47 protein-coding genes and 1 riboswitch are annotated in these 51,614 nt (G+C 40.6%); of the genes, 36 read left to right on the forward strand and 11 right to left on the reverse strand.

What is annotated here, in order from left to right:
* The first annotated feature begins 685 nt into the window (after positions 1-685).
* The 3 genes from NE535_RS15900 (at position 686) to NE535_RS15910 (ending at position 5,323) form a co-directional block, all read left to right on the forward strand.
* A complete protein-coding gene (locus NE535_RS15900; RefSeq protein WP_261299582.1) occupies positions 686-3,151 on the forward strand; it encodes a sensor domain-containing protein in 2,466 nt (821 codons plus the stop codon).
* Between the two features lie 434 nt (positions 3,152-3,585).
* Positions 3,586-4,458, forward strand: coding sequence for a 6-carboxytetrahydropterin synthase (locus NE535_RS15905; protein WP_261299583.1), 873 nt, complete (start codon positions 3,586-3,588; stop codon positions 4,456-4,458).
* A 16-nt stretch (positions 4,459-4,474) separates the two neighbouring features.
* A complete protein-coding gene (locus tag NE535_RS15910) occupies positions 4,475-5,323 on the forward strand; it encodes a M23 family metallopeptidase (RefSeq protein WP_261299584.1) in 849 nt (282 codons plus the stop codon).
* A 96-nt stretch (positions 5,324-5,419) separates the two neighbouring features.
* Here NE535_RS15910 and NE535_RS15915 read toward each other — a convergent pair whose 3' ends face one another.
* Together NE535_RS15915 and NE535_RS15920 are read right to left on the reverse strand one after the other, a co-directional pair.
* On the reverse strand, positions 5,420-5,983 hold the full coding sequence (locus tag NE535_RS15915) for a VOC family protein (RefSeq protein WP_261299585.1): 564 nt from the start codon (positions 5,981-5,983) through the stop codon (positions 5,420-5,422).
* Between the two features lie 42 nt (positions 5,984-6,025).
* Positions 6,026-6,529 carry a L,D-transpeptidase family protein gene (locus NE535_RS15920; RefSeq protein ID WP_261299586.1) on the reverse strand — a complete coding sequence of 168 codons (504 nt, stop codon included), beginning with the start codon at positions 6,527-6,529 and terminating at the stop codon, positions 6,026-6,028.
* A 154-nt stretch (positions 6,530-6,683) separates the two neighbouring features.
* On the opposite strand from NE535_RS15920, the gene NE535_RS15925 reads away from it, so the two are divergent.
* Both NE535_RS15925 and NE535_RS15930 read left to right on the forward strand, forming a co-directional pair.
* On the forward strand, positions 6,684-7,532 hold the full coding sequence (locus tag NE535_RS15925) for an ion transporter (protein ID WP_261299587.1): 849 nt from the start codon (positions 6,684-6,686) through the stop codon (positions 7,530-7,532).
* Positions 7,533-7,594: 62 nt separating this feature from the next.
* Positions 7,595-9,106, forward strand: coding sequence for an MATE family efflux transporter (locus NE535_RS15930; RefSeq protein ID WP_261299588.1), 1,512 nt, complete (start codon positions 7,595-7,597; stop codon positions 9,104-9,106).
* Positions 9,107-9,208: 102 nt separating this feature from the next.
* On the opposite strand, the gene pepE is transcribed toward NE535_RS15930, so the two are convergent.
* Positions 9,209-9,916 (reverse strand): dipeptidase PepE, encoded by a 708-nt coding sequence (gene pepE, locus NE535_RS15935; RefSeq protein WP_261299589.1) that lies wholly within the window; start codon positions 9,914-9,916, stop codon positions 9,209-9,211.
* A gap of 451 nt (positions 9,917-10,367) precedes the next feature.
* On the opposite strand from pepE, the gene htpX reads away from it, so the two are divergent.
* From htpX to NE535_RS16015, 16 genes are all read left to right on the forward strand, one after another.
* Positions 10,368-11,231: a protease HtpX gene (gene htpX / locus NE535_RS15940; RefSeq protein ID WP_261299590.1), complete on the forward strand. Its 864-nt coding sequence runs from the start codon at positions 10,368-10,370 to the stop codon at positions 11,229-11,231.
* A gap of 319 nt (positions 11,232-11,550) precedes the next feature.
* Entirely contained in the window at positions 11,551-11,886 is a 336-nt protein-coding gene (gene cctA / locus NE535_RS15945) for a tetraheme c-type cytochrome CctA (protein WP_261299591.1), read from the forward strand.
* Between the two features lie 290 nt (positions 11,887-12,176).
* Complete coding sequence (locus NE535_RS15950; RefSeq protein WP_261299592.1) at positions 12,177-14,990, forward strand: nitrate reductase; 2,814 nt, start codon at positions 12,177-12,179, stop codon at positions 14,988-14,990.
* Complete coding sequence (gene cobA, locus NE535_RS15955; protein ID WP_261299593.1) at positions 14,990-15,880, forward strand: uroporphyrinogen-III C-methyltransferase; 891 nt, start codon at positions 14,990-14,992, stop codon at positions 15,878-15,880. The genes NE535_RS15950 and cobA overlap by 1 nt, the downstream gene beginning before the upstream one ends.
* The gene (locus NE535_RS15960; protein ID WP_261299594.1) at positions 15,873-17,069 is read left to right on the forward strand and encodes a glycosyl transferase; all 1,197 of its coding nucleotides are present in this window, start codon (positions 15,873-15,875) and stop codon (positions 17,067-17,069) included. The genes cobA and NE535_RS15960 overlap by 8 nt, the downstream gene beginning before the upstream one ends.
* Complete coding sequence (locus NE535_RS15965; protein ID WP_261299595.1) at positions 17,057-17,716, forward strand: ANTAR domain-containing response regulator; 660 nt, start codon at positions 17,057-17,059, stop codon at positions 17,714-17,716. The genes NE535_RS15960 and NE535_RS15965 overlap by 13 nt, the downstream gene beginning before the upstream one ends.
* A gap of 225 nt (positions 17,717-17,941) precedes the next feature.
* Entirely contained in the window at positions 17,942-20,548 is a 2,607-nt protein-coding gene (gene nirB / locus NE535_RS15970; RefSeq protein ID WP_261299596.1) for a nitrite reductase large subunit NirB, read from the forward strand.
* Positions 20,545-20,871 carry a nitrite reductase small subunit NirD gene (gene nirD, locus NE535_RS15975; protein ID WP_261299597.1) on the forward strand — a complete coding sequence of 109 codons (327 nt, stop codon included), beginning with the start codon at positions 20,545-20,547 and terminating at the stop codon, positions 20,869-20,871. Before nirB ends, nirD begins: the two co-directional genes overlap by 4 nt.
* 14 nt (positions 20,872-20,885) lie before the next feature.
* Positions 20,886-22,352 (forward strand): NarK family nitrate/nitrite MFS transporter, encoded by a 1,467-nt coding sequence (locus NE535_RS15980; protein ID WP_261299598.1) that lies wholly within the window; start codon positions 20,886-20,888, stop codon positions 22,350-22,352.
* A 157-nt stretch (positions 22,353-22,509) separates the two neighbouring features.
* Positions 22,510-24,285, forward strand: coding sequence for a bifunctional protein-serine/threonine kinase/phosphatase (locus NE535_RS15985; RefSeq protein WP_261299599.1), 1,776 nt, complete (start codon positions 22,510-22,512; stop codon positions 24,283-24,285).
* 374 nt (positions 24,286-24,659) lie between these two features.
* On the forward strand, positions 24,660-25,196 hold the full coding sequence (locus NE535_RS15990) for a curlin (RefSeq protein WP_261299600.1): 537 nt from the start codon (positions 24,660-24,662) through the stop codon (positions 25,194-25,196).
* Between the two features lie 20 nt (positions 25,197-25,216).
* Complete coding sequence (locus NE535_RS15995; protein ID WP_261299601.1) at positions 25,217-26,881, forward strand: beta strand repeat-containing protein; 1,665 nt, start codon at positions 25,217-25,219, stop codon at positions 26,879-26,881.
* A gap of 130 nt (positions 26,882-27,011) precedes the next feature.
* Positions 27,012-27,644 (forward strand): LuxR C-terminal-related transcriptional regulator, encoded by a 633-nt coding sequence (locus NE535_RS16000; RefSeq protein ID WP_261299602.1) that lies wholly within the window; start codon positions 27,012-27,014, stop codon positions 27,642-27,644.
* On the forward strand, positions 27,641-28,219 hold the full coding sequence (locus tag NE535_RS16005; RefSeq protein ID WP_261299603.1) for a curli production assembly/transport protein CsgE: 579 nt from the start codon (positions 27,641-27,643) through the stop codon (positions 28,217-28,219). The genes NE535_RS16000 and NE535_RS16005 overlap by 4 nt, the downstream gene beginning before the upstream one ends.
* A gap of 12 nt (positions 28,220-28,231) precedes the next feature.
* Complete coding sequence (locus NE535_RS16010; protein WP_261299604.1) at positions 28,232-28,636, forward strand: curli assembly protein CsgF; 405 nt, start codon at positions 28,232-28,234, stop codon at positions 28,634-28,636.
* 2 nt (positions 28,637-28,638) lie between these two features.
* Complete coding sequence (locus NE535_RS16015; RefSeq protein ID WP_261299605.1) at positions 28,639-29,490, forward strand: CsgG/HfaB family protein; 852 nt, start codon at positions 28,639-28,641, stop codon at positions 29,488-29,490.
* A gap of 188 nt (positions 29,491-29,678) precedes the next feature.
* On the opposite strand, the gene NE535_RS16020 is transcribed toward NE535_RS16015, so the two are convergent.
* Complete coding sequence (locus NE535_RS16020; RefSeq protein WP_261299606.1) at positions 29,679-31,439, reverse strand: M61 family metallopeptidase; 1,761 nt, start codon at positions 31,437-31,439, stop codon at positions 29,679-29,681.
* A gap of 218 nt (positions 31,440-31,657) precedes the next feature.
* On the opposite strand from NE535_RS16020, the gene hinT reads away from it, so the two are divergent.
* From hinT to NE535_RS16070, 10 genes are all read left to right on the forward strand, one after another.
* Positions 31,658-32,011 (forward strand): purine nucleoside phosphoramidase, encoded by a 354-nt coding sequence (hinT, locus tag NE535_RS16025; RefSeq protein ID WP_261299607.1) that lies wholly within the window; start codon positions 31,658-31,660, stop codon positions 32,009-32,011.
* The gene (locus tag NE535_RS16030; RefSeq protein ID WP_261299608.1) at positions 32,011-32,523 is read left to right on the forward strand and encodes a PaaI family thioesterase; all 513 of its coding nucleotides are present in this window, start codon (positions 32,011-32,013) and stop codon (positions 32,521-32,523) included. Before hinT ends, NE535_RS16030 begins: the two co-directional genes overlap by 1 nt.
* Positions 32,516-32,992, forward strand: a complete 477-nt coding sequence (locus NE535_RS16035) for a PaaI family thioesterase (protein ID WP_371931187.1) — start codon at positions 32,516-32,518, stop codon at positions 32,990-32,992. Before NE535_RS16030 ends, NE535_RS16035 begins: the two co-directional genes overlap by 8 nt.
* Positions 32,993-33,014: 22 nt before the next feature.
* Entirely contained in the window at positions 33,015-33,410 is a 396-nt protein-coding gene (locus NE535_RS16040) for a YcfL family putative periplasmic lipoprotein (protein WP_261299609.1), read from the forward strand.
* Between the two features lie 103 nt (positions 33,411-33,513).
* A riboswitch (TPP riboswitch) is annotated at positions 33,514-33,640 on the forward strand.
* A gap of 59 nt (positions 33,641-33,699) precedes the next feature.
* Positions 33,700-35,901 (forward strand): TonB-dependent receptor, encoded by a 2,202-nt coding sequence (locus tag NE535_RS16045; RefSeq protein WP_261299610.1) that lies wholly within the window; start codon positions 33,700-33,702, stop codon positions 35,899-35,901.
* An 81-nt stretch (positions 35,902-35,982) separates the two neighbouring features.
* Positions 35,983-36,243, forward strand: a complete 261-nt coding sequence (locus tag NE535_RS16050) for a hypothetical protein (RefSeq protein WP_261299611.1) — start codon at positions 35,983-35,985, stop codon at positions 36,241-36,243.
* 4 nt (positions 36,244-36,247) lie between these two features.
* Positions 36,248-36,916, forward strand: a complete 669-nt coding sequence (pnuC, locus tag NE535_RS16055) for a nicotinamide riboside transporter PnuC (protein ID WP_261299612.1) — start codon at positions 36,248-36,250, stop codon at positions 36,914-36,916.
* Positions 36,888-37,952 (forward strand): phosphotransferase, encoded by a 1,065-nt coding sequence (locus NE535_RS16060; protein ID WP_261299613.1) that lies wholly within the window; start codon positions 36,888-36,890, stop codon positions 37,950-37,952. The genes pnuC and NE535_RS16060 overlap by 29 nt, the downstream gene beginning before the upstream one ends.
* Positions 37,953-38,152: 200 nt before the next feature.
* Positions 38,153-38,755 (forward strand): HvfX family Cu-binding RiPP maturation protein, encoded by a 603-nt coding sequence (locus tag NE535_RS16065; RefSeq protein WP_261299614.1) that lies wholly within the window; start codon positions 38,153-38,155, stop codon positions 38,753-38,755.
* 95 nt (positions 38,756-38,850) lie between these two features.
* Positions 38,851-39,399, forward strand: coding sequence for an NAD(P)H nitroreductase (locus tag NE535_RS16070; RefSeq protein ID WP_261299615.1), 549 nt, complete (start codon positions 38,851-38,853; stop codon positions 39,397-39,399).
* 62 nt (positions 39,400-39,461) lie between these two features.
* Here the strand turns inward: NE535_RS16070 and NE535_RS16075 are convergent, their stop codons facing one another.
* Together NE535_RS16075 and NE535_RS16080 are read right to left on the reverse strand one after the other, a co-directional pair.
* Entirely contained in the window at positions 39,462-39,662 is a 201-nt protein-coding gene (locus NE535_RS16075) for a hypothetical protein (protein WP_261299616.1), read from the reverse strand.
* Positions 39,663-39,911: 249 nt separating this feature from the next.
* Positions 39,912-40,583, reverse strand: a complete 672-nt coding sequence (locus NE535_RS16080) for a glutathione S-transferase (protein WP_261299627.1) — start codon at positions 40,581-40,583, stop codon at positions 39,912-39,914.
* 303 nt (positions 40,584-40,886) lie between these two features.
* Here NE535_RS16080 and trhO point away from each other — a divergent pair, with 303 nt between their 5' ends.
* Positions 40,887-41,900: an oxygen-dependent tRNA uridine(34) hydroxylase TrhO gene (trhO, locus tag NE535_RS16085; protein ID WP_261299617.1), complete on the forward strand. Its 1,014-nt coding sequence runs from the start codon at positions 40,887-40,889 to the stop codon at positions 41,898-41,900.
* Between the two features lie 123 nt (positions 41,901-42,023).
* Here the strand turns inward: trhO and NE535_RS16090 are convergent, their stop codons facing one another.
* Entirely contained in the window at positions 42,024-42,806 is a 783-nt protein-coding gene (locus NE535_RS16090; RefSeq protein ID WP_261299618.1) for a hypothetical protein, read from the reverse strand.
* Between the two features lie 432 nt (positions 42,807-43,238).
* Here NE535_RS16090 and cysB point away from each other — a divergent pair, with 432 nt between their 5' ends.
* Positions 43,239-44,213, forward strand: a complete 975-nt coding sequence (gene cysB, locus NE535_RS16095; protein WP_261299619.1) for an HTH-type transcriptional regulator CysB — start codon at positions 43,239-43,241, stop codon at positions 44,211-44,213.
* Positions 44,214-44,277: 64 nt separating this feature from the next.
* Here cysB and purN read toward each other — a convergent pair whose 3' ends face one another.
* The gene (gene purN, locus NE535_RS16100; RefSeq protein WP_261299620.1) at positions 44,278-44,922 is read right to left on the reverse strand and encodes a phosphoribosylglycinamide formyltransferase; all 645 of its coding nucleotides are present in this window, start codon (positions 44,920-44,922) and stop codon (positions 44,278-44,280) included.
* Positions 44,922-45,959 carry a phosphoribosylformylglycinamidine cyclo-ligase gene (gene purM, locus NE535_RS16105; protein WP_261299621.1) on the reverse strand — a complete coding sequence of 346 codons (1,038 nt, stop codon included), beginning with the start codon at positions 45,957-45,959 and terminating at the stop codon, positions 44,922-44,924. The genes purN and purM overlap by 1 nt, the downstream gene beginning before the upstream one ends.
* A gap of 238 nt (positions 45,960-46,197) precedes the next feature.
* Here purM and upp point away from each other — a divergent pair, with 238 nt between their 5' ends.
* Positions 46,198-46,824 carry a uracil phosphoribosyltransferase gene (gene upp, locus NE535_RS16110; RefSeq protein WP_261299622.1) on the forward strand — a complete coding sequence of 209 codons (627 nt, stop codon included), beginning with the start codon at positions 46,198-46,200 and terminating at the stop codon, positions 46,822-46,824.
* Positions 46,825-46,927: 103 nt separating this feature from the next.
* Here the strand turns inward: upp and NE535_RS16115 are convergent, their stop codons facing one another.
* On the reverse strand, positions 46,928-48,253 hold the full coding sequence (locus tag NE535_RS16115; RefSeq protein WP_261299623.1) for a Na+/H+ antiporter family protein: 1,326 nt from the start codon (positions 48,251-48,253) through the stop codon (positions 46,928-46,930).
* A 380-nt stretch (positions 48,254-48,633) separates the two neighbouring features.
* Between NE535_RS16115 and NE535_RS16120 the strand changes: the two genes are divergently transcribed.
* Positions 48,634-49,239 carry a peroxiredoxin gene (locus NE535_RS16120; RefSeq protein ID WP_261299624.1) on the forward strand — a complete coding sequence of 202 codons (606 nt, stop codon included), beginning with the start codon at positions 48,634-48,636 and terminating at the stop codon, positions 49,237-49,239.
* 77 nt (positions 49,240-49,316) lie between these two features.
* On the opposite strand, the gene rnt is transcribed toward NE535_RS16120, so the two are convergent.
* Entirely contained in the window at positions 49,317-50,000 is a 684-nt protein-coding gene (gene rnt, locus NE535_RS16125) for a ribonuclease T (protein WP_261299625.1), read from the reverse strand.
* Between the two features lie 185 nt (positions 50,001-50,185).
* Between rnt and NE535_RS16130 the strand changes: the two genes are divergently transcribed.
* The gene (locus NE535_RS16130) at positions 50,186-51,055 is read left to right on the forward strand and encodes a flagellar protein MotY (RefSeq protein ID WP_261299628.1); all 870 of its coding nucleotides are present in this window, start codon (positions 50,186-50,188) and stop codon (positions 51,053-51,055) included.
* The last annotated feature ends 559 nt before the right edge of the window (positions 51,056-51,614 follow it).

The raw sequence follows: 51,614 nt of genomic DNA on the forward strand, positions 1-51,614 counted from the left end.
GAGAGTATCAAGCCCGTTACTAACGTAACGGGCTTTTTTACGTCCGAAACTTGAGCATAAAAGTAGTGTGGCCGATATGCCCATGTGAGAGTAGGTCATTTCCAGGTGCCTAATAAAACAGTAAGGCTACTCTAAAGAGTGGCCTTTTTGTTTTGTGTCGAAAAATTATACCAAATATTTGTCATTGATAGTGTGGCCGAGATGCCCACGTGAGAATAGGTCATTTCCAGGCGCCTAATATCTCGTAAAGAGAGTATCAACCCCGTTGTTCTGATGACAGACGGTTATCCTAGGGCTACCGCATGAGTGATTGGATTTTATACAAATCGTGAAAATTTATCAAAACGAAACGCCGTGAAATCATCCATGATTGCTTAACAACCGCGTCTATACGGTAGATATTCGTTTAATAAACTCCCACTAATTGAGCTAAAAGTATTCGCGTTCTCACTCTAACGGTTATGCGTTTTTTAATATTTTGCATTGATAATAATCAGTTGCTGATAAGTATGAACATAATGTAATAGAACCCGCTATTATAATTTACCCAATTAAATTATATGGTTATCATTTATTACTTATTCGTTTATGAGAAATGGGCTCGGCATCACGTTTTTATTCATCAGCTTTTATCTGAATAATTTATACTTATGACCTCATTACTTCATACGCTGCTTTAAATCTGATGACTGCTTCTCAAACTGACGACCGTGTTGTTCAATTAGTTAAATCTTGGCATGCGCAGTTCTTGCAGCTTCAGTCTTTAACCAAAGCGCACATTGTTATGTGTATAAATGATGAAGACATAAATATTCCTCCATTACTTTCTTTGCATACCTTGTCTTCTGAACAAGCTGAATATTGTTTGAAATATTTACCTATAGTTATTAATAAGAAAAGTTTGACTTGTGATAATAATTTGCTTTTAGATGAATCAATTAAATTCACACACTTTGAAATTTTAGACAAACCTAAAAATGCTATAAATCATGATTTTGCGATACTTGCAACCAATGATAATTCTGAATCTAATCTCGCTTTATTTAACTTATTAGTTAATCAATTTAAAACTGATTTATCAAAGACCCTTACAAATAAGAATCATAAATCCTCAAATATTACCATTTCAGATCTAATGAATTCCTTTGAAGAAATATTTTGGATAAAAGACACTCAAGGAAGATATATTTACGCTAACCAAAGTGCTGAAAAAGCTTGGCATAAATCTAACCATGAAGTTATAGGTAAAACAGATCACCAACTTTATGACCATGAAGTTGCAGATTTATTTATTGATGGGGATAGTCAAGCTATTCAGGCGGGAAGAAGTGTTATTGTTGCTGAGTGTGAGGATTTCGATTTATCGAGCAATAAAGCCTGGTTAGAGACCCTTAAGTCGCCAATATATCACAAAGGAGAACTTGCTGGAGTGCTCGGTTTTACGCGTGATATAGCCAAGCATAAAGCGGCTGAAGAGCAGTTAATGTTGGCTGCCTGCGTCTTTGAAAATGCTGTCGAAGGGGTGCTTGTAACTGATAAATATGGTGTTATTCGTGATGTGAATCAAGCGTTCACACAAATTACAGGTTATGAGTTAAGCGAGGTTTTGGGAAAAAAACCGAGTGTATTAAGTTCTGGACGTCATAGTAAGGCCTTTTTTTCAAAAATGTGGAACACACTTTTAGTTAATGGAAAGTGGCATGGCGAGATTTGGAATCGTCGTAAAAATGGTACTGTATTTCCTCAAACTATTACACTCAGTGCCGTTTATGATGAAGATAATTGTGTTAAGTTTTTTGTCGGTGTATTTGCTGATATTTCATTATTGAAGCAAACAGAAGAAAAGCTTAAAAATCTAGCTTATGTTGACCCGCTTACTGGTTTACCCAACAGAATGCGATTTGTTTCCTATCTTGAACAAGAAATTAGCCATGCTTTTCGGGGGAAAAAACAGCTAGCAATTTTGTGTATTGATATCGATTTATTTAAGCATATTAATGAAAGTTTAGGGCATTTAGCTGGTGACGAAATTATTGTCGAGTTGAGCAAAAGATTGTCATACGCATTATCTGAGTTTGATGTGTTAGCGCGTCTTGGAAGTGACGAATTTGTCGTGCTTTTGCCTTCAATCACAGGTACAGAATCTGTTTTCTCAAGCATTAGTCATTTAAGAAGGGTATTTGAGCGTCCATTTATTATTGATAATACCCAACCAATAAGGCTTACTGCGAGTATCGGGATCTCTCTTTATCCTAATGATGGTCTTGATGCTGATGCATTATTACGAAATGTCGACGCAGCAATGCATAAAGCAAAAGCTCAAGGACGAAATGGTTATGCTTTTTATACAGAAGGCATGACCGCTGAAGCTGCAGAACAATTAAAACTCCAATCAGCTTTGCATCAAGCCATTATAAATAATGATTTTTATCTCGTTTATCAACCTAAAATACATCTTGCGTCAGGTCAAATAAATGGTTTTGAAGCACTGATCCGTTGGTACGATCCAAAGCTTGGCCAGATATCACCTGCCGATTTTATTCCCTTAGCTGAAAAAATTGGCTTGATAAATGATATAGGTTTATGGGTCTTGCAAGCCGCCTGTACTCAGGGAGTAAATTGGTTGACACAAGGATTACAGTTCAGCCGGATATCGGTGAATGTTGCCAGTTTACAACTTCAAAAAAGTGATTTTGTTGATAAGGTTAGAGATATTCTTTTAACGACAGGACTGCCAGCTAAGCACCTTGATATTGAAGTGACAGAGTCCTGTATGATGACGAATCAAGTTGCTGTTATTAAAGATTTGAAGCAGCTATCCGCTATGGGGATTTCAATTAGTATTGATGATTTTGGTACTGGCTATTCATCATTAACTTATTTGAAAAAATTGCCATTAGATACCTTAAAAATTGATCAATCTTTCGTTAAGAACATTCCATTTGATTCAAATAATAGTGCAATTGCCAAAGCTGTTATTGCATTAGGACATGCATTGAACTTACAAGTGATCGCTGAAGGGGTTGAAACCCAGCAACAAGCAGATTTTTTATTGCAAAATAATTGCGATTTAGCTCAAGGTTATTTGTACAGTAAACCCAAATTAGCCGAAGAAGTTAACGAATTCTTGCTTCCTATAAGACCTACTTAATTTATGATTTGATTATTAGGTCCGTCAATTTTTAGCGTTATTATTGCCGCAAGCTGTTGGCTATTTTACCAAGCAAAGGCTTTGTGGTGCTGAAATTTGGCTTAAAAGGTGGATAACACATTTAAGTGACCAACAAATGCTGCCTGAAGAGTTCTGTAAATCGTTTTATTACATGTTGAATGGCTTTTTCACAAGGCATCTCTTCATTTGCCTCAATCAACACGTTTTTAACGATAACAAAACTTAACTCGCAAAGATCAACAACTCTCAGTGTCATTCATATCAAGATAAAATCAGTCATGCTTTCTACAATTATCTTTTATGCTCGCTCATGGGCTTAGTTTTGTTTAGAATGTTGATCTTATCTCATTGGCCATTTGCTAATTGGGAGTAAATAACACTGAGGTGGACTGTTTTTCTACCTAGGAGCTTTAATGCAACTGTTTGTAAAAGATTTAACTGTAATTGATTTTTCTTATCTGTGCCCGATCCGCGGCATGGTTGGAGAAAGCTGGATTGTCGATGTTTTGCTTGATGGGGGGTTAGACGAGCAAAATATGGTACTGGACTTCTCTAAAGTAAAAAAGACCATCAAAAATACCATTGATGATGTTGCCGATCATCGCTTATTGATCCCGACTGCGTGTAGCCAAGTTAGATGGCAACAGCAAGGGGATAGAGTATGGATGGATTTTGCTAGCCAAAAAGGTGATATCCACTTAGCTTGCCCTTCACAAGCGTTTGCCTTGATCCCCACAGAGGTGATTGATTTTGAAAGTGTGAATGATTTTTTGCAAAAAGCATTGCGTGAAGCATTACCTGAAAATGTACAAGGTATTAGCTTAACATTACGTAATGAAGTACTTACCACACCTTATTATCATTACAGCCATGGTTTGCGAAAGCATGATGGCAATTGTCAACGCATTGCGCATGGTCATCGCAGTCCTGTCACAGTATTTGAAAATGGAATTGCTGAGCCTAAATGGGATGAATACTGGGCTAATCGTTGGCGAGATGCTTATTTGGGGACGCAAGAGGATTTAGTGTCCGTTACTGAGCTGCAATTGTCTAAGCAATCTAATATTAATGATGAATCCCATTATGGTTTTCACTATATAGCGCCACAAGGTGACTTTCAGTTGGCGATGCCAAAAGTTTGTTGCGATATCATTCCGCACGACACTACAGTGGAGCTACTTGCTGAGTATATGGCAATTACCTTAGCTGCTAAAGTACCTGAGAGTCATTTTAAAGTGATTGCCTATGAGGGCATTGGAAAAGGCGCGATAGCGGTCAGAGGTTAAAAGGAATTCATTGAACATGAGATTGTATTCTGCAGTTTTTGGCACATTTTGGGGATTGTTGTTTATTTCTTCAGCAGCTGCTGAAGTGACGTTTGAAGGTAAATTTGAGCAGGGGGCTTTAGTCAGAGGAACCGTGCCTATTGGGAGTCAGATTACACTCAATGGCGAGCCTGTTAAAGTGACCGCAAAAGGGCAGTTTGCCATCGGTTTTGATCGTGATGCCAAAGCCGAGCAAATGTTTGAAGTTATCTACCCTACTGGGATGACTGAACTTAAGCCGCTAAATGTTACTGCTCGCGAATACAAAATCGATCGTGTTACAGGTATTAGCACCAAAATTATGAAACCTGATCCTGTTGCGCAAAAGCGTGCGGCGGAAGATGCTAAGCAAACCCGCGCAGCTCGAAGCACTTTTATTGAAAATGATGCTTTCATGCAGGATTTTATTTGGCCTGTTACCGGACGTATTTCTGGAGTATACGGCAGTCAGCGTGTGTATAACGATGTACCTGGCAATCCTCATTTTGGTGTTGATGTGGCAAGGCCAACTGGCACGGTTGTTGTCGCACCAGCGGATGGTGTGATTACCTTAGCCGTGGCAGATATGTTTTATTCTGGCGGCACCTTGATAATTGATCACGGTTATGGTGTTAGCTCTACCTTTTTACATTTAAGTAAACTGTACCCCAAAGTGGGGGACAAAGTTATTCAAGGTCAGAAATTGGCTGAAATTGGTGCTACAGGTCGAGTCACAGGCCCTCATTTAGATTGGCGGTTGAACTGGTTTCAGATGCGTTTAGATCCTGTATCAATTGTGCCAGCTATGTCGAGTGTATTAGCCGCTGAAAAAAGGCCAACAAAATAGGTTTTGTTGGCTTCAAGTTGCCAATGATAAACCGTAAAAAAGGAGAACATATATGTTCTCCTTATTATTTGTCCATATCTCAATAACTGCATTTGATTAGGTTGCTTGCTCACTTTTGATGATTTTTTGAATATTGTGAGGGTGCACTTTCACACAAATTCCATATGCTTTAAACGCGATGGTTGGATTGGCTAAACGTTCATTATTCCCTTTTGGCGAGCTTTGTTTCACTTTTATATCTGTTTTACCCGCAATGACCTGTGCGAGTTGTGGCACCTTGGCAATTAACTCATTGGCTAATTCATCACAGGTTTGCGCAGTCGATGGCAACACTAATTCTACATGTTCCCAGCCTTCAATAGGGTAAGTTTTATCAGAGGGGAAGGGCAGTTCAACACATTCAATTTGCGTGTCGCCCAGCATTAATGGATCAGTTAATTTAATGATTAAAATCGGCCGCCCATTGATCATATTGTTAGAAATAACCTGACCGTGTTGACTGAACTCCTCGGCGAGTAATTGTGCGAGTTGATTATTATTAACTCGCAGTGCGCTATGATCGCAATCCAAAGCTAGATTATCTAAACCTAGTTGTTTGATAAAAGCTTGGATCTGTAAACTAAAGTCTGCCCAAGTATGTTGTAAAGTCTGGTAATTCATAGATTGTCCAATGGTGATAATCTAGCTTAAATTGTCTATTGTTTATGGCCAAATTTCGATTGGTGTGCCTTCATCTATCATGCGCCACAATTCATCCATTTCTTTATTAGTCACCGCAATACAGCCGTTGGTCCAGTTATATTTTTGTGCTTCTTCTGGTGATAACGATGAACGCGGATTTTGGCCGTGGATCATAATCATTCCACCAGGGCTAATACCTAATGCTTGGGCACGTAATTTGTCTTCATCATTAGGGTAAGAGATGTGTATTGAACGGTAAAATGCGCTGTCTGACTTTTTATAATCCAGCACGTACCGACCTTGTGGTGTACGTTGGTCGCCTTCTCTAAGTTTATGGCCTTTGGGCGCATCTCCCATGGCAATCACATAGGTTTTTATTACTTTGCCATCACGCATCACTGACATGCGTGATTCTGATTTATTCACTATCACTAAATCGACTTTAGTATGGGACTGAGCTGACGAGGCACTGGCGGTAAAAGGGCATACAATGCTGAGGATGAAAAACCAATAACGCAAGTGCATGATATCTCCGTATAATGAATTTTATTATATTTTTAGGTTTGCCATTAAGATTTTTGGAAAGTCTAATGTGCAATTTGAAATGATTTTAACGTCATCCGTTTGTAAATGGTATGGTTAAGTTAAATATCTTTTTAGGGATTTGAGTTAATAGGATATGAACGTAAAAAACATTGAAGAGTCGCCTTTAAAACAGCGTTTGCGTACCATCATTTTTGGTACTGACACCCCTGAGGGGAAAGCATTTGATATTGCACTGCTTGTCTCTATTGTTGCCAGTATTATATTGATATGTTTGGATACTATCGATAGTTTACACCACGCATATGGGGAGTTATTTCTCATTGGTGAGTGGATGTTTACTGTTATATTTACCCTTGAATATGTACTGCGCTTATACTGCTCTCAAAACCGTTTCCATTATGCCCGCAGCTTTTTCGGTATTGTCGATTTACTGTCAATTTTGCCTAGCTATCTGGCATTGATCTTTCCGGCTGCTAATTTTGCACTTGCAATCAGAGTATTACGATTATTTAGGGTCTTTAGAGTGTTAAAGCTTTTGCGCTTTCTTGCCGATGGAAATCTGTTGTTAAAAGCCATGCTGCAATCAAGTCGTAAAGTCTTTATGTTTTTCTTTTCTGTTAGTTTGATCATTTTGGTATTGAGCGTAGTAATGTATGTCATCGAAGGGCCAAATAACGGGTTCAGTTCGATTCCTAAATCTATGTACTGGACTATTGTGACAATTACCACTGTAGGTTACGGCGATATTACGCCACAAACGCCTTTAGGTCAGGCAATAGCGGCGCTGACAATGTTAATCGGCTACTCCATTATTGCCATACCAACAGGTATCTTAACCGCTGAAATTTCGCATGAAATGGTAAAAGTGCGTGATTTAAGAAAATGCAGTAATTGTGGCAAGAAAGGCCATGATAATGATGCGCAATTTTGTAATCACTGCGGCAGCGAGCTAGAAACCCTTGATTCCTTAACTCGTCCATAAGGTCAGTTAGTATTAATCGCGATAATTTATCTTATCTCATCTTATTTATATAAAGGATATTCATGACAACAGCCAAGTTTGTTGAAGGCCCTATTTTACGCCATATATTAGTCATGAGTTCGACTGCAGCTGTGGGCATTTCAGCTCTGTTTGTCGTTGATCTATTAGATATCTTCTTTTTAAGTTTATTAGGTGAACACGAACTCACCGCCGCAGTTGGATATGCTGGCACCATTTCGTTTTTTACCACTTCCATTGGCATTGGTTTGTCTATTGCCCTTGGCGCATTAGTGTCTCGGGCGGTTGGGGCTAAAAACAGCATTCAAGCCAAACGCCTATTTTTAAATTGTGCCGTTGTGACTTTTATTGTTAGCGTACTAGTTGCCTTGCTGGTGCTCAGTTTTATTCCTGAGTTACTCACTTTGGTAGGCGCTTCTGGTTACACAGCTGAACTGGCTCAAAGTTATTTATATATTCTAGTGCCATCACTTCCGGTGATTTGCCTTGCGATGGCATTAGGCGGTGCGCTGAGAGCCGTTGGTGATGCCAAGTTGTCGATGATGTCGACCTTAGCCGGTGGTGGCGTTAACGCGGTTTTGGATCCCATTTTTATTTTCGTTTTTGCAATGGGTATCGAAGGCGCAGCAACGGCATCTGTGCTGGCTCGTTTTGCGGTATTGTTTATTGCTGGGCACGGCGCAGTCGTTAAACATCAACTGGTGGGCAAATTTAGTTTTGATGAGTTCAAGCATGATTTACCGGCCATTTTTGCTATAGCAGGCCCAGCCATGCTGACTAACATTGCCACGCCTATTGGTAATGCTGTGGTAACCCGAGCAATTGCCGACTTTGGCGATAGTTATGTTGCTGGCTGGGCTGTGCTAGGCAGGTTGATCCCTGTAAGCTTTGGGATGATATTTGCCTTATCGGGAGCTATAGGTCCTATAGTCGGGCAGAATTTTGGAGCCAATGAATTTGACCGCGTGAAGCAAAGCTTAAATAAAGCCATTCAATTTTGTGTCATATATGTGTTGAGTGTGTCGCTGATTTTATTTCTACTTCGACACCAGATTGTTAGCGCTTTTGATATGACGGGTAATGCTGCCGAGGTCATCCTTTTTTTCTGCCAGTATATTGCAGTGTTCTTTATTTTCTCCGGTATGCTTTTTGTTGCCAACGCATCATTTAATAATTTAGGGAAAGCCAAATATTCAACATTCTTTAATGTGGGTAAAGCAACTTTAGGGACCATCCCATTTGTTTATTTCGGCGCGCAATGGGGTCAGGTTTATGGGGTACTTATTGGTCAAGTGATAGGAGCTATCATTTTTGGTGTCGCCGGGGTAATTGTTGCTTATCGACTTGTGGAAAAACTTTCGCATACGGCTAAAGCTGAATTATCAGCACAGGTATTTACGCAACAGGATGAGGCACAGCCACAGAATATTGCGACCTCTTCGCCTTTATCTTCAGCGTGTGCGCAAATGGCTCAGTTAGATGACGAGCCTTTATGTAAGCAAATTGCTGAGGCTGAAATAACACCTAAGACTTCGGCACAACGCCATCGAAAATAAACCAGACTAACCATCAACTGTTGAGGTTATGCGATTGAAAAAGCCGATCTTATTTAAGATGGGCTTTTTAATTCATAGGTTTTTTAAACTAGTTATCGCTTTTTATAGGTAGTGGCTTAAATCACTGCCTGCATTAATCTCTATTTCCTGTTGCTCGCCATGGAATAAGTATCCTAATTTGTCACCCACTAAGGTTAATTTACTGTCTTGAAGTTTTAGGGCGCTCCCTTCCTGAATGGCGATGATGGGGGTTAAAGGATCGACTTGAGTAAATTCATATAAGCGTTGTGCGCGGGTTTCACCATTATGCCCTGGAGCTTGATAATTACTGTAATGGGGATTGATCTGAAAAGGAACTAAGCCAATTGCCGCAAATGAGGGGGGCTCAATAATGGGCATATCATTAGTGGTTCGAATAGATAATCCAGCAATGTTTGAACCTGCGCTCCAGCCTACATAAGGTTTACCTAGATTTACTTGTTCTCTAATCAGGTGGATAAGATCGTAACGGTAAAGTTCATTGATTAATTGAAATGTGTTGCCACCCCCAATAAGAATGCCATCAGCATCTTTAATCGCTTGCTTAGGATCGTCAAACTCATGAATACCATTAATGGTAATTGCTAGAGAGGATAACCCGATACGGACTTTTTCAAGATATTGGTCATTACTCATGCCGACGCCTGCATAAGGAATAAAAATCCACTTACGCGCATCAGCACATAATGGTTTTATAAACTCAAGTGCGTGTTGTAAATAAGGCGTATTACCTACTCTAGAAGCGCTTAATAGTAAGGCGTTAGCTGACATGAAAGATCCTTTTAAACTTGGGGAATGACACTCAATTAAATTAATATTAACAAAGTTCTTGATCCCAAGGTACTGGCTACCCCAAATGCCTGTTAATTATTTCGAAATATGTAATCTCTTCCGATTAATTCAATGCTTTATGTCTTTTCTGTCTGGATTTAGCGGTATTGACTGGATCATAAATTAACATTTACACCTTACTTTAACACGTTATTAAACCCAAAAAGTTAACTGAGTTTATTATCATAATTTAGCTAATTTACAGATGGTTAGCTCTTTGATAGTGTTTTAAGTTTCAATTAAGTATTGCTACCTAGAATTTGCATCAAAATAAGGCGGTTCGATAGATTAAATCAAATTTAATCTTCTAAACCTTGAAAATCGTTTAATCGGACATAATATGTCTGTAGAATGTTTTGATATCGGCAATGTTGCCAACACAGGAGCTAAAATGAAGCGTATCTTTTTGTTAATTGCGACCAACATGGCAATTTTGCTAGTGGCCTCAATTGTAATGTCTATTCTAGGAGTGAACACTTCTACGATGAGTGGATTATTAGTATTTGCTGCCATTTTTGGTTTTGGTGGCGCATTTATTAGTTTAGCCATTTCAAAATGGATGGCAAAGAAAACAATGGGTTGTGAAGTCATCACACATCCTCGTGATAATACTGAACGCTGGTTAGTTGAAACCGTTGCGCGCCAAGCTGAACAAGCAGGGATAAAAATGCCAGAAGTGGCAATTTACCAATCACCTGAAATGAATGCATTTGCGACTGGCCCAAGCAAGAATAATTCATTGGTAGCGGTAAGTTCTGGTTTGCTATATGGCATGACCCAGGATGAAATTGAAGGCGTATTGGCACATGAAGTTAGCCACGTTGCTAACGGTGACATGGTAACTTTGACCTTAATTCAAGGTGTGGTAAATACCTTTGTTATTTTTGCGGCGCGGGTTGTTGCTGGCATTATTAATAATGTGGTTTCAAGCAATAGCGAAGACGGCGAAGGTTTAGGTACGTTTGCTTATATGGGCGTCGTATTCGTATTAGATATGTTGTTCGGTATTTTAGCGTCGATGATCGTAGCTTACTTCTCTCGTATTCGTGAGTTCAGAGCCGATGAAGGTGCAGCGCGCTTAGCGGGCAAGAACAAAATGATTGCTGCGCTTGAGCGATTAAAGCAAGGTCCTGAAACAGGAGCAATGCCAGCGCAAATGTCAGCTTTAGGTATTAATGGTAAACGTTCAATGGCTGAGTTTTTAATGAGTCACCCACCATTAGAAAAACGTATTGCAGCATTGAAAAATAGCTAAATCCAATTGGTTGATTTTGTCATATTAAAACTGGAGCCTTGAGCTCCAGTTTTTTTTGCTTTATTAAATGTGGCGCTAATTGAGTTAGTTCTCACTTCTGGGTTTATCAGCATGCTAAAGTGTTGTTATAGTGTGGATCCTTGTTTACAGATTATGGATTAACTCATTGGCGCTAAGTTGGTCACATTTTAAATGATGCTGCTAAGCTTAGAACAATACGATTAGCTTTTAAAATAAGAATGCCAAGGATAATAATGAGTGTGAAAATGAGCGTCATCATTTTTAGTCAAGTTTATCCCTTGGTTTAAGGGGGAGTGATATGAAAAATCAATACTTATACGCAATCTTTGCTGCTTGTCTAATGACGTTCGTATTTTCAGGCGGGGCATTGGCCGCTGGTGAAAACCTAGCAGATTATCATGCCGGTATGAATGGCTGTGAAAGTTGCCATGCTAATGAAGAACCCTCAGCAGATGGTGCATATGAGTTTGAACAATGTCAAAGCTGCCATGGTTCGTTAGCCGAAATGGATGATAACCATAAGCCCCATGAAGGTATGTTGATGTGCGCAGATTGCCACGCGGTACATGATGTAAATGTTGGTGATAAACCGACTTGTGAAGCTTGCCATGATGATGGTCGTATCGCTAAATAATACCAAGCAAGTTTAAACAACGACAATGCTGACTATCATGTCAGCATTGTCTTTTTTAGGGTAAAGCCATTTACTCCCTTGAACACGGCATACCTCTAAAGTGGTACTTAAATTTGTTTTATTTCAATAAGATGCGCAAATTTGGTGCGCTGGTTTGCACTTGTGTTGCGCAAATGTAAGTCGTTTTTCTTGCGCTATTGATAAAACCCTTTAAATTTCAATTCGATAACTATTTGGCACGCAATTTGCGATATTAAAAGCAATTAATGGGTGAACAAATAGGTGTATAAATGGCGGATATTCAATCAAGTTGTGCATATTGTGGCGTGGGTTGTGGGCTGACCATAAGTCATTATTCATCACAGACACTTGCTGAATCAAATCTATCATTGACTCTGAAAGGCGATAGTTCACATCCTGCTAACTTTGGTCATTTATGTGCTAAAGGTGAAAAACTTCTACTTAGTCTTGAGCAACCTAATACCTTACGTTACCCCAAATTGAGATCGGGTAAACCACTTGATTGGGATGCTGCAACGCGATTAATTGCTGACAAATTTCAACAAACAATACAGCAACACGGCCCTGATTCTGTCGCCCTGTATTTGTCTGGTCAGTTATTAACAGAAGATTATTATGTCGCCAACAAATTTGCTAAAGGCTATTTAAAAACCGCTAATGTCGATACCAATTCACGCTTGTGTATGTCATCTGCGGTGAGCGCGATGCAACGCGCCTTTGGTGAAGATGTGGTGCCTGGATGCTATCAAGATTTTGAACAAGCAGAAGTGATCGTGTTAATCGGTGCCAATACGGCGTGGACTCATCCGGTGTTGTTTCAGCGTATTCTTGCCGCTAAACAAACCAATGGCTGTAAATTAGTGGTGATAGATCCGATATCGACCGCAACGGCAAAGCAAGCAGATTTACATCTTGCTGTCTGTCCTGGTGCTGATTTACGTTTATTTGTTGGGTTACTGGGTTACTTAGCTGATAACCATTGCCTTAATCATAAATACATTCAAAACCATACCGAAGGCTTTGAGACCGTTGTTGATAATGCTCAACGGGTCAGTGGCTGTTTAGCCACACTTGCTGACGCCCTGGGAGTATCAAAAATTGAACTCATCGAATTTTATCATTTATTTAGCTCATCTAAAAAAGTGCTTACGGCCTCGTGTCAGGGCGTTAACCAGTCCGTTATCGGCACAGATACCACCAATGCCATCATTAATTGTCATCTTGCTCTTGGGCAAGTTGGCCAAGAAGGTGCGGGATTCTTTTCGTTAACCGGACAGCCAAATGCAATGGGAGGGCGCGAAGTGGGAGGTCTTGCAACGCAATTGGCGAGCCATATGGGTTTTTCTGAGCAAGAACAAGCGTTACTCTCAGACTTTTGGCAATGTGGTCACGTTGCTACAAAGCCAGGGTTAGCTGCTGTAGAAATGTTTGATGCAGTCGCCAAGGGCAATATAAAAGCGATTTGGATAATGGGAACCAATCCGGTGGTATCTTTACCCGAAAGTGACAAAATTGCCCAAGCACTTTCCGATTGCCCCTTTGTGGTGGTGTCTGAGGTGAGCCCAGACTCGGATACGGCAAAACTCGCTGACGTATTATTACCTGCTCAGGGCTGGTCAGAGAAATGCGGCACTGTGACCAACAGTGAAAGATGTATTACTCGTCAGCGTGGATTTATTGCCCCTAAAGGTCAGGCTAAACCCGATTGGTGGGCGCTGTCTCAGGTTGCAATTAATATGGGTTTTAGTGGTTTTGACTACCCAAATAATGCCGCGATATTTTCAGAGTTTGCTTTATTAAGCCAAACTGTTAATCAAGCTTTTCCGCATAAGCGCTTTAATCTAGGAGGTTTGGCAGGGCTAACAAAAGCACAATACGATACTTTACCTCCGACACAATGGCCTGTGACAACCCAACAACAAATTGGTCAACAGCATCAAAGGGTGTTTGCTGACGCGCAATTTTCAACCTCCAGTGGTAAAGCGCAATTTATTGCACCAGCAAATTCGTTTGAGGCGCTAAATCATCATGAGGTGAATTCACTTCATCGAAAACCGCTTACCTTATTACTCAATAGTGGTCGCAGTCGTGATCAGTGGCATACAATGACCCGAACAGGGCATATTGCTAGTTTGCGTGCAAATGTGCCTGAGCCGACGCTGAGTTTACATTCTAGGTTGCTGAAACCGTTTAAATTAGTTGCTGGTGAGCTGGCACAAATTCAATCCGCTACTGGCTCATCATTCAGCCTTGCCCGCGTGCTTGTTGATGATGATTTACCGACTAATCTTGCCAATATGTCTATGCATTGGTCTGAGCAGTTTTCACTGACCAAAGGGGTTAATCAAGCTATTGATAGTCGATTTGATCCTGTGTCAAAACAACCTGGTTTTAAATGTCAGCCAGTAAGATTATTGCCTGTTGAGCTAGCTTTGCAAGGCGTTGTATTTGGTGATCATGATCCACAGGCTCAAGGGTTAACTTGGCAGGTTGCACAAACATTAACAACAGGGATTTGTTATCACCTCGGTTTTGCTCATCAGCAAGATGGATTTGCTTATCAGGCGTCACCATTTTCGCTGCAATGGACCGTTATGCTTGGTGCAATATTATTGAAAAAACAGCAACTACACATTCAATGTAATACAAGTAATGGTCGATTAGTTGCACTTAAAGTTTTATCAAATCAACCAGTTCATATCGCGTTAGAAGCGATGAACGCGCTTATTGGTCAAACGTTAGACACCAAGTTACTCAGTAAATTACACCAACAACTTAAGGCCGGAAATAGCCCACTTATCTGTAGTTGCACTGGGATAACCGACGCTGATATCTGCGATGAGCTAAATAATCAATTTAATCAACAAATACTGCTTAAGGGCACAAAGCCTGTGCAATTTGAACAGGTATTAGATGCCACGCAATCAAGCTTAGGTTGTGGCCGAAAGTGTGGCAGTTGTAATAGTGAAGTAAGGCAATGCGCTGAAAAACATTGGCAAGAAGCGTTAACGTTTGCCCCCGCAATGGATGAGTTAAAAGTTGAACATGAATATGCTAAGCCTGTTAAAGAGGATGTTGCTTAATGAATATAGTCGACGCAATGATTAATTATCCCCCCGTGACATTCGGTCAAATAGAGACCTTTAACGCTGGAGATGTCGCCATTGTGGGGGCTGGCTGCGGTCAATTAGACTTGATGACCATTAAAGCTGCGCGCATTGTGGCCCAAGCAGAGGTTTTAGTATTTGATAGTCTGGTTAGCAGTGAAATCTTAACCTTAGTCAGCACTCAATGCCAACGGCACTTTGTGGGTAAACGATGTGGTCAACCCAGTTTCAAACAAGATGATATTAACGCGCTGTTAGCAACATTAGCGCGACAAGGATTAAAAGTCGTACGTTTAAAAGGTGGTGATCCGCATATTTTTGGCCGAGGGTGTGAAGAGGCCTTATACCTTGCGCAGCGTGGCATTCGTTCGCAGTTTTTTGCTGGTGTAACGGCTGCATTAGGCTGCGCATCAAGTGCAGGTATTCCGTTAACTTTTCGCGGTATGGCGCGCAGTGTCACCTTAATCACAGGTACAAGAATGACAGATGGGGATAATTCCAGCGCACCTAATCAGTGGCAAGCATTATTAGCGGCGCAATCAACTTTAGTTTTTTACATGGGTAAAGAGCAAGCTGCGTCAATTTCATCAGGATTAATTGAAGCTAAATGCATTGCCAAACTCCCAGTTGCTTTTGTCACTAATGGTGGTCGTCCTAATCAATTAATTACCTATTCAACCGTTGCCAATATGAGTGCAGATGCGTTAACCATTAAAGATTCTGGGCCGACCTTGATTATCATTGGTGAGGTGGTTGCAGTGGGCCAGCAATTAAGCCAACTATTAGCCGGCATTGAGTATGGGAACGATAAGCGTATCGACCATCTGCAAGGTGACGGATATTTGGATGAGGTGCGTTATGCCTAAAACTGTATTTGAGTTAACCCACCTTGAAGAATTTGATTTTAGGTTATTAATTAAGGCATTGGGAAAAGGTGAAAAAGGTGCTCGGTCATTAACGTTCGCGGAATCAAGTTTGCTTATCCAAGGATTCGCCAAAGGTAAAGTGACTCACGCTCAAATGGCCAGTGCCATGATGCTAATGCGAGTAAGAGGCGAGACCGCAGCGGAAGTTGCTGGAGTAGTGAGCGGATTAAAACACACTATTGATGAAAGTTGGCAAGCAATACAGGTTGATATCGATTGGCCTGTTTATGCGGGGAAACGTGAGCAATTACCCTGGTTATTGCTGGTGGCAAAGGTGCTCGCCACAAAAGGTTTAAGGGTGATGTTGCATGGTGATAGTTTTGCATTACCACATCGGCGTCATGTTGAGTCGTGTATTGAGGCGCTTAATATTTCCAGCGCTAAAACCGCAGACGAAGCAGAAAAAGCATTGCAAGCTGACGGTATTGTGTATGTTCACGCTGGGGATCTTGCCCCTGTACTTGATGATTGCCGTTTATTGCACCAAGAACTTGGGTTACGAAGTCTTATTCAAACGGCATCAAGATGCATGAACCCAACCAATGGAGCAATCAGTTTACGCAGTTTTTTTCATCCTGGGTTAGATAACTTGCACCAAAGCATTGCAGAAATACTCTTCGCTGAAGGCGATTACCAACCGGGGATGATTGCTATTTTTAAAGGGCTGCAGGGGGAAACAGAGATTAACCCCCGTGTCACTACTGATGTGCGTATCATCAAAAAAACATCAGACACGCTGCAATTTAGTTCATTTACTTTACCCACGGTATTGGAAGGCTTTAGTGGTGCAAAAGTAGGCCAATCTGAATTGTCTGCAAAGAGTCTTGCACACCTTTGGCACACCATTTTACCTTTTCAATCATCAATATTGGCTCATGAAATGACCTGCTCCATGGTTGAGCAAGCCCTCTGCAGCGTAGAGGCGACCTTATGTTTAGTGTTAAGTTTACAGCAAGCATTATCCTCAAGGCCTGTTGTTGTAAAAGACAACCTATTATTGGCTCAACAATGGTGGTCTGAAAGGCTTTCTTTTGCTGCGTCTCATCCTATTAAACCTATGGAGACGTCGCCAAAATATTCCCTTGTAGATGCACTTTTGGATGATAAGGATGAAGTATGCGCAGTTTAATTTTATGTGATACAACTTTCCTAAAATTTACTGATGCAGTTCAGCGCATGGAACAGTATCAGGCGGTATTAAATTCAATGGGCGAAGTCGACATTATTGGTTCAATTAGCGCAGCAGAAAAGTCATACCAGCAGTCAAATTATGACATTATTTTAGTTTTGGTCGATACGTTAGCACACCCTATGCAGAGTTTTATACTGCGCGCTTTAAGCGTTAAGCCGAGCGTGTTTATTGTCAATGCTAACCATTGGGATTTACAGCAACTTACTGAATTATTGACCTGCGGCAGGCTGACTTTTGTACCTGAAAACTTGGTGGCCAGTAGGCTAAGCCACATAGTCAGTTTAGCAAAAGTGCGTTTTATCACGGCTAACAACTCCTTGAATGAATTTAAAAAACTAGACGATGAAATGAAGCAATTGAAACTCATCGCTCAAGCCAAAGTGTTTTTGATGAAGCAAGGTTTTAGTGAAGACAAAGCGCATCAAATTATTCAGCAACAAGCTATGCAAAAAGGCCTCACTATGGCGCAGATGTCTGCACAAATTATTGCTCTGATGAGGTCACAAACGGTTCAACCATCTTCCCGTGATTCAGCAGTGCATGAAACGGGGCGCCTCATTTCAGTGCAAATGCACGTAAGGTGATCATGGTAAGTGTAGATGTATAAATTGATGGTGTTTAAGTCGTTGTTTTTAAGTTGTTAAATATTTATTTGTTAGGTGGGTTTTGTGGCATGTTGCCTGCAATAACATCATTAGCATTAAAAGTGTAAATTAAAATCTGGTTTGTATTTAGGCAAAGGCGCCAACTCTTTAAGTGGAGTTAGCGCCTTTTTGTTTTTTACATCCATGGCATGAAGGAGCCTAAAAATGGCAGTCACAAAACCCAAGTTAATGGTCGTCGGTAATGGCATGGTCGGCCATCACTTTATTGAACAATTGTGTAGCCTAGGGCTAAATAAGCAGTTTGATGTGCACGTGTTTGGTGAAGAACCTCGTCCGGCCTACGATAGAGTGCAATTATCGAAATATTTTGAGACTAATAGCGCTGACTCTTTAATGTTAACCAGTGCGCAAGATTATGCCGATTGGGGCATAACGCTGCACTTAAATACCCAAATAACCGCCATTGATACAGCAAGTAAAACACTAACCAGCGCTCAAGGCGATGTATATGAGTATGAACGTTTAGTGTTATCTACAGGCTCATTTCCTTTTGTGCCGCCGATTAATGGTAATGACCGAGCTCAATGCCTAGTGTATCGAACCATTGAAGATTTAGAAGCCATTCAAGCATCGGCTAAAAATAGTAAAATTGGCGTAGTAGTTGGTGGTGGATTGCTGGGTTTAGAAGCAGCAAATGCCATGCAGCAGTTGGGTGTAAAAACCCACGTTGTTGAATTTGCACCACAATTGATGCCCGTTCAGCTAAATGATAAAGCCGGTGAATTACTGTGCAGTAAAATTGAACAGCTAGGTGTTAGTGTTCATACCTCAAAAGCCACCACAGCGATTATTGATGGTGAAACGGCATTGCACCGCATGACTTTCAGTGATGAGTCATACCTTGAAACCGACATGATAGTGTTTTCAGCAGGGATCCGCCCCCAAGATGCATTAGCAAGAGTCTCTAACATCAACATTGGCGAGCGCGGTGGCATTGTGATTGATGATTACTGCTTAACATCTGCACCAGATGTGTATGCCATTGGTGAGTGCGCCTTATGGGAACAAAAGATTTTTGGGTTAGTGGCGCCTGGTTATCAAATGGCCCGTGTTGCAGCCTCACATATTGCCTCAATTGTGACTGACACAGCAGCAACGGCCTTTAAAGGTGCAGATATGAGCACCAAACTGAAATTATTAGGGGTTGATGTTGCCGCTATTGGTGCTAGCAGAGGCTTCGATAATGCCCAATTTGTTGAACTGTCAGATAACCAAGCGGGGATTTATAAAAAGCTGTGGTTTGATGAAAGCGGCAAGTTTTTAAAAGGTGCGGTGTTAATTGGTGATAACAGTGACTATAGCCGCTTGCTAGATACTTATTTATCCCAAGACGAAATTGAAGGCTCTGCGGTGGAGTTACTACTGGCAGGCGCTGAATCAGACGCCGATCTAAAAGATACCTCTATTGTGTGTTCATGCCATCAGGTGACCAAAGGCGATATCGTTGAAGCGGTCAAAGCTGGCAATCACAAAATGGCTGAAATTAAGTCTTGTACGCGTGCCGCATCTGGTTGTGGTGGCTGTGCTCCATTAGTGCAAAAGATTATCGATCAAACCTTGCAAGCTGAGGGTTTAGATTTTAATACTGGGATTTGTGCTCACTTTGATCATAATCGCCAAGGCTTGTACCACATCTGTCAAGTAGAAGACATTCATGATTTTGAAACCTTAATTAGCCAGCATGGCAAACCCTCAGCAGATGGCCATCATTATGGTTGCGATATCTGTAAACCTGCTGCCGCCTCTATTTTTGCCAGCCTAAAAAACCACTATGTATTAGATCAAGATAAAGGTCATGTCCAACTGCAAGATACCAACGATGCCTATTTAGGCAACTTGCAAAAAGACGGTACCTATTCAGTGGTTCCCCGTGTTGCTGGTGGTGAAATCACGCCTAAAAAGTTAATTGCCATGGGTGAAATTGCCCAAGAATATGACCTTTACACCAAAATAACCGGTGGGCAGCGCATTGATATGTTTGGTGCCAAGCTATCGCAGTTACCTGAAATTTGGCGAAAGCTAATCGATGCTGGTTTTGAAACGGGTCATGCTTACGGTAAATCATTACGCACGGTTAAATCTTGTGTTGGTAGTACATGGTGTCGTTATGGTGTGCAAGATTCTGTTGGTTTAGCCATTGATTTAGAGAACCGTTACAAGGGGTTACGCAGTCCACATAAAATTAAGTTTGCGGTATCAGGTTGTACTCGAGAGTGCGCAGAAGCGCAAAGCAAAGATATCGGCGTAATAGCCAGTGATAAAGGCTGGAACTTATATGTTGCTGGTAATGGCGGTATGCGACCACGCCACGGTGATTTATTTGCTACCGATTTATCAACCGAAGATTTGTATAAGTACATAGACAGAATTTTGATGTTCTACATCAAAACCGCAGACAAGTTACAGCGGACATCTACTTGGATGGAGTCGCTAGAAGGTGGGCTACCTTACTTGCAATCAATAGTCGTTGACGATGCATTAGCGATAAATGCTGAGCTGGAAAAACAAATGGATCACATTGTTGGCAGCTATCAATGTGAGTGGAAAACCAGTCTTGAACGACCTGCATTCTTAGCGCGATTTAATGAGTTTGTGAACCCAAATGATGCGCCAGCGGAGGAATTGCATGCATATGAACGTATTAGAGATCAGCGTTTTCCAGCATTAAGCAAAAATGTAGGAGCAGGCACGATTGCTATCAAAAATGTCACCGATGAAAAAGAAACTGCCACAGAGGAGGCCTTAGTATGAGTTGGGTAAATGTATGTGATGAAACAAGTCTGCCTCAAGGTACAGGGGTTGCGGCCTGGGTAGCAGGAAAAGCCGTGGCCATTTTTAATCTGGGTAAGCATGGCTTATTTGCAATTGATAATATCGACCCCGCAACTGGCGTGAGTTTACTCGCCCGTGGATTAATTTGTGAAATGGAAGGTCAACTTTGCGTCGCATCGCCTTTATATAAACAGCATTACTGTTTAAAAACCGGTGTGTGTTTAGAAGACTCGCAATTGGTCGCTAGCCCGTTTGCGATAAAAACTGAGCTGGGCAAAGTGTTTGTTATGGCCAAAGAATAAAGAAGGAATCAATCATGAGCATACAAAAATTTAAGCTGTTTTCATTTTCTGGAAAAATGAAAGTTTTACACTTGAGCTGGATGGCCTTTTTCATCACCTTCGTTGTGTGGTTTAACGCAGCGCCTTTAGTCAGTGTTATTGCTGATAGTTTAGGGTTAACCAAGGATCAAATTAAAACGCTACTGATTTTAAACGTAGCGCTGACTATTCCAGCAAGGATTATTATCGGTATGGTGACCGATAAATATGGTCCTAAGGTGACTTATTCAGCCTTGCTGGCTATCTGTTCTATTCCCTGTTTTATGTTTGCGGTAGCGGACTCTTTTGAACAGCTTGCGCTAGCCCGTTTTTTAATAGGCTTTATTGGCGCGGGTTTTGTTATCGGAATTCGTGTTGTTAGTGAATGGTTTCCGGCGAAAGAGTTAGGCACAGCTGAAGGTATTTATGGTGGTTGGGGTAACTTTGGTTCAGCTGCTGCCGCATTTACTTTACCAGCCGTCGCATTAGCTTTTGGTGGCGAAAATGGCTGGCGTTTTGCCATTGGCTTGACGGGATTGATGAGTTTAGCATTTTCATTTGTATACTACTTCAATATCACCGACACGCCAAAAGGGTCTACCTACTTTAAACCTAAAAAAGGCGGTGGATTAGAAGTCACCAGTAAAAATGATTTTGTGTTGTTAATCATCATGAAAATCCCAATGTACGCCACATTAGCATTACTTGCTTGGAAGCTGTCTCCTGCTGGTGTCAGTATGTTTACTCAAAGTGTCACCGAGCTTATTTATGGTTTATTACTTGTGGTATTTGTGATTGATGTTTATCAAACCTATCAGGTCAACAAGCATATATTTACCCGCGAGGTCCCTGAATTTGAACGTTATGAATTTAAGCAAGTGGCGGTATTGAATGTCTTGTACTTCACCACTTTTGGTTCCGAGCTTGCTGTGGTGTCGATGCTACCATTATTTTTTGCAGAAACGTTTGCATTAGGTATGGCACAAGCGGGTATGGTGGCTTCAAGTTATGCCTTTATGAACCTAATGTCTCGCCCTGGCGGCGGCTGGTTAAGTGATAAGTTTGGCCGTAAAACCACCTTGTTAATTTTAACTGCAGGGTTAGCCGTTGGTTATTTTTCGGTCGCGCAGATTGAATCAAGCTGGAACCTGCCTGTTGCGGTGGTCGTGGTAATGGCATGTTCATTCTTTGTACAGGGTGGTGAAGGCGCTGTGTTTGCTGCTGTTCCATTAATTAAACGCCGCTTAACAGGGCAAATTGCCGGAATGACAGGGGCTTATGGGAACGTGGGGGCCGTGTTCTTTTTAACGGTTTACTCAATGGTTTCAACCCAAATGTTTTTCTACGTCATTGCCTTAAGTGCAGTATTTGGCTTTATCACACTATTCTTTATGAACGAGCCTAAGGGGCATATTGCTGAAGTGAATGAGCAGGGTGAAGTCACCTTAATTAGTGTGAGTTAATTTTACCGCAAATGTTAGCGCGAGTAGTTCACTGCTCGCGGTTCATTGTTGAACACTGATATGACCATTGGCATTTTGATCCTACTTAACATTGTCAATGAGTGACCAATGAGTAGAGAATAAGTATGCACAAACAAATCGACGGGCAGCTTAAAACATGAGTTTAGAGTCAAGCAGTGATGATGTATTACCCACACTTCAAGCTAATCAGCTGAGTCTTCATGTCGGTCAGGCGTCAGACAAGGGGGTTAAAGCTTCCAATGAAGATGCCGTGGGTATTCGTATTCCGTCAGGACTTATGCTAACCACTAAAGGTATTGTCAGTGTGATCAGCGATGGGGTGAGCACGGCGGAAAACGGCGCACAGGCATCAGCCATCAGTGTGAGTAATTTCATTAGTGATTATTATTCCACCCCAGATACCTGGAGCGTACAAACCTCAAGTAATAAAGTATTAACCTCCTTAAATCGATGGTTGTATGGGCTGGGGCAAGATTACAGGGATGCGCGCAGAGGTTATGTCTGTACTTTTTCTGCATTGGTGTTTAAATCATGCACCGCACATATGCTGCATGTCGGTGACTCTAGAGTGTATCGTTTTAGAGCAGGAGAGTTAGTCAAATTAAGTCGCGATCACAGCACCAGTGTCAGTGAAACTCGGCATTATTTGACCAGAGCTTTAGGGATGGATGTTAATTTAGAGGTTGATTACAAAGCTATTTCGCTAGAGCAAGGTGATGTTTTTTTACTGACAACCGACGGTATCCATGATGTGCTGACCGATCATGAAATGAGCCATTTTTTGCTTGGGTTTATGAGTAAACATCCTCAGTTATCGGATCAACAATGTGAACAGTTTTGCGATCAATTAGTCCACAAATCCTTGCAACTTCAGAGTAAAGATAATCTAAGTGCTCAATTGCTTTATGTCGCTCGTTTGCCGAGTCAGGCGATTGATGATGTTTATCAACGTTTAGCCAGTAAGCCTTTTCCGCCACCAATGGACGTAGGCATGAAACTCGATGGTTACCAAGTCACTCATATTGTCCATCAGTCGCAGCGTAGCCAGGTTTATCGAGTAGTTAACCAAGAGGGAAAAGCCTTTTGTATGAAAACGCCGTCGGTGAATTATCTTGATGATGCGGCGTATATCGAGCGATTTATGCTAGAAAGTTGGGTCGGTAATCGTATCAATAGCCCTTATGTGGTGAGTATTGCTGAGCAACAGCAAGCTAAATCTGCTTTGTATTATCTGACAGAGTTTTTAGATGGACTGAGTTTAGCCGAGTGGCTTGTTCATCATAAAAAAGCACCAGTGGAAGATGTTCTTAGGCTGGTGAAGCAAATAGAGCTAGGGGTAAGGGCATTTCATCGTAAAGAGACCCTCCATCAAGATTTAAAGCCGGATAATATTTTTGTTACTCGTCAAAATACAGTAAAGATTATAGATTTTGGTTCTTGCCACATAAAAGGTATCGCAGAAATTAGTACGCCGCTCATTAGAGATCAAATACTCGGTACCGCTGATTATACCGCACCGGAAGTGATACTGGGCTATCAACCCGACAGTAGGGCTGATTTATTTTCAATTGCCGTTATTGCTTTTGAAATGCTAGCGGGCGAATTACCCTTTAAAGGTCAATTAAATAAGTGCCATACACGTCAAGATTTTCTAAAATTAGATTATGTCAGCGTATACAAACTTAACCCTATGGTGCCTGAATGGATGGATAAAGTGCTCAAGCAAGCCATGAGCATTGAACCTGCATTTAGACAGGCTGATACCTGTGAATTTATTCACCAGCTTTGCACCCCCAAACAGGAGGGCGTGACAAAAGTCAGTGTGCCACTTATTGATAGAAACCCACTTAAATTTTGGCAAGTCACCTCAATTATTTTATTTATCTCTCTGGTCATTTCATTACTTAATTAATCCCAATTAGCATTATGAAGCGCTTCATTCTGGCATGAGTACTTTTGCCTATTAATTAGAATGTTAGTCTTCAAAACGTATTAATTACCTTTGTCATCAGATCTTCAACTCCCTCGTTTTCTATTAAATAATGCATATTAAGCATTGCTTAACACTATGATATTTAAATGATTATGCCTTTAGCTAGTAATAAAGTGGGGGGTGGCGGCGACTTTTAGTCTGAAGGTCTATGCTGCTTTCATACTGCGGGTGGACTCATTGTTGTTAATGCGGCGTCATAATATTGACACTACCGATAGCGCTGGGATCAGTAAAAGTTAACTGATTGCGTTTTAACATTAATGGATTTAATGAATCCCCTAAGGGCAGGAAGCATGACCTTGATTAAGCGTCAAACATCATATGGCATAAAAACAAACGCAGGTTTGTTAGCGCTTGCAATGTACATTTTGTCCTTCCCAACTTTTAGCCAGGATATTAGCGATATTGATGAATTAGCTGTGATAGGTAATAGGGCCAATGTTGTTCAACTTGGCGATGACCTTAGCGTTAATCTCAATCAACTTGGCACAAACAATCATTTTTTAACAACTCAATCTGGATTTGATAATCAACTCACAGCTAACCAGCAAGGTACAAATAATTATGCCATTGCCAATCAGTCAGGAAGTGATATCGAAGCCAATTTATTACAAACCGGTTTTAATAATGTGGCGTTAGTGAATCAAATGGGTGCAAGCCTAATGGTTGATTTAACACAAATAGGTATTGATAACGTTGCGATTGTGAATCAAACCGGTAGTGAGAATGCGATTTGGATCCAGCAGTACGGCTCCGGAAATGCTGTAGGTGTAACTCAATGGGGTACATCACAACAAGTTGTTGTGACCCAAGGTAATTTATCTAACTAAGCGTAAAGGGAAAGACAAAGATGAAACATTCAAAATTAGCGATATTAGTTTCGGCAGCTTTATTTGCATCAGCAGGTGCTTATGCAACAAGTAATGGTAATGAAGCGGATGTAACTCAAAATGGTACGGATAATGTTGTAGTAGTAACCCAGCAGGTTAACAGTGATGATAACGATGCAACGGTTTCGCAAGATGGTACTGAAAACAAAGCATATGTGACTCAATCCGATACTTCAAATACCCAAGCATTCATCACCCAAGTAGGTGAATTAAACGAAGGCACTATTACACAGCGTAATGCGACCCAAACCGCTACAGCCACAATTGACACAGATGGTGTAGACAACCGTGCGTTTATTGACCAACAATTCAATAATGGTGATAACGCGTCGGCAGATATTAATCAAGCCGGTGACGGCAACACTGCAACCATTTTACAAGATAATGGTGATGCCGCTAATTCGACCATTAATCAAAATGGATCAGGTGATATCGCAGAAATTAAAAACGTTTGGTCAGATTTTGCCGATGCAACCATTACTCAAAACACAGGTGCGGGTAATAACGCTTATATAGATCAATATGCTTCAGATGCTGCCTCAGCTAGCCTGACGCAAACTGGCGCAGGTAACAATGGCGATATTATCCAAGCTACAGCTAACTTTGGTTATAACGCTACAGCTGATGATACCGTGGCAACATTAACCCAAACTGGTGAGAATAACCGTGGTTATATTTCTCAAACGGCAAACTCAAGTGATGCAACCGTTAACCAGCAAGGTGACTCAAATGAAGCAGAAGTTTATCAAAGTGGTTTAAACAATACCGCTAATGTACAGCAGTCGGGTAATAGTGATGATGCATTTGTGTATCAAACTGGCCAAGATGGTAATGCTAGCGTCAATCAAAGTGGTAACACGGGTAGTGTTGCAACTGTTACTCAAGGCGGCTTTAGTAATGATGCCATGATTGACCAAGTGGGTACTGGCTTAACTGCAACCGTGACGCAATCTGATTATGATAACGTGGCAGATATTGACCAATCTAATTTGGGTAATACAGCAACGGTAACTCAAAGTGGTTCTGCTGCGGGATTGGGCAACCTTGCAACTGTGATGCAAAATGGTGAAAATGATACAGCTACCGTTGTTCAAAATGGTGATGACAATACAGCATATGTCGATCAAGATGCGTCAAGCAATGCAAATAGCATTGCTATTAATCAGTTAGGTGACTCTAACTATGCAGGTGCAGCATCTGATTTAGGCGGCAGTAATACAATTACCATTAATCAAACCGGTGATCGCAACTATGTAGGTAATACCGCTTCAGGTTCGGCTAACTATTATGGATCAGCAATCGGCGCGGGTACGTATGGTGCTGAAAACACAGTATCGATTACACAAACAGGTAATGATAACAAAGCCTATGCTGACTCAGCTGATTTTTCTTCTGAGGTAGATATTTCACAAACTGGCGATTTTAACAATGCCATTGCTGAATCTTGGGCTGGAACTGACAATGATATTATGATTGCTCAAACCGGTACATTGCATAACGCAGATGTTTTTGTAAATGGTGCTGGTAACAACACTGTTTCTATTACTCAAACGGATGCGAGTAACACTGCCAATGTTACCTCAATGGGTTATGGTAACTCTGTCACAGTATTACAAGGTATGTAGTACAAAAGTCTAACAAAGGGTGCGCAAGCACCCTTTTGGCTAATTGTTATACTGTAAAAGCATTGTTAAGCTTGCCAAGTATTGCTACTGGTTTTATCAATTCTTGCAAACAGAACACATGGAGTGTCAGATGTTTAAAGTCGTAAATTGGATGATTGTTTCACGATCGCAGTTACTAATAGATTTACTTGATTGCCGCTGGCCCCAAGAGTTTTTGGTTAAGCTTGCTAAAGCTCAGCCAGGGAACATGGTGAAAATGTTGGCGGTTCAAGATAATTCGTTAGTGATATTTGATTTATCAACGATAGATCTTCAGCAAGCATATCAACTTCAGCGCATCATTGAGCGTGAGCACAATGGTATTCGTACGGTTTTTATTAATTTCCCTAGGCAAATGGATGCTAAGTTTTTAGTTCATCCTGCTACTACGTCTGGTGTGTTTTACTCCGATGCGCCATTGACTGAGCTGAGCAATGGTTTCAATGAAATCCTCAAAGGTCGTAGCATCATTCCACAAGATTTACATCAATCTATGCTTAATGTTGATAACGACGATGATAGCGATCAACTGACTATTCGTGAACGTGAAGTATTACAGGCCTTGTTATCAGGTAGCACTAACCTAGACATTGCCAATCAATTATTTGTAAGTGAATCAACCATCAAAACCCATTTATACCGAGCATTTAGAAAAATTGGGGTGTCTAGCCGTGGTCAAGCAATTGCTTGGGCGCAAACGCATATTCATGAGGTGAGAGTGTGATCAACCCTGCCTTAGCTTTCACGCTAGTAGCTTTAGCTATGTTAGTGGTGAATAACGGCTATGCAGATGAAAAAAGCGCCATTGATGTTAAGGTCGTTGAGTTTACCCAAGCCGAAATCGCCTCTAATCCTGATGATGTTGTCCCCGAGTCGAAGGCTTCTATTGCTCAAGAAAACTCGCTTAAACAACCTGATAATAAAGTGGTTAACGTCAGTGATGCTAAGCCTAAACGTGAAACCGATTTAGTTGATGGCCTTATTTTAAATCGCGCCATGACTCGGTTTGGACACAGATTTTATCGCGAGTTTGTCAGTGCTTATCGCGATATTAATGGTATGAGTGAACATAGTGGCTTAACGATTGTCGAGCAAGCAACCGCAAGAAGCGGCAGTAAAATTTTAGTACTGCACAATAGAAAACCTATTTTTGTGACGTTTGTGTCGCCCGCTTCGCGCAACATAGACGAACAAGCCGATATGGCAGCAAAAAGAGTGAATGTTTCTCTTCTGCAATATCAACAACAAGCACAATGGAATGCATTTTCTGATCCTGATCTTGCATCCGATGAGTTTTAGCAGGGAAAGCATATGAAAAAGTTAATACTATCTTTGGCTATTTCAGCCTTGAGTTTACCTATCTGCGCAACACAACTGGTGTATACCCCGGTGAATCCCGCATTTGGTGGGAGTTACCTTAATGGCGGTTATCTTTTAGCCAATGCATCTGCGCAAAATGAACACCAAGGCGGTTCAAGTTATACCGCTCCAACGGCGCTGGAACGTTTAGCGGGCTCTTTACAATCCAGATTAATGAGTCAGTTGTTTAATGATGCAGCCAATGGCGGTGAAGGTTATTTAAAAACCGATGACTTTGAAATTAATGTGGTAAATGAAGACGGTGCATTGATTGTCCATATTACCGACTTGTTGTCTGGTGAAACTACCATCATTGAAGTCGGCGGTATTGTCGGCAATGGCACGGTAGGGGGCTAGAGATGAAACAGATATTTGTCGGTTTGTTAATACTTTCACTTACAGCCTGCTCATCAATTGACAGTGAGTTTGAAAATATTCAAGCATCATCCAGTTTGATGCCAAAAGGGGAAACTTACTACGATCTCGTCAGTTTACCACCGCCACAGGGCAGCATGGTTGCCGCAGTGTATGATTTTAGAGACCAAACGGGTCAATATAAACCAATACCATCCAGCAACTTCTCAACCGCAGTACCGCAAAGTGGTACGGCTTTTTTAGCACAAGCCTTGAATGACTCAAGCTGGTTTGTACCGGTTGAGCGAGAAGGGTTACAAAACTTACTGACTGAGCGCAAAATTGTCAGAGCAGGATTAAATGGTGATGCGGGTAAATTGCCCCAATTAAATAGCGCACAGATTTTAATGGAAGGTGGGATTGTTGCCTATGATACTAATATTAAAACCGGCGGTGCTGGCGCCAGATATTTGGGGATAGGCGCTTCTGGTCAATATCGAGTCGATAGTATTACGGTTAATTTACGCGCGGTAGATATTCGTTCTGGACGGTTACTTAGCAGCGTAACAACTACAAAATCAGTGGTGTCGATAGAAGTTACCGCAGGCGTATTCAAGTTTATTGATGCGCAAGAGTTACTTGAGGCTGAAGCGGGTTATACCTCAAATGAACCGGTAAGTTTATGTATTGCCGCAGCAATAGAAAGTGCCGTGGTACATTTAATTGCAGATGGAATTTGGAAGGGCTCTTGGAGTTTACTAGATCAATCCTCTGGGGTTAAAAATCCAACACTGCAAAAATATTGGCTTGAGGCTCATAGTGAACAACAGGTCAGTGCCCGTATCAAGCAAAGTTAGCATAAATCGATTTTTTAGGTTTTTATTAACAGGCATCCAAATTGGATGCCTGTTTGCTATACCTGTTCGAATACATCAGGACTAATACATTTTAACGAGTACACTTTCGCTATTAAAGCCCATCACTCAATTCTTTATTATTCAATGTAGGAACTTTTAGGGTAAAACGAGCTAATTTTACTTGCTGCTCAACCTAGCCATAATGTTGCCAGATGCTTATCTTTTACACTCAAGGCGACAGTGTCTTTTATTGCGGCTTGAATGATTAACTCACCTTGCATCAATTCATCACGTCTAAACCAATGTAGCTTGATTGACTCGCCAACAGAGTAGTGCTGCAGTAACTGCTCAAATTGTCCATTAACTTGTAAGTTGTCGGCGGCAATGAGTAAATCACCTGCGCTAAGTCCTGCTTGATGTGCTGGACTGTGTTGATTAACTGAGATAATTTTTAACCCAAGTCCTTCTGATTTCACTTTTGCACCAAAGCCAATATTAAAGCCTTTTGCTTTACTGCCACCATTATCGTTAGCACCTTCACTGCTTCTAAAATGCATCTCAACCCCGACTTGTGCCAGTAAGGGGGCTAATGGTAGGTCGTCGGTGTGATATAAAAAGTTGAAAAGTTCATCACAATTACGATTTAACAGTGATTCAACGATACGTTGATGGCTTTGGTTGACTGTGCCAATACCGGTTAAACCATATTCTTGCCAAAGCTGTCGCATGACATCATCTAAACTTTTTTCTCCCTTGGTTTCTAACCTAATGGTTAAGTCTAACAGTAAGGCAAATAACGCGCCTTTAGTGTAATAGCTTACAATGGCATTCGCGGCATTTTCATCCTGTTTATAAAACTTAGTCCAAGCATTGAAACTGGATGACGCTAAACTTTGTTTAAAGCGACCTTGACTGCGGTAAACCCTTGTCATGGTTTCACTAAGTAGCGTTAAATAACTTTGTTGATCAATGCAGCCACTGCGATAGGTAATGAAATCATCAAAGTAAGAGGTAATCCCCTCGTAAGCCCATAGTTGTTCCGTATAACTTTCTTGGGATAAATCAAACGGCGTAAATTGAGCTGGCTTGATGCGTTTGACATTCCAACTGTGGAAATATTCGTGGCTACAAAGAGACAAGTAAGTGCGGTAACCCTTATCAACATCGCCATGTTCACTTAGCGGTAAATCGTTGCGGGAACACATTAATGCTGTAGAGGCTTTATGTTCTAATCCGCCAAAGCCATTGTCCAGTACCGTGGTCATAAATACATAACGCTCAAACGGCGCTGGTGTGTTAAAAAAGTGAATTTGGTACTCGCAAATGGCTTGTAAATCTTGCTTCAAACGGACCATATTTGCGCGATGTTTCCCACTTAAGACAATATCGTGTGGAACGCCAGCGGCGATAAATGTGTCAATGGTTAAATCACCCATTTCAACGGGGTGGTCAATTAAATCATCATAATTTTCAGCGCTGAACTCACCGAAACCAAATGGTTCACCGGATACTCGTGACATGCTGGTGGCGATTTTCCATTGTGATAATTCACTTAATGCTGGCGGGGCAATAGTGACATTTTGCTTATCTTGTTCTAGCCCTTTTGCGGCGAGAAACACCGAGCTGCCATTGAAAAATCCATGGTTAGTATCGAGGTGAGCAGTACGAACGGATAAATCCCATGCATAGACTTGATAACGTAATGTGATAGTGGCGGTGTGATTAGCCACCTGCCAAGTTTGTTTGTCTAATTGTTGAAAGGGAATGGCAAGGTTATTTTCATCAAAAAATTGAATATCAATAATGTTTTTAGCAAAATCTCGGATCATGTAACTGCCCGGAAGCCAGGCTGGTAAACTGAATATTTGATTGTTTCGGGCATTATTTAACGTGGCTGTTATGGCAAATAAATGGGCTTTGGGATCGATGGCATGAATATGATGATGCATAGAAAATCCAGTCACTAGAAACGATAAAGATGACATGCTGCCAAAATTGGCGCTTTTACGCAAACCCACTTAATTAAAAACCACCAATAGCGGTTATCTTTATTGAAAAATACGATAAACTTAATCCCATCGGTATCTTGGTAAATACGCTATGGTACGTAAAGTATGTTTTTCAGATTGTGCTATCTAGACGCAGTCATCGCAAAAAGGACAAGCAAATGGCCGAAGAAACCATTTTTAGTAAAATTATTCGTCGTGAAATTCCTGCAGAGATTCTTTATCAAGATGAGTTAGTCACTGCATTTCGTGATATTTCACCACAAGCACCGACGCACATTTTGATTATTCCGAATCATTTAATTGCGACAGCTAATGATGTGAAAGCATCAGATGAATTAGCCTTGGGTCGCATGATGACGGTAGCGGCAAAGTTGGCCGAAGAAGCTGGTATTGCACAAGACGGTTATCGATTAATCATGAATTGTAATAAACATGGTGGTCAAGAGGTTTACCATATTCATTTGCATCTATTGGGTGGTAAGCCGCTTGGCCCTATGTTGAGCCGTGGCTAATGAAAATTAATTCTGATTTTTTTCCATTAACGGAAGTTGCTACCCGATTTGTTAATCAGTTAGCACAATGCCGCCGATTAGGCTTATCAGTTCAGGAGGCGAGTGAGCATCATGTATTGATAAAACTGCCTTATAGTCAAGATATTATCGGCTATCCTGATACTGGGGTGATACATGGCGGCGTGATCACCACTTTAATTGATACCACTTGCGGCACTGCCGTGGTGTGCGCCATCTTAAAAAAATATCAATCATTAGAAATCTCTCCCACCCTCGATTTACGGGTGGATTACATGAAGCCTGCTGAGCCACATAAAGCGGTGTACGCTTTTGCAGAATGTTATCGCTTATCATCAAGTGTGGCGTTCACCCGTGCGATTGCTTATCAAGACAGTATTGATGAGCCGATTGCCCATGCTGTGGGAACATTTATGCGGATTAGCCCTGAAATGGTTGGCGAGGATTTTCGTCAAGCCTTAATGGGAAATTTGCCAGAGGTGAAAAATGACTGATATGAATAAGCCTTCTGAACAAATCGATTGTCCATCTCTAGATGTGCAGGATGTGGTTAAAAGAGCCATTGAACTAAATGATTACAGCTACTTGCTTGCACAGGTTCCTTACTCGCAATTTATTGGTATGTCGGTAGCGCGTTTTGGCGATGAAATGGTGTTTAAGTTACCCGCGAAGGATGACAATATTGGTAATCCGGTGTTACCGGCTATTCACGGCGGCGTGATAGCAGGATTTATGGAGATGTCTGCCATTGTGCAATTAATGGTATTCATGCAAGCCAAAAAAGTGCCTAAGATAGTCGACTTTTCAATCGATTATTTACGTGCGGGTTTACATCAGGATACCTTTGCTGAGTGCAAAATCACTCGACAGGGTAGACGTGTTGCAAATGTCAATATCAACTGTTGGCAAAATAACCGCAAGCAGTTAATTGCCACCGCTAGGGCCCATTTTTTGATTGATTGAGTCAACATATAAAGGAATAAAAATGAAACAGATTACCTATTTGATCATATTGTCCATCAGCTTATTACTTGCCGCTTGTGCTAATCATACCTCAGGTATTTCGGCTAACTCGCAGGGCGAGATTCGGGTAGATAACAACTCGTTTAGTCGTGAAGTGTCAGTTTCAAGTATTACTTCACGTCAGTCTGCAGATTTAATTCAAGCCGCGGCGCAAATTAGTAGCTTAGTGGCGACTGATTTACGTTTGCAATACAAGTTTACTTGGTTTGATGCCAGTGGCTTTACCATAGAAGATGAAGCGACAAGTTGGAAATCATTAAAATTGCATGGTAAGCAACAAATACAAGTCAATGCCGTTGCACCGAATGCAACAGCAAGTCGATTTGAAGTTTATGTACGTAAAGCATTTTCTAATTAGAAATTGATTCACTTGCCAATGAAGCCTGATCATCAGGCTTTATTTTTTAGTGATAAAAAAGTATTAGTTTTGTCTGTTACCTTGTTAAATTTAAGATATAATCCCTGACGCCAAGGGGTGTTTTCTGAACGTCAATCATTGACAGTATTAAGAAAACTGAGATATCGCAAGATGAACCCTTAGAACCTGATCCGGCTAATACCGGCGTAGGAATGGGCCACTTCGATGTCATGGATGTGCACTTCTTTATCGCTACCTGCCGGATCTCAAAATACATATTTGAGGTCCTATGCTCCCTGTAAAAACAAAATCTTTGCTTAAAACACCACTCGCATTGGCAGTTATGTCTGCCCTTTATGCTGGTAATCTTATGGCCGCAACTGAGTCTGTTGAACGTGTGGCCCCTGAATCCGAAAAAATGGAAGTGATTGTCGTTAACGCTGATTTTAGCCATGTTAGCTTAGATAAAATGCCTTCAAGCGTGACGGTTATTGATGCACAACAATTAGCCGATGAGGGGGCGCAACATTTTGAAGATGTTTTAAATTCTATTGCCAACTTTAACTGGTCAGGGGGCAGTTCTCGTCCTAAATACTTCCAAATTCGTGGTGTTGGTGAGCAAGAGCAATACCAAGGTGCACCTAATTCTTCAGTCGGGTTTATTGTTGATGATATCGATTTATCCGGCCTTGGCATGGTGTCGAGTATGTATGACATGCAACAGGTTGAAGTATTACGTGGCCCACAAGGAACGCAATATGGCGCTAATGCACTTGCGGGCTTGATATACCTTAAAAGTAATGACCCGACAGATACATTTGAGAACGGTGTTAAAGTCAGTTTAGGTGATGATGACTTACAGACGTTTTCAGGGTTTAGTTCAGGACCTGTGACAGATTCAGGCAAGCTTTTATATCGTGTGTCGGTAGAAAAACATGATCAAAATGGTTTCAAAAATAACACTTATTTAGACCGTGATGATACCAACAAGCGAGATGAATTGAGTGCGCGAGCTAAATTACGTTGGTATGCGACGGATGATTTACAAGCAGATTTAACCTTCTTATACGCCGACTTTGATAATGGTTATGATGCTTGGACATTGGATAACAATGGCACAAATACTTTAACCGATAAACCGGGTGTTGATAATCAGAAAACCACAGGTGTTGGACTCAAACTTTCTTATACAGGCGCTAAATATTTTGAGCTAACGTCTTTAACCTCATTTGCAAATACGGATCATCAGCATGCTTATGATGGTGATTGGGCTAACCCTGATTATTGGGCTAGCAAGCAATGCACAGCTTATGATAGTGATTGGAATGAATCTGGCACAGAGCCATGTGTTTATGACTATATTTGGGATAAAACCGGTAAACGTAAAACAATATCACAGGAATTTCGTTTATCTTCAAATCAAGCCAGCCGTATTTTTAATGATTCCACTGATTGGTTAGTTGGCGTTTATGCCATGAATTTAAAAGAAGATAACGACTTATATTCTGAGTATAACACTTGGCCAGATGAAGTATTACAATCTGATTACGAAGCGACAAATTATGCAGTTTTTGCTCAGCTAGACAGTCACTTAGGCGATGATTATCTATTATCGACCGGCCTTCGTTTTGAACGCCGCGACAGTGAATACTCTGATACAAATCAAGATCACTTCAAGCCTTCTGAAGACATGTGGGGCGGCCATATTGCCTTGTCTAAAGCGTTAAATGATTCACACAACACCTATGCAAAAGTTGCCCGTAGTTATAAAGCGGGTGGTTTTAATATGACCTTGCCAGCGGAATTGGCCGATAAAAAAGAATTCGATACCGAAATCTTGTATAACTACGAAATCGGTCTTAAGTCGGTGTGGCTTGATGGTGTGTTAGACAGTAATTTTGCGTTGTTCTTTATGGATAGAGAAGACCAACAAGTGGCAGCATCATTACAAGATCCTGAAAACCCTCAGCGATTTATTCTCTTTACCGAAAATGCTGGCAGTTCAAGCAACTATGGCGCTGAGCTTGATCTTAATTGGTATGCCACTGAGAATTTACAAGTTTATGGCAGCGTAGGCTGGTTAGAAACCGAATATGGTGATTACAGTTATCAAGACAAGTATGGCAATACCATAGATTTATCTGGTCGTGAGTTAGCTCATTCGCCGAGCCTCACTTACAGCGCTGGCATCACTTATCTGGCTGACTCAGGTTGGTTTGCTAATATCAATACCAGTGGTAAGAGCGAGTTTTACTACTCAGATAGTAATGAATCAAAATCGGATCCCTACAATATTGTTAATGCCCGTTTAGGTTATGAAACACAAACCTGGTCGGCTTATCTTTGGGGCCGCAATCTATTTGATGAAAACTATGGCGTTCGCGGCTTCTATTTTGGTAATGAGCCCGATTTAGATTGGGCTGACAAACAGTACATTCGATATGGTGACCCACGTCAGGTTGGCGTGACGTTCGACTATAAGTTTATGTAATTTAATTTATGGCTTGCTGAACTAGAGCAAGCGCAGAGCGGCACCTGTTTAGGTGTCGCCAATTATTTTTAAGGTGTAATGATGAAATTAACCGCAGAAATTAGCATGTATCCATTCAATGAAAACTATTTGGACCCAATCAAGTGGTTCATCGGTCGAGTTGATAGCTATAGCAATATCGAGCGCGTGACAAACGCCATGGCAACACAAGTATGTGGTGAATATGCAGATGTTATGTCGATGTTGGCTATTGAGATGCAGGCTGCCCATGAAAAGTGGGGTAAAGCGGTTTTTGTGTGTAAATTTATTGGTGGTGAACTTAATTTAGCCCACAGCGAGTAGCAATATGTCTGAAATTAGCCAGTCTATTAGCCAAATTATCAGTGATGCGGGGGTAATGACCGCATGGGAAGCGGTTGCCGTATTATTAGCTATTGTGTATTTAGTATTGGCGATGCGGACGAATATTTGGTGTTGGGCAGCGGCATTTATCAGTACGGCAATATACACTGTGCTTTTTTGGAAAGTCTCATTACTCATGGAGTCGCTGCTAAACATTTATTATATGGCGATGGCGTTATATGGATACTGGATGTGGATGCAGCAACCTGATAATGGAGTAGCACACCATATTGATGACAAAGGCTCACCTATTATCAGTTGGCCTGTAAGCACCCATTTTATGTTGGTATCTATTACGTTACTCGTTTCTCTGGTTGTTGGATATTTGATGGCCAATTATACCCAGGCTTCATTTCCATATTTGGATTCAGCAACAACCTGTTTTGCGGTAATGACTACCTACTTAGTAGCCAAAAAAGTGCTTGAAAATTGGTTTTACTGGATAGTGATTAACACTGTGTCTATTTATTTATATTTCAGTAAAGGACTCATGTTAACCACAGCATTGTTTGTCGTTTATGTATTTATGGCAATCGCAGGATATTTTATGTGGCGAAAAATGTGGGTTAGGGATCTTCAATCAGATGCCCAGCCTGCTCAACAGCATGGCTAATTTCACTGAAGTGCTAGAGAACAAAGCATTAGCTGGATTACCAGTAAAGGTTATTCAGCTTTTAGTTGAGCAGCTACCAGCGGAAAAATTAAGTCAACTAATCAGCGATTGCGTCCATGTTGAATTGCTTTCAGCAGGATTAAGTAATCAAAACTTTTTGCTTCAAAATCAATCAAAAACAGGCGTGCAAGCGCAAGTGCTCAGAGTCAATCACGCAGAGACAATTTGGTGTAGCCGTGTTGATGAAGTAACAAGCTGGCAAGCCGCACAAGCCATTGGTTTCGCGCCGCAATTATATTTTTGCGGTGCTAATAATGAATTGTACCTTAGTGAGTTTATCTGCGAGCCCGAACCTTGGAGCCAATTTTATTGTGCACACGCTAATCACACTCTTCGGCAGCAAGAAATTAAGATTGATGATTCAACTACAGAGCCAGTCAAGCATCTGCTAACTGTCTTACAAAGCCTTGCAAAGCTTCCTTTGCCCGCCAAACAGGTAAGTATGTTACAGCAATGGCAAGAGTATCAATTACAATTAGTCACCGATAAAATACCTTCCAAGCAATGGCAATCGTGTTTACAACAAATTAACAGCCTAACTGATGACGCGCTATTGTGGTTTAATGCCATGGATAAATGTTTAATTACACCATCGTTTTGTCATCGTGATTTATCTCCTTTTAATCTCCTTTTACATTCCAATCAACATTCGATGTCGGGCGAGACACCGACAAAGTTGATGTGTATCGATTTCGAATATGCGGCAACCAGTCATCCACTTTTTGATTTAGCCTCAATATTGGCTACCCATGATTTATCTTCAGCACAATATGAATCATTACTTGATGGTTATTTTAAATGGCAATCAGAACTGAGTTCACCTTATCTAAATGAAAATGCACAGCAATGTGTAGGTTATGCGATTAATTGTTACTGGTTATTTTGTGCAATGTGGGCATTAATTATGGCCAAATCTGCACCAGAGACATTTTTAGCTTATTTCCAGCAGTATTTTGCCTTAATCGATAGCCATTAAGGCTTGTTTGTCTGCACCCCAAAACTTTATTTCGGGTCATTGAAATATTTTCCTGTTATGTCAGGTCTTAATAATTACTCACTATCAAGCTGACAGAGTTCCGATGATGTTTAATCTTAGTCTTAAATTTAGCCAATAGACTAGACAAAACGAATATTGAAGTTTGTCTGCAAATTAATACATCTCATAAAGGAACTAGCATGCAAGCACTCTTTGCCATGTATCAGAATTTACTTAATAAATTATCCTACTTGGAGGGATTGGCGCCGTTAGCGCTGCGGATTTATCTCGCGCCGGTTTTAATGCAAGCTGGGTATAATAAATTATCTCATTTTGGCGATACAGCGGCTTGGTTTGGTAATCCTGATTGGGGACTGGGTTTACCTATGCCTGAACTGATGACCGTATTAGCTGCCGGAACTGAGTTTTTTGGCGGGCTGTTATTATTAATAGGGCTTGCGACCCGATTTATGGCGCTGCCGCTTATGATAACCATGCTAGTGGCTGCATTTGCGGTACATTGGTCAAATGGTTGGTTAGCCATTGCTGATGCGAGTTCGTGGTTAGCCAGTGATAAAGTGGTTGAGGCGGGTGAAAAACTTGCTGCAGCGAAATCTATATTACAACAGCATGGCAATTATGAATGGCTTACCAGTTCAGGTAATTTTGTTATTTTGAACAATGGTATTGAATTTGCGATAACCTATTTTATTATGTTGCTCGCATTACTCTTTATGGGCGGCGGCCGCTATTTTAGCCTAGATTATTATATTCATCGCTATATGGGACGGAAAGATTCTTAATAGGTTTTAAGGCTTAATCAATTTGTAAATATCCCAGCCAAAAACTGGGATATTTGATATTATCCATACAAATAAGCATCAATAGGATAAACACTTTGAAAGCGTCTGAATTATTGTTAACTCGTCAATCCTCTCCAAGATTAGTTGCTCCAGCACCTTCTTCTGAACAACTCGAATTTATTCTCAATGCTGGGGCTAGAGTGCCTGATCATGGGGCATTAACACCCTGGGAGTTTATTATTGCTCAAGACGAGGGACTTAGTCGTTTGGCTAAGGTGTTTGTTTTTGCGGCAGAGCAATCAAATGCAGATGAAGCTTTTATCCAAAAAGCAGAAAAAATGCCATTTCGTGCACCTATGGTGATTACTGTTGTAGCCAAAACACAAGACCATCCTAAGGTCCCCGTGCTAGAACAACATATTGCTGCAGGATGTGCGACCATGGCCATGCAACAAGCCGCATTTTCGTTAGGTATTGGCGCGGTTTGGCGGACGGGCGATTTTGCCTTTGATAGAAACGTCCATCAGCAACTGGGATTAGCAGAGCAAGATCAGATTATTGGTTTTCTGTATGTTGGTACCCCCTCGGTACAAGCACCGATCAAGCCTTTAAAAGAAGGGCGTCAATTCGCGAGGTTTTTATAAACGGTATTGCTCATGCTTTAAGTAAAACGGCATGAGCAATTTGATAAACGGCATGTTGCAGTTTACTCAAGTGTGTCTAACGGTAATGAGTTTTGAAAAAGGTAAAACCCTAAAGGCCCCAAAAACAAACTTAATCCGCACCAAACTCCTCGTTTGAAGTTGCTGATATGCGCCTTGGTCGTCATCGCGTTGTAGCAAAATAAAATGTGCAACAATCCGACAGCGGTAAGTAAAAAAATCAGGGTTAAATCCATTGTATTCATGTCATGTTTTCCTTTGCTTTACGGCAATGACTCTTTAGCGTGTAATCGTTAATCGAATTTGTGCCAAATAATAAAAATCCTTCTTATTATCTAACGTCAATTAACGGTTAAATCTTGCTGATACTAAGTCTCAATCTAATCTATTTTTACCTTATTTAAAAGTCATAAAATTGATTAATCATCTAAATTAATTACATTTTTTAGAAATACCACGATTTAGACACTGATACGGTTTATATTTTAATCTCGCTACCACTTTAGGTGGATTGTTCTTTTATCATCTAGCCACAAAGGGTATTTGGTCATGACTTGCTTGAATAACTCGCTTTCAATTAATGAGTTTAACCAAGCGCGTACTTTGGGATATGGACAAGATGCAAACCAGCTAGGATCAACACCTGCAAATTGTCTGATAAAAGGGAATATTGCGTAATCGGCAAAAGTAGGATGATTTGCAAATAGAAAAGCATCTTGACTGAGTTGTTGTTCAAGATTGCCAATAAAAAGTTCCGCCTGTTGCCGATAGGCGATCTGGCTCATTTCCGGATGCCTGTCGGCATATTTATACTTATCTAACCAAGGTTTAAATTCAACATCATTTTGTTGAATAAGCGATTTAGCGTCTTTTGAGTCGAGACTTTCAATTAATGTTTGGTATTGGTCTTTATTTAAGTATGGGCAGTTTTGCTGTGGATACTGCTTCAATGCAAATTGGAATATATCCAAGCTTTCTGCAATCACTTGATCTGAGTAGACCAATACCGGCACTGTGCCTTTAGGTGAAATGGCAAGCATTTCAGCGGGCTTATTTTTTAAAATGATTTCTCTTACTTCAGGATTTAGATTGCTCAAGTGCAAGCCTGTTCTAGCTCGCATAGCATAAGGGCAGCGACGAAAAGAGTACAAATGGTTCATGATAATGGCCTGTAATATTTTGCAGAGAATGAATGATGGATAGACTTTATCTGTAGTGTCATTGCATGAATAAAAGGCAAACGGCAATAACTTCAATATTTCGAAGCATTTTTGCATCAGTAAAACGAAGGTGATTTTACCGTAAAAAAATTATTTTTGATGATAAATGGCATTTAAAATCCTATAGAGAGATTAAAAACTGTTATTTGGGTGTGATTTAGTTATAATTTCGGCCGTTTTTTAGCTATAGCTCACATTTGTGTGCCAGTAATATGCACTGGAAATTAAGTTCCAGCCAGCGGAGAGATCATGTCAACGAATACATCAATACCCCCATCATCCACATTTGCAGTATGTGCACTTTATAAGTTTGTTGCCTTACCCGATTTTGAAGCAATCAGGCAGCCGTTACTTAACGTGATGGAACAGCATGAAGTGAAAGGAACCTTGTTACTTGCTAGCGAAGGCATAAATGGCACTGTAGCAAGCAGCAAGGCTGGTATCGAGGCTTTATTAGCTTGGTTAGATGTTCAACCTGGTTTAGACAATATTGTCACTAAATTATCCTTTGATGATGAAATGCCATTCTATCGCACCAAAGTGAAGCTGAAAAAAGAGATTGTGACTATGGGTATTGAGGGTATCGACCCTCGTAAAGTGGTAGGTACCTACGTTAAACCCAAAGATTGGAATGCATTAATTTCAGATCCTGATGTGTTATTGGTTGATACTCGTAACGATTATGAAGTGCAAATTGGTACCTTTGAACATGCAGTCAATCCAGTTACCGAAACATTTCGTGAGTTTCCTGAATACGTAAAACAAAACTTAGATCCTGCAAAACACAAAAAAGTGGCCATGTTTTGCACCGGCGGCATTCGTTGTGAGAAATCAACTGCCTATTTAAAAGAACAAGGCTTTGAAGAGGTTTACCATTTAGAAGGCGGTATTCTTAAGTACTTAGAAGAAGTTCAGCCTGAAGAGAGTTTGTGGAAAGGTGAATGTTTCGTATTTGATAACCGAGTTGCAGTAAATCATGCACTAGAAAAAGGTCAGTACGATCAATGTAATGCTTGTCGTATGCCCATTACTGAAGCGGAAAAAAATTCGCCAGCATATGTACAAGGGATTAGTTGCCCGCATTGTATTGATAAAATATCTGACGAACAGCGTCAGCGGTTTATTGAACGTGAACGTCAGGTTCAACTTGCTCAGCAGCGTGGTGAAGCTCATATAGGCAGTGATGTCAATCAAGTGATTGAACAACGAAGACAGAAAAAAGAAGCCTTGAAAAAAGCGCAAGAAGCTAAAAAACGCAGTTAGATATATTGATTAACATGTTATCTGTCAGCATAAGTCTTGAAATTGTGTTGGGTGTTATGCTGATGAAGTACTACAAAAAAAGCCTCATTAATTGAGGCTTTTTTATGTCGCAAGCATAACCAATTACCACTTCTTTTTGGGTTGAAACAACATATCAAGATCGTCTTCATCATTTTTCTTGGGTTGAGAAACATTGGGGCCAGAGCTTTTTTGTGCGCCCATTATTTCATCAAGTAATTGTTTAGCTTCGTCAACCTTACGAGTGATAAAAGGATCGTTTGGTGTTTGTGCTTTGATTAAATGTAATGTAGACAGTGCTTTAGTTACCATTTGTTTACTTGAACCGTATTGCTTCATATAACATGCTGCTCTAGCACGAGATATCATTGACTCAACGTTAATTCGTTGTTGTAAACTGTCGATACGGCTTTCTTCGCTACTGAAAATAACTGAATCTACTTTTCCCTTATTGTGCTCGGCACGTAAAATTGCTTTGAGTTTTTTCAGGGTTTTAACTAATTCTAATACTTGACGGTCATTGTCAGGTAACCGAAAGTTTTCAACCGACGGTACCTGCGCAGGAGCCCCCATCATGTTACTCACTTGCGCTTTTAAGTCACCTAGACGGCGCTGATAATCGTTAAGCACTTGTCCTGAGGAATAGGATATTGATTGTTCTAGTGCTTCTTGAATACGTTTATATAAAATTAGAGTGATATGGCTTGAACATGAAGCCATAGCCGTGTTGGCTAATACAGCCTCAGTTTCATCTATAATGGCTCTTTGACGTGATGCTTCTAGTCTGCGTTCTGCTTCAGCTCGTTCTTTTTGTTGTTGAATAATGCTGAAGCCAATTATTAGCAGTAGTAAAGCGCCAATCAGCAGTAATATGAGAATTAAGGACATAGGTTTTCCGTATGGTCATAGTAATTGCAGGTGTCGCATTAAAAATAATGCCCAGCAACACAAACTTATTTCGGTTTTATAATCATGTTTACATTATAGGTGAATAGCAAAACCAAAATTACTTTATATCTTAGCGTAAGTTATGTCGACTGTCGTTGAAAACTAAGTCATTTTAATGAGAAAAATAATGTCAGAAATAACATAAAGAATAAATCAGTCGGTATTTTTCTAATTATATGAACTTGTCTGCTCTTTTTGACTGCAAATTTTCGTACCTTAAGCTGTTAAAGTTAATTGTTTTCACTTGTCATATATTCCATATTGGATTACATTTGCAGTTAAGTATAACAAATAGTTATAGATATGCAGTGGTGAACACAGCTTTGTACCATTGATGTTAACTCTTCAATTTAAACCGCAAGGAAATATGCCATGAAGCTACAGCAACTTAGATACATTGCCGAAGTGGTAAAACATAATCTTAATGTGTCGACTACGGCAGAAAACTTGTATACCTCACAACCTGGTATCAGTAAACAGGTTAGAATGCTTGAAGATGAACTTGGCATTCAAATATTTGGTCGTAGTGGTAAACACCTGACGCATGTCACGCCAGCGGGACAACAGGTTATCGAAATAGCTAACGATATTTTGAGTAAAGTTGAGAGTATTAAAAAAGTTTCCGAAGAATATACCAAACCGAATCAAGGCGAGTTAAATATTGCCACTACTGATACACAAGCGCGTTATGCATTACCTAATATCATTCAAGAGTTTATTAAGCGCTATCCAAAAGTTAACTTGCACATGCACCAGGGCACGCCAAGTCAGATCAGTGAGCAAGCTGCGCGAGGTTATGCAGACTTTGCGATTGCGACAGAAGCAATGCACCTTTACACCGATTTAATTATGTTGCCATGTTATCACTGGAATCGCTCGATTGTTGTTACTCGTGATCATCCATTAGCCAATATCGTCAAACCGAGTATTGAAGAGCTGGCAAAGTATCCGTTAGTTACCTATGTTTTTGGTTTTGATAAAGCTTCAGAAATTGAAAAATCATTCAATCGCGCTAACTTAGACCCTCGAGTGGTGTTTAGTGCTACAAGTGCTGATGTATTAAAAACCTATGTTCGTTTGGGGTTAGGGGTAGGGGTCATAGCATCTATGGCCATAGATGCCAATATTGATAAAGATTTAGTCGCAATAGATGCAAGCCATCTATTTGCGCATAGCACCACAAAAATAGGTTTTAGACGGGGTAGCTTTTTACGTGGTTACATGTATGATTTTATGCTGCATTTCGCTCCTCATTTAACAAGAACGGTTGTTGAAAATGCGGTCGCTTTACGTGACCAGCAACTTATTGATGAAATGTTTGCCGATATGAAATTACCTGTTCGCTGATTTCTGATCACATCGGAAGCAAAAAAAATCACGCCTAGGCGTGATTTTTTGTATATCTACAAGATTAATCTGGGGCGTAACCGCTTTCACCAATCACACAACCATCAAGAAACGCTTGATTATTGTTCATTGATAATCGCCCTAAGCTGAACCACTTTACTACCAGAGGATAGATAGCATGTTCTTGTTCATGCACTCTTTGGGCTAATGTTTCTGCATCATCCTCAGGATAAACAGGCACTTTGGCTTGTAAAATAACGGGGCCAGCATCTAACTCAGGGATCACAAAGTGCACACTGGCACCGTGTTCTGTATCTTTGGCATCAATTGCACGTTGATGAGTATTTAGCCCAGTATACTTGGGTAATAATGATGGGTGAATATTAATCATTTTACCTAAGTATTTGCTAACAAACTTATCGGATAAAATCCGCATAAAGCCGGCAAGCACGATCAAGTCAGGCTGATACTTTTCAATCGCATTGATTAAGCGAGCATCAAAGTCTTCGCGTTGTTCACCTTTGCGAGCAATGACACAACTGGTATCAATTTCACTATGATGAGCGCGAACTAAGCCATAGGCGTCAGGTTTGTTACTGATAACGCCAACTACTTCAGCGTTTAGGTTGTCATCACAACCGTCTAAAATAGCTTGTAGATTACTACCGTTACCTGAAATTAACACCACTACGCGGCAGCTTGCAGACATTAGATAATCTCCACTTGCTCTTCATCGTTACTGCGCTCTGCAATTTCACCGATTAACCAAGCATTTTCACCTTCAGCAGTTAATAACGCTAATGCAGCATCAACCTTGTCTGAAGGAAGCGCAATAACCATACCCACACCACAGTTAAACGTTAGGTACATTTCACGCTTGGCGATGTTACCGTTGGTCATTAACCATTCAAATACTACTGGCCAGTTCCAAGAATCACCTTTCACAACTGCTTTACAGTTTTCAGGTAATACGCGAGGGATGTTTTCCCAGAAACCGCCGCCTGTAATATGTGCCATTGCATGTACTTCAGTTTGCTCAAGTAACTTGAGTAATGACTTTACATAAATTTTTGTTGGCTCAAGTAAATGATCGATTAACGGCTTACCATTAAGATCTTGCTTAGGATCTGCTTTGCTTACTTCTAATACTTTACGGATAAGCGAATAACCATTTGAGTGCGGGCCGCTTGAACCAAGGGCAATTAAAGAGTCGCCTGCTTTAACTTTAGTTCCGTCAATAATGTCAGCTTTCTCTGCAACACCAACACAGAAGCCTGCAAGATCGTAATCTTCGCCTTCATACATTCCTGGCATTTCAGCTGTTTCGCCGCCAATTAACGCACAACCTGATTGGAAACATCCTTCAGCAATGCCGTTAACAACTGAGGTAGCCGTTTCAACATCTAACTTGCCGGTAGCGTAATAATCTAAGAAGAATAAAGGTTCTGCACCCGAAACAATTAAATCATTAACACACATGGCCACAAGGTCTATACCGACTGTGTCATGTTTCTTATGATCAATCGCCAGTCTAAGTTTGGTGCCAACACCGTCAGTACCAGAAACAAGTACAGGATGTTTATATTTAGTTGGTAATTCACATAATGCGCCAAAACCACCTAAATTGCCCATAACTTCTGGACGACGGGTGCGTTTTACGGCAGATTTTATGTTATTAACTAATGCGTTACCTGCATCGATATCAACGCCGGCGTCTTTGTAACTTAATGGTGTAGGAGTGCTCACGGAGGATCCTCTCGGGTACATCGTTTAAGGAATTTTATGCGGCGGTATTCTACCAGCTTGTGCCGCTTGTCGAAAGCCATGATTTGGCTTTATCCGCCATATAAAACACCAAATTGTTCTATTTTTATTGGCTTAGCTCACGATTTACAGCATTTATGAAACTTTATGTTTTATAGCGGGGACAAATGCACTAACATTTGTTAAATTTGGCTGTAAATAGACAAAGCTGGGAGAGAAAATGAAAGTCGTTGAAGTAAAACACCCTCTAATTCGTCATAAAGTAGGATTGATGCGCGAAGCTGATATCAGTACTAAACGTTTTCGTGAATTGGCGACAGAAGTTGGCAGTTTGTTGACCTATGAAGCTACTGCTGACTTTGAAACCGAAAAGGTCACTATCGATGGTTGGAATGGCCCAGTAGAAGTCGATCAAATTAAAGGTAAAAAGGTCACTGTAGTGCCCATTTTACGTGCAGGTTTAGGCATGATGGACGGTGTGTTAGAGCATATTCCAAGTGCACGTATTTCTGTTGTTGGTATTTACCGTGACGAGAAAACTCTTGAGCCGGTACCGTACTTTGAGAAGTTGGTTAGCAATGTTGATGAGCGAATTGCATTAGTCGTTGACCCGATGTTGGCAACGGGTGGTTCAATGATCTCAACCATCGACTTATTAAAAGCACGTGGCTGTACGTCAATTAAAGCATTAGTGCTTGTTGCCGCGCCTGAAGGAATTAAAGCATTAGAAGCTGCGCATCCAGATATTGAACTGTACACCGCAGCCATTGATAAATGCTTAAATGAGCAAGGCTATATTTTACCTGGCCTTGGCGATGCCGGTGATAAAATTTTTGGTACTAAATAATTTAGATATCAATATTGTTCAGCAATAAAAATGGGAACGTAAGTTCCCATTATTATTGCCAGTTTTTATACTTTCATCAATTCAATAGCTTCACTACATCAGCTTAAAGCACCATTGCCGCCAACCAACCAAAGCCTAATAAGGGAATGTTATAATGCATAAATGTTGGGATAACGCTGTCACGAATATGATCATGCTGTCCATCCGCATTCAAACCTGCAGTAGGGCCTAAGGTAGAATCCGATGCAGGTGAGCCCGCATCCCCCAATGCCGCGGCTGTTCCCACAAGGGCAATAGTGGCAGGAATTGAAAAACCAAAACTCAGGGCTAAAGGGACATATATAGTGGCGATAATCGGAATGGTTGAGAACGATGAGCCAATACCCATGGTGATCAGTAATCCGACAACTAGCATTAATATTGCCGCTAGTGCTTTATTATTACCAATGATATCCCCTAAAGATGCCACTAATGTGCTGACTTCCCCCGTTGACTTTAATACCGCAGCAAACCCTGCCGCTGCGATCATGATAAAACCAATATTGGCCATCATATGGACTCCTTGATTAAACAAGTCCTGTCCTATGCTGCGTTTGATAATTCCCGAAAACCGGAAAATGATGAAACCCGCTAGCGCGCCAAAAATCATCGAATTAGTTTGAAGTTGCACTATTAACGTCGCCAAAATGGCGATGATTGAAATGACAATACTTTTACGATTTATTCCGGGCTCTGTTGTTGCATTACTCAGTTGCGGAGCGATGATTTGATACTCACGCGGTTTACGATAACTTACAAACACGGCAAACAGTAGACCACATACCATGCCAAGCGCTGGAAGTAACATGGCTTTAGGGATTTGAGTATGAACAGCTTCTAAACCATTATTATTTAGGTTTGCCAGCAAGATATCGTTCAAAAAGATCCCACCAAAACCAATTGGCAAAATCATATAAGTGGTGACTAAACCGAAGGTCAGCAAACAGGCAATAAGCCTTCTATCAATTTTTAACGTCGACAACACATGTAATAGTGGCGGAATAAGAATGGGAATGAATGCAATATGAATTGGCAGCAAGTTTTGTGAAGAAACCGCCATTGCAAGTATGGTGACTAATAGCGTCCATCTCACCACATTAGTATTGGTGCTGTTAGGTTCTTTACCTAGCTTTTTGATGATGGAGTGAGAAATTAACGTGGTCAATCCTGAATGTGATAACGCTGCAGCAAAAGCGCCGAGCAAGGCATAGCTTAATGCTATTTGTGCTCCGCCGCCTAGACCATCATTAAAAGCCGCAATGGTTTGGTTTAAATCAAGCCCACCGACTAAGCCTGCTACTAATGCACTGATCGTCAGTGCGATAACAACATTTATTCGAGCAAAACTTAATGCAAGCATCAAGCAAACGGCAATAACAACAGCATTCATATCAAAATCAATCTATTTATATTTATAAGACGTTTATTTATGACGTTATTTGTTTGTCTTGTCCAGTAATGCCTATTGTTTTGCTATTTTTTATGCTTTACAAAAGCGGATGTAATCGCAGTTTTTCTTTCTTGTATCATTCTGTGTAACCAGTTTGTTGCATAGCACTCGTATTCTACGCCAATTGTTATTTATCTTAGAATGCTAAAATCCCTATAAAGAGTAGGGCTGCAGTGCAGGGTTTTTCAGCAGGTAAAACAAATTTCATTCAAAAACGCTTATATCAGACACAAATAAAAGGTATGGTATAGCACATTACGGAATGATGGTGCTCAGCACCTTCCCTTATGTTTTAATCAAGCCATTAATGGAGATATAAAATGAGCGTATTAGTAGGCCGTCCAGCCCCAGATTTTACTGCAGCTGCTGTTTTAGGTTCTGGTGAAATTGTTGATAACTTTAATCTTGCAACTGCGATTAAAGGTAAGCCAACAGTGATCTTTTTCTATCCTTTAGATTTCACTTTCGTATGTCCATCAGAGCTAATTGCTTTTGATCACCGTATGGAAGAGTTCACTAAGCGTGGCGTTGAAGTTATCGGTGTGTCTATTGACTCACAATTTACCCATAACGCATGGCGTAACACTCCAGTAGAAAAGGGTGGTATTGGCCAAGTTAAATACACTCTAGTTGCTGACGTTAAGCATGAAATTTGTAAAGCTTATGATGTTGAGCATCCAGAAGCGGGCGTTGCATTCCGTGGTTCTTTCCTTGTAGACAAAGAAGGTCAAGTACGTCACCAAGTGGTTAACGATTTACCATTAGGCCGTAATGTTGACGAAATGCTACGTATGATCGATGCGCTGCAGTTCCACGAAGAGCACGGTGAAGTATGTCCAGCTGGTTGGTCTAAAGGCGACAAAGGTATGACTGCAAGCACTGATGGTGTTGCTGCCTACTTAAAAGATAACTCTGACAAGCTATAATTTAACTTGTGAGTGTAAAAAAGCTGCCTAGGCAGCTTTTTTTATTTGTCAGTCATAAAACTGCTAAATTAACAAATTTATTCTGTGTCGGTTTGTTCTGAACCTTCTTCAGTATCACTGTCAGCCAATGACGGAATTGGCCATCCACCTAACGCTTTCCAGCGATTAACGATATAGCAAAATAATTCAGCCGTTCTTTCTGTGTCATACAAAGCAGAATGGGCTTCTTTGTTATCAAAGTCGATGCCGGCCATTTTACATGCTTTAGCCAATACTGTATGACCAATCGCTAATCCAGCTAATGAAGCAGTATCAAAGCTGGCAAAAGGGTGAAAAGGAGAGCGTTTTAAACCATTACGTTCAATACACTGATTAACAAAACCAAGGTCAAACGCTGCATTATGTGCAACCACAATGCTTCTGTGGCAGCCAACCGCTTTTTGTGCTTTTTTGACTTCTTTAAATATTTCTAAAAACGCAGTCTTTTCGTCGACAGCACCACGTAGAGGGTTTGTGGGATCAATTCCATTAAATGCTAATGCTTCAGGTTCAAGATTAGCACCTTCAAAAGGCTCAATATTAAAGTGTAACGTTTTATCCAAACTCAAATAGCCTTGGTCATCCATTTTTAGCATGGTGACGGCTATTTCTAATAGCGCATCTGTTTTGGCATTGAAACCTGCCGTTTCAACGTCGATAACAATGGGAAAGTATCCACGGAAACGATGTTTAAATTTGTTGCTGTCGCAGATGTCACTCATGAAATTCTATTACCCTGTTAAACTTGAATGCTGCAATTATAAAGATGAAAATAGAACCCTAGCAGCTTTTAGGCCGAGTATTATACCCAAACGGCAACAAGATGCTCGTATCCTCGCTAAATTAAGCTTAAGAAAATTATTCTAACGCCGATATAGAAAACAGGATGGATTTATTAGGTGGCATCATGTGGCGTAATTTGTTGTTAATATCAAGTTTGTGCATCAGCACTTCAGCAAGTGCTGACTTGCGTCATTATGTTGCCTCACTAGACAACTCTGCTTGGCGCGTTGGTGAGAACTCTCCCATAGAGTGTCGTTTAGAGCACGACATACCTGACTATGGCAAGGCGGTTTTTTCAAGCAAAGCAGGAAAGGATTTAAATTTGTTATTCACCCTTGATATGTGGGCCAAACCGGATGCCGTAACGAATGCTAAGTTAATGAGTCGCGCCCCTCAATGGCGCCCAGGTGATGCCGCAAAAGAAATTACCGCGCTAAAATATCAAAAACAATTTAATGGCGAAGTACCTAAAAAAGCAGCTTGGACCATGCTTAACGAATTAAGTCAGGGAAGGGAGCCAACGTTTTACTATTCAGACTGGTATGATGCATCACAGAGGGTTGCTGTTGGTATTTCGGCAGCAAACTTTGCTGGTAAATATAGAGAGTTTCGATCATGTCTAGCTAATTTACTTCCCTATAGCTTTGATGACATCGCCTTCACTGTATTGAACTACCAAGATGGCGGAACCGAACTGACACGGTTCTCAAAGTATCAATTGAAGAAAGTTCAAGAGTATTTATCATTTGACCCTGAGGTCGAGCTGGTTGTTGTGAATGCTTATACTGATAGCTATGGTGGTCGTTCAATTAATCAAAAGGTATCAGACAAACGTGCTGATTCCGTTAAAGACTTATTGGTTGCTAGCGGCATTGCTCAAGATAGGATTATTACAGAAGGCCATGGTGAAAAACGCCATGTAACGGGTAATGATTTGGCTTCAGAGCGCCAGGTTAACCGCAGAGTTGTTATCAAGATCACTAAGCCAATATAAAAATATTTAAGTTGAGATTTCAAAGCCTGAATTATATTCAGGCTTTTTGTTTTTTGAAGATAAAAAAAACCCACTCAAACCGAGTGGGCTAAATAATTTGCAATCAACAAATTGAAGGAAGGAAGTCAAGCATAAGAACTGGGATAAATTAATGTTTCACAAACACTAATTAGAAGTTCATTGTTTTCTACATCAAACTGATGTCCTGAAAACAAGGCTATAATAGATTTTATGCTCTAGATTGACAAACTAAAAAAACTTCGTTTAAGGATTAGTTTTACTAATGAATTGGTTGTTTTTATAAATGTTGAAAATAACGTTTAACCACTGATACGAGTGCTTTAGGGCAATATATGACATTTTTATGCATAAGTACTCGGATAAGTTGCATTGTCGAGCAAATGTAATTGTTAATAAACCTCGAGACTCTATCTTATAAGCCAACTCATTTGCCCAATGGCAATAATAATTTTTATTCTGTTTGGCTATAAACAGGACCTAACTTAACCAAAAGTTGGAGTTTTATTATAATAGTTAACTTAGATTAATAGAGCTGGCG

The organism is Shewanella holmiensis, assembly GCF_025370255.1.
GTDB lineage: Bacteria > Pseudomonadota > Gammaproteobacteria > Enterobacterales > Shewanellaceae > Shewanella > Shewanella holmiensis.

Bases quoted from the DNA above. Each gene is read 5' to 3' on its own strand.
- NE535_RS16130 (WP_261299628.1), top strand. From the start codon at position 50,186: ATGTGGCGTAATTTGTTGTTAATATCAAGTTTGTGCATCAGCACTTCA.
- cctA (WP_261299591.1), top strand. From the start codon at position 11,551: ATGAAAAATCAATACTTATACGCAATCTTTGCTGCTTGTCTAATGACG.
- NE535_RS16040 (WP_261299609.1), top strand. From the start codon at position 33,015: ATGAAACAGATTACCTATTTGATCATATTGTCCATCAGCTTATTACTT.
- pepE (WP_261299589.1), bottom strand. From the start codon at position 9,916: ATGTCAGCTAACGCCTTACTATTAAGCGCTTCTAGAGTAGGTAATACG.
- NE535_RS15990 (WP_261299600.1), top strand. From the start codon at position 24,660: ATGACCTTGATTAAGCGTCAAACATCATATGGCATAAAAACAAACGCA.
- NE535_RS15915 (WP_261299585.1), bottom strand. From the start codon at position 5,983: ATGAATTACCAGACTTTACAACATACTTGGGCAGACTTTAGTTTACAG.
- NE535_RS15910 (WP_261299584.1), top strand. From the start codon at position 4,475: ATGAGATTGTATTCTGCAGTTTTTGGCACATTTTGGGGATTGTTGTTT.
- NE535_RS15985 (WP_261299599.1), top strand. From the start codon at position 22,510: ATGAGTTTAGAGTCAAGCAGTGATGATGTATTACCCACACTTCAAGCT.
- NE535_RS16045 (WP_261299610.1), top strand. From the start codon at position 33,700: ATGCTCCCTGTAAAAACAAAATCTTTGCTTAAAACACCACTCGCATTG.
- NE535_RS15950 (WP_261299592.1), top strand. From the start codon at position 12,177: ATGGCGGATATTCAATCAAGTTGTGCATATTGTGGCGTGGGTTGTGGG.
- NE535_RS15900 (WP_261299582.1), top strand. From the start codon at position 686: ATGACTGCTTCTCAAACTGACGACCGTGTTGTTCAATTAGTTAAATCT.
- cobA (WP_261299593.1), top strand. From the start codon at position 14,990: ATGAATATAGTCGACGCAATGATTAATTATCCCCCCGTGACATTCGGT.
- NE535_RS16030 (WP_261299608.1), top strand. From the start codon at position 32,011: ATGAAAATTAATTCTGATTTTTTTCCATTAACGGAAGTTGCTACCCGA.
- NE535_RS16000 (WP_261299602.1), top strand. From the start codon at position 27,012: ATGTTTAAAGTCGTAAATTGGATGATTGTTTCACGATCGCAGTTACTA.
- hinT (WP_261299607.1), top strand. From the start codon at position 31,658: ATGGCCGAAGAAACCATTTTTAGTAAAATTATTCGTCGTGAAATTCCT.
- NE535_RS16050 (WP_261299611.1), top strand. From the start codon at position 35,983: ATGAAATTAACCGCAGAAATTAGCATGTATCCATTCAATGAAAACTAT.
- rnt (WP_261299625.1), bottom strand. From the start codon at position 50,000: ATGAGTGACATCTGCGACAGCAACAAATTTAAACATCGTTTCCGTGGA.
- pnuC (WP_261299612.1), top strand. From the start codon at position 36,248: ATGTCTGAAATTAGCCAGTCTATTAGCCAAATTATCAGTGATGCGGGG.
- NE535_RS16115 (WP_261299623.1), bottom strand. From the start codon at position 48,253: ATGAATGCTGTTGTTATTGCCGTTTGCTTGATGCTTGCATTAAGTTTT.
- NE535_RS16075 (WP_261299616.1), bottom strand. From the start codon at position 39,662: ATGAATACAATGGATTTAACCCTGATTTTTTTACTTACCGCTGTCGGA.
- NE535_RS15995 (WP_261299601.1), top strand. From the start codon at position 25,217: ATGAAACATTCAAAATTAGCGATATTAGTTTCGGCAGCTTTATTTGCA.
- NE535_RS15930 (WP_261299588.1), top strand. From the start codon at position 7,595: ATGACAACAGCCAAGTTTGTTGAAGGCCCTATTTTACGCCATATATTA.
- NE535_RS16035 (WP_371931187.1), top strand. From the start codon at position 32,516: ATGACTGATATGAATAAGCCTTCTGAACAAATCGATTGTCCATCTCTA.
- NE535_RS15980 (WP_261299598.1), top strand. From the start codon at position 20,886: ATGAGCATACAAAAATTTAAGCTGTTTTCATTTTCTGGAAAAATGAAA.
- cysB (WP_261299619.1), top strand. From the start codon at position 43,239: ATGAAGCTACAGCAACTTAGATACATTGCCGAAGTGGTAAAACATAAT.
- NE535_RS16020 (WP_261299606.1), bottom strand. From the start codon at position 31,439: ATGCATCATCATATTCATGCCATCGATCCCAAAGCCCATTTATTTGCC.
- trhO (WP_261299617.1), top strand. From the start codon at position 40,887: ATGTCAACGAATACATCAATACCCCCATCATCCACATTTGCAGTATGT.
- NE535_RS15925 (WP_261299587.1), top strand. From the start codon at position 6,684: ATGAACGTAAAAAACATTGAAGAGTCGCCTTTAAAACAGCGTTTGCGT.
- NE535_RS15965 (WP_261299595.1), top strand. From the start codon at position 17,057: ATGCGCAGTTTAATTTTATGTGATACAACTTTCCTAAAATTTACTGAT.
- NE535_RS15905 (WP_261299583.1), top strand. From the start codon at position 3,586: ATGCAACTGTTTGTAAAAGATTTAACTGTAATTGATTTTTCTTATCTG.
- NE535_RS16015 (WP_261299605.1), top strand. From the start codon at position 28,639: ATGAAACAGATATTTGTCGGTTTGTTAATACTTTCACTTACAGCCTGC.
- upp (WP_261299622.1), top strand. From the start codon at position 46,198: ATGAAAGTCGTTGAAGTAAAACACCCTCTAATTCGTCATAAAGTAGGA.
- nirD (WP_261299597.1), top strand. From the start codon at position 20,545: ATGAGTTGGGTAAATGTATGTGATGAAACAAGTCTGCCTCAAGGTACA.
- NE535_RS16120 (WP_261299624.1), top strand. From the start codon at position 48,634: ATGAGCGTATTAGTAGGCCGTCCAGCCCCAGATTTTACTGCAGCTGCT.
- NE535_RS15920 (WP_261299586.1), bottom strand. From the start codon at position 6,529: ATGCACTTGCGTTATTGGTTTTTCATCCTCAGCATTGTATGCCCTTTT.
- NE535_RS16060 (WP_261299613.1), top strand. From the start codon at position 36,888: ATGCCCAGCCTGCTCAACAGCATGGCTAATTTCACTGAAGTGCTAGAG.
- NE535_RS16010 (WP_261299604.1), top strand. From the start codon at position 28,232: ATGAAAAAGTTAATACTATCTTTGGCTATTTCAGCCTTGAGTTTACCT.
- NE535_RS15960 (WP_261299594.1), top strand. From the start codon at position 15,873: ATGCCTAAAACTGTATTTGAGTTAACCCACCTTGAAGAATTTGATTTT.
- htpX (WP_261299590.1), top strand. From the start codon at position 10,368: ATGAAGCGTATCTTTTTGTTAATTGCGACCAACATGGCAATTTTGCTA.
- nirB (WP_261299596.1), top strand. From the start codon at position 17,942: ATGGCAGTCACAAAACCCAAGTTAATGGTCGTCGGTAATGGCATGGTC.
- NE535_RS16090 (WP_261299618.1), bottom strand. From the start codon at position 42,806: ATGTCCTTAATTCTCATATTACTGCTGATTGGCGCTTTACTACTGCTA.
- NE535_RS16065 (WP_261299614.1), top strand. From the start codon at position 38,153: ATGCAAGCACTCTTTGCCATGTATCAGAATTTACTTAATAAATTATCC.
- purN (WP_261299620.1), bottom strand. From the start codon at position 44,922: ATGTCTGCAAGCTGCCGCGTAGTGGTGTTAATTTCAGGTAACGGTAGT.